The 55701-nt window shown below is 51.2% G+C and carries 58 protein-coding genes (2 of these 58 running past the window's edge); 25 read left to right on the top strand and 33 right to left on the bottom strand.

The window, feature by feature from the left end:
- The 4 genes from AZF00_RS16450 to rsmD form a co-directional block, all read right to left on the bottom strand.
- On the bottom strand, positions 1–1229 hold the 5' portion of the coding sequence (locus AZF00_RS16450) for a TolC family protein (protein WP_062384239.1). 46 nt of this gene lie to the left of the window's left edge; only the first 1229 of its 1275 coding nucleotides appear in the window; its start codon is at positions 1227–1229; its stop codon lies beyond the left edge, outside the window.
- Positions 1229–1732, bottom strand: coding sequence for a DUF411 domain-containing protein (locus AZF00_RS16445; protein WP_062384236.1), 504 nt, complete (start codon positions 1730–1732; stop codon positions 1229–1231). The genes AZF00_RS16450 and AZF00_RS16445 overlap by 1 nt, the downstream gene beginning before the upstream one ends.
- 127 nt (positions 1733–1859) lie before the next feature.
- A complete protein-coding gene (locus tag AZF00_RS19380) occupies positions 1860–2240 on the bottom strand; it encodes a hypothetical protein (protein ID WP_040804010.1) in 381 nt (126 codons plus the stop codon).
- Positions 2241–2304: 64 nt separating this feature from the next.
- Complete coding sequence (rsmD, locus tag AZF00_RS16440) at positions 2305–2922, bottom strand: 16S rRNA (guanine(966)-N(2))-methyltransferase RsmD (RefSeq protein ID WP_008252276.1); 618 nt, start codon at positions 2920–2922, stop codon at positions 2305–2307.
- An 86-nt stretch (positions 2923–3008) separates the two neighbouring features.
- On the opposite strand from rsmD, the gene ftsY reads away from it, so the two are divergent.
- The 7 genes from ftsY (at position 3009) to trmB (ending at position 8713) form a co-directional block, all read left to right on the top strand.
- Positions 3009–4127 (top strand): signal recognition particle-docking protein FtsY, encoded by a 1119-nt coding sequence (ftsY, locus tag AZF00_RS16435; protein ID WP_008252274.1) that lies wholly within the window; start codon positions 3009–3011, stop codon positions 4125–4127.
- Entirely contained in the window at positions 4124–4804 is a 681-nt protein-coding gene (gene ftsE, locus AZF00_RS16430) for a cell division ATP-binding protein FtsE (RefSeq protein WP_008252272.1), read from the top strand. Before ftsY ends, ftsE begins: the two co-directional genes overlap by 4 nt.
- On the top strand, positions 4791–5813 hold the full coding sequence (ftsX, locus tag AZF00_RS16425; protein WP_008252270.1) for a permease-like cell division protein FtsX: 1023 nt from the start codon (positions 4791–4793) through the stop codon (positions 5811–5813). The genes ftsE and ftsX overlap by 14 nt, the downstream gene beginning before the upstream one ends.
- A gap of 37 nt (positions 5814–5850) precedes the next feature.
- Positions 5851–6465 (top strand): hypothetical protein, encoded by a 615-nt coding sequence (locus tag AZF00_RS16420; protein WP_008252268.1) that lies wholly within the window; start codon positions 5851–5853, stop codon positions 6463–6465.
- Positions 6466–6601: 136 nt separating this feature from the next.
- Positions 6602–7450 (top strand): RNA polymerase sigma factor RpoH, encoded by an 849-nt coding sequence (rpoH, locus tag AZF00_RS16415; protein ID WP_008252266.1) that lies wholly within the window; start codon positions 6602–6604, stop codon positions 7448–7450.
- A gap of 193 nt (positions 7451–7643) precedes the next feature.
- Positions 7644–8018 carry a DUF423 domain-containing protein gene (locus AZF00_RS16410; protein ID WP_008252263.1) on the top strand — a complete coding sequence of 125 codons (375 nt, stop codon included), beginning with the start codon at positions 7644–7646 and terminating at the stop codon, positions 8016–8018.
- On the top strand, positions 8018–8713 hold the full coding sequence (gene trmB / locus AZF00_RS16405; RefSeq protein ID WP_062384233.1) for a tRNA (guanosine(46)-N7)-methyltransferase TrmB: 696 nt from the start codon (positions 8018–8020) through the stop codon (positions 8711–8713). The genes AZF00_RS16410 and trmB overlap by 1 nt, the downstream gene beginning before the upstream one ends.
- Before the next feature lie 44 nt (positions 8714–8757).
- On the opposite strand, the gene AZF00_RS16400 is transcribed toward trmB, so the two are convergent.
- A complete protein-coding gene (locus AZF00_RS16400; RefSeq protein WP_197465675.1) occupies positions 8758–9642 on the bottom strand; it encodes a 1-acyl-sn-glycerol-3-phosphate acyltransferase in 885 nt (294 codons plus the stop codon).
- A 421-nt stretch (positions 9643–10063) separates the two neighbouring features.
- On the opposite strand from AZF00_RS16400, the gene AZF00_RS16390 reads away from it, so the two are divergent.
- Positions 10064–11143: an NADH:flavin oxidoreductase gene (locus AZF00_RS16390; protein ID WP_062384223.1), complete on the top strand. Its 1080-nt coding sequence runs from the start codon at positions 10064–10066 to the stop codon at positions 11141–11143.
- A 54-nt stretch (positions 11144–11197) separates the two neighbouring features.
- On the opposite strand, the gene thpD is transcribed toward AZF00_RS16390, so the two are convergent.
- Positions 11198–12124 carry an ectoine hydroxylase gene (thpD, locus tag AZF00_RS16385; RefSeq protein ID WP_197465674.1) on the bottom strand — a complete coding sequence of 309 codons (927 nt, stop codon included), beginning with the start codon at positions 12122–12124 and terminating at the stop codon, positions 11198–11200.
- A 747-nt stretch (positions 12125–12871) separates the two neighbouring features.
- On the opposite strand from thpD, the gene AZF00_RS16375 reads away from it, so the two are divergent.
- Positions 12872–13396, top strand: a complete 525-nt coding sequence (locus AZF00_RS16375; RefSeq protein ID WP_040803999.1) for a YciE/YciF ferroxidase family protein — start codon at positions 12872–12874, stop codon at positions 13394–13396.
- A gap of 39 nt (positions 13397–13435) precedes the next feature.
- Complete coding sequence (locus AZF00_RS16370; RefSeq protein WP_008252243.1) at positions 13436–14002, top strand: type 1 glutamine amidotransferase domain-containing protein; 567 nt, start codon at positions 13436–13438, stop codon at positions 14000–14002.
- Positions 14003–14106: 104 nt separating this feature from the next.
- On the opposite strand, the gene AZF00_RS16365 is transcribed toward AZF00_RS16370, so the two are convergent.
- From AZF00_RS16365 to AZF00_RS16355, 3 genes are read right to left on the bottom strand one after another with little or no spacing between them, the layout of a single operon-like run.
- Positions 14107–15300, bottom strand: coding sequence for an acetyl-CoA C-acetyltransferase (locus tag AZF00_RS16365; RefSeq protein ID WP_062384220.1), 1194 nt, complete (start codon positions 15298–15300; stop codon positions 14107–14109).
- A gap of 47 nt (positions 15301–15347) precedes the next feature.
- Entirely contained in the window at positions 15348–16004 is a 657-nt protein-coding gene (locus AZF00_RS16360; RefSeq protein ID WP_008252239.1) for a CoA transferase subunit B, read from the bottom strand.
- A gap of 11 nt (positions 16005–16015) precedes the next feature.
- Entirely contained in the window at positions 16016–16717 is a 702-nt protein-coding gene (locus AZF00_RS16355; RefSeq protein WP_008252237.1) for a CoA transferase subunit A, read from the bottom strand.
- A gap of 210 nt (positions 16718–16927) precedes the next feature.
- Between AZF00_RS16355 and AZF00_RS16350 the strand changes: the two genes are divergently transcribed.
- The 3 genes from AZF00_RS16350 (at position 16928) to AZF00_RS16340 (ending at position 19463) form a co-directional block, all read left to right on the top strand.
- A complete protein-coding gene (locus AZF00_RS16350; RefSeq protein ID WP_008252235.1) occupies positions 16928–17812 on the top strand; it encodes a LysR family transcriptional regulator in 885 nt (294 codons plus the stop codon).
- A 483-nt stretch (positions 17813–18295) separates the two neighbouring features.
- Positions 18296–18949 (top strand): CDP-alcohol phosphatidyltransferase family protein, encoded by a 654-nt coding sequence (locus AZF00_RS16345; RefSeq protein ID WP_062384215.1) that lies wholly within the window; start codon positions 18296–18298, stop codon positions 18947–18949.
- Positions 18950–19019: 70 nt separating this feature from the next.
- Entirely contained in the window at positions 19020–19463 is a 444-nt protein-coding gene (locus tag AZF00_RS16340) for an FAD synthase family protein (protein WP_008252231.1), read from the top strand.
- Positions 19464–19536: 73 nt separating this feature from the next.
- Here the strand turns inward: AZF00_RS16340 and AZF00_RS16335 are convergent, their stop codons facing one another.
- Positions 19537–20472 (bottom strand): LysR family transcriptional regulator, encoded by a 936-nt coding sequence (locus tag AZF00_RS16335; protein ID WP_008252229.1) that lies wholly within the window; start codon positions 20470–20472, stop codon positions 19537–19539.
- Between the two features lie 103 nt (positions 20473–20575).
- Between AZF00_RS16335 and AZF00_RS16330 the strand changes: the two genes are divergently transcribed.
- Together AZF00_RS16330 and AZF00_RS16325 are read left to right on the top strand one after the other, a co-directional pair.
- A complete protein-coding gene (locus AZF00_RS16330; protein ID WP_008252226.1) occupies positions 20576–21604 on the top strand; it encodes a zinc-binding alcohol dehydrogenase family protein in 1029 nt (342 codons plus the stop codon).
- Positions 21605–21764: 160 nt separating this feature from the next.
- Positions 21765–22715, top strand: a complete 951-nt coding sequence (locus AZF00_RS16325; RefSeq protein ID WP_008252224.1) for an AEC family transporter — start codon at positions 21765–21767, stop codon at positions 22713–22715.
- 29 nt (positions 22716–22744) lie between these two features.
- On the opposite strand, the gene purK is transcribed toward AZF00_RS16325, so the two are convergent.
- Both purK and purE read right to left on the bottom strand, forming a co-directional pair.
- Positions 22745–23818 carry a 5-(carboxyamino)imidazole ribonucleotide synthase gene (gene purK / locus AZF00_RS16320; protein WP_062384213.1) on the bottom strand — a complete coding sequence of 358 codons (1074 nt, stop codon included), beginning with the start codon at positions 23816–23818 and terminating at the stop codon, positions 22745–22747.
- The gene (gene purE / locus AZF00_RS16315) at positions 23818–24309 is read right to left on the bottom strand and encodes a 5-(carboxyamino)imidazole ribonucleotide mutase (RefSeq protein WP_008252220.1); all 492 of its coding nucleotides are present in this window, start codon (positions 24307–24309) and stop codon (positions 23818–23820) included. Before purE ends, purK begins: the two co-directional genes overlap by 1 nt.
- 347 nt (positions 24310–24656) lie before the next feature.
- Between purE and arsS the strand changes: the two genes are divergently transcribed.
- The 3 genes from arsS to AZF00_RS16300 are packed head-to-tail and all read left to right on the top strand — an operon-like array spanning position 24657 to position 27177.
- Positions 24657–25610 carry an arsenosugar biosynthesis radical SAM (seleno)protein ArsS gene (arsS, locus tag AZF00_RS16310; protein ID WP_008252219.1) on the top strand — a complete coding sequence of 318 codons (954 nt, stop codon included), beginning with the start codon at positions 24657–24659 and terminating at the stop codon, positions 25608–25610.
- A 56-nt stretch (positions 25611–25666) separates the two neighbouring features.
- Positions 25667–26107, top strand: a complete 441-nt coding sequence (locus AZF00_RS16305; protein ID WP_008252218.1) for a DUF2834 domain-containing protein — start codon at positions 25667–25669, stop codon at positions 26105–26107.
- 29 nt (positions 26108–26136) lie between these two features.
- Positions 26137–27177, top strand: coding sequence for a methyltransferase domain-containing protein (locus tag AZF00_RS16300; protein ID WP_008252217.1), 1041 nt, complete (start codon positions 26137–26139; stop codon positions 27175–27177).
- Positions 27178–27218: 41 nt separating this feature from the next.
- Here the strand turns inward: AZF00_RS16300 and AZF00_RS16295 are convergent, their stop codons facing one another.
- Positions 27219–27878: a siderophore-interacting protein gene (locus AZF00_RS16295; RefSeq protein WP_156474870.1), complete on the bottom strand. Its 660-nt coding sequence runs from the start codon at positions 27876–27878 to the stop codon at positions 27219–27221.
- Between the two features lie 57 nt (positions 27879–27935).
- On the opposite strand from AZF00_RS16295, the gene AZF00_RS16290 reads away from it, so the two are divergent.
- Positions 27936–28961 carry an IS630 family transposase gene (locus AZF00_RS16290; RefSeq protein ID WP_062383594.1) on the top strand — a complete coding sequence of 342 codons (1026 nt, stop codon included), beginning with the start codon at positions 27936–27938 and terminating at the stop codon, positions 28959–28961.
- Positions 28962–29072: 111 nt separating this feature from the next.
- On the opposite strand, the gene AZF00_RS16285 is transcribed toward AZF00_RS16290, so the two are convergent.
- Positions 29073–29510: a MarR family winged helix-turn-helix transcriptional regulator gene (locus AZF00_RS16285; protein ID WP_008252215.1), complete on the bottom strand. Its 438-nt coding sequence runs from the start codon at positions 29508–29510 to the stop codon at positions 29073–29075.
- A 199-nt stretch (positions 29511–29709) separates the two neighbouring features.
- Between AZF00_RS16285 and AZF00_RS16280 the strand changes: the two genes are divergently transcribed.
- Both AZF00_RS16280 and AZF00_RS16275 read left to right on the top strand, forming a co-directional pair.
- Positions 29710–30741: an NADP(H)-dependent aldo-keto reductase gene (locus tag AZF00_RS16280; RefSeq protein ID WP_008252214.1), complete on the top strand. Its 1032-nt coding sequence runs from the start codon at positions 29710–29712 to the stop codon at positions 30739–30741.
- A 62-nt stretch (positions 30742–30803) separates the two neighbouring features.
- Positions 30804–31349 carry an REP-associated tyrosine transposase gene (locus AZF00_RS16275; RefSeq protein WP_008252213.1) on the top strand — a complete coding sequence of 182 codons (546 nt, stop codon included), beginning with the start codon at positions 30804–30806 and terminating at the stop codon, positions 31347–31349.
- Positions 31350–31372: 23 nt separating this feature from the next.
- Here AZF00_RS16275 and AZF00_RS16270 read toward each other — a convergent pair whose 3' ends face one another.
- The 3 genes from AZF00_RS16270 to AZF00_RS16260 all read right to left on the bottom strand — a co-directional run bounded on the left by AZF00_RS16270 (position 31373) and on the right by AZF00_RS16260 (position 37644).
- Positions 31373–32563, bottom strand: coding sequence for a class I SAM-dependent rRNA methyltransferase (locus tag AZF00_RS16270; RefSeq protein ID WP_008252212.1), 1191 nt, complete (start codon positions 32561–32563; stop codon positions 31373–31375).
- A 76-nt stretch (positions 32564–32639) separates the two neighbouring features.
- Positions 32640–33818: a methyltransferase gene (locus AZF00_RS16265; RefSeq protein WP_008252211.1), complete on the bottom strand. Its 1179-nt coding sequence runs from the start codon at positions 33816–33818 to the stop codon at positions 32640–32642.
- A 58-nt stretch (positions 33819–33876) separates the two neighbouring features.
- Complete coding sequence (locus AZF00_RS16260) at positions 33877–37644, bottom strand: response regulator (protein WP_008252209.1); 3768 nt, start codon at positions 37642–37644, stop codon at positions 33877–33879.
- A gap of 183 nt (positions 37645–37827) precedes the next feature.
- Here AZF00_RS16260 and AZF00_RS16255 point away from each other — a divergent pair, with 183 nt between their 5' ends.
- Both AZF00_RS16255 and modA read left to right on the top strand, forming a co-directional pair.
- Positions 37828–38277: a YaiI/YqxD family protein gene (locus tag AZF00_RS16255; RefSeq protein WP_008252207.1), complete on the top strand. Its 450-nt coding sequence runs from the start codon at positions 37828–37830 to the stop codon at positions 38275–38277.
- A gap of 3 nt (positions 38278–38280) precedes the next feature.
- A complete protein-coding gene (gene modA / locus AZF00_RS16250; RefSeq protein WP_008252206.1) occupies positions 38281–39033 on the top strand; it encodes a molybdate ABC transporter substrate-binding protein in 753 nt (250 codons plus the stop codon).
- A gap of 13 nt (positions 39034–39046) precedes the next feature.
- On the opposite strand, the gene AZF00_RS16245 is transcribed toward modA, so the two are convergent.
- The 12 genes from AZF00_RS16245 to AZF00_RS16195 all read right to left on the bottom strand — a co-directional run bounded on the left by AZF00_RS16245 (position 39047) and on the right by AZF00_RS16195 (position 48274).
- Entirely contained in the window at positions 39047–39661 is a 615-nt protein-coding gene (locus AZF00_RS16245; protein WP_008252204.1) for a hypothetical protein, read from the bottom strand.
- Positions 39662–39669: 8 nt separating this feature from the next.
- Positions 39670–40281 carry a hypothetical protein gene (locus AZF00_RS16240; RefSeq protein WP_008252202.1) on the bottom strand — a complete coding sequence of 204 codons (612 nt, stop codon included), beginning with the start codon at positions 40279–40281 and terminating at the stop codon, positions 39670–39672.
- A 78-nt stretch (positions 40282–40359) separates the two neighbouring features.
- Positions 40360–40611: a cell division topological specificity factor MinE gene (minE, locus tag AZF00_RS16235; protein WP_008252201.1), complete on the bottom strand. Its 252-nt coding sequence runs from the start codon at positions 40609–40611 to the stop codon at positions 40360–40362.
- The gene (gene minD, locus AZF00_RS16230) at positions 40608–41423 is read right to left on the bottom strand and encodes a septum site-determining protein MinD (RefSeq protein WP_008252200.1); all 816 of its coding nucleotides are present in this window, start codon (positions 41421–41423) and stop codon (positions 40608–40610) included. The genes minE and minD overlap by 4 nt, the downstream gene beginning before the upstream one ends.
- Before the next feature lie 45 nt (positions 41424–41468).
- Positions 41469–42293: a septum site-determining protein MinC gene (gene minC, locus AZF00_RS16225; protein WP_008252199.1), complete on the bottom strand. Its 825-nt coding sequence runs from the start codon at positions 42291–42293 to the stop codon at positions 41469–41471.
- 195 nt (positions 42294–42488) lie between these two features.
- Positions 42489–43169, bottom strand: a complete 681-nt coding sequence (locus tag AZF00_RS16220; protein ID WP_008252198.1) for a Fe2+-dependent dioxygenase — start codon at positions 43167–43169, stop codon at positions 42489–42491.
- 8 nt (positions 43170–43177) lie between these two features.
- The gene (locus AZF00_RS16215; RefSeq protein ID WP_008252197.1) at positions 43178–44266 is read right to left on the bottom strand and encodes an alpha-hydroxy acid oxidase; all 1089 of its coding nucleotides are present in this window, start codon (positions 44264–44266) and stop codon (positions 43178–43180) included.
- 64 nt (positions 44267–44330) lie between these two features.
- The gene (locus tag AZF00_RS19665) at positions 44331–45647 is read right to left on the bottom strand and encodes a TonB-dependent receptor (RefSeq protein ID WP_231856168.1); all 1317 of its coding nucleotides are present in this window, start codon (positions 45645–45647) and stop codon (positions 44331–44333) included.
- Positions 45648–46658, bottom strand: a complete 1011-nt coding sequence (locus tag AZF00_RS19660; RefSeq protein ID WP_231856167.1) for a TonB-dependent receptor — start codon at positions 46656–46658, stop codon at positions 45648–45650. It abuts the gene before it with no gap.
- A 2-nt stretch (positions 46659–46660) separates the two neighbouring features.
- Positions 46661–47527 carry an energy transducer TonB gene (locus tag AZF00_RS16205; RefSeq protein WP_008252196.1) on the bottom strand — a complete coding sequence of 289 codons (867 nt, stop codon included), beginning with the start codon at positions 47525–47527 and terminating at the stop codon, positions 46661–46663.
- Positions 47527–47955 (bottom strand): ExbD/TolR family protein, encoded by a 429-nt coding sequence (locus AZF00_RS16200; protein ID WP_008252195.1) that lies wholly within the window; start codon positions 47953–47955, stop codon positions 47527–47529. Before AZF00_RS16200 ends, AZF00_RS16205 begins: the two co-directional genes overlap by 1 nt.
- A complete protein-coding gene (locus AZF00_RS16195) occupies positions 47948–48274 on the bottom strand; it encodes an ExbD/TolR family protein (protein ID WP_143829472.1) in 327 nt (108 codons plus the stop codon). The genes AZF00_RS16200 and AZF00_RS16195 overlap by 8 nt, the downstream gene beginning before the upstream one ends.
- 97 nt (positions 48275–48371) lie before the next feature.
- Here AZF00_RS16195 and AZF00_RS16190 point away from each other — a divergent pair, with 97 nt between their 5' ends.
- Positions 48372–49340 carry an IS30 family transposase gene (locus AZF00_RS16190; RefSeq protein ID WP_062384206.1) on the top strand — a complete coding sequence of 323 codons (969 nt, stop codon included), beginning with the start codon at positions 48372–48374 and terminating at the stop codon, positions 49338–49340.
- A 132-nt stretch (positions 49341–49472) separates the two neighbouring features.
- Here AZF00_RS16190 and AZF00_RS16185 read toward each other — a convergent pair whose 3' ends face one another.
- Positions 49473–50144, bottom strand: a complete 672-nt coding sequence (locus AZF00_RS16185; RefSeq protein WP_008252192.1) for a MotA/TolQ/ExbB proton channel family protein — start codon at positions 50142–50144, stop codon at positions 49473–49475.
- Positions 50145–50418: 274 nt separating this feature from the next.
- Between AZF00_RS16185 and AZF00_RS16180 the strand changes: the two genes are divergently transcribed.
- On the top strand, positions 50419–51414 hold the full coding sequence (locus AZF00_RS16180; RefSeq protein WP_008252190.1) for a sulfotransferase domain-containing protein: 996 nt from the start codon (positions 50419–50421) through the stop codon (positions 51412–51414).
- Positions 51415–51430: 16 nt separating this feature from the next.
- Here AZF00_RS16180 and AZF00_RS16175 read toward each other — a convergent pair whose 3' ends face one another.
- The 3 genes in view from AZF00_RS16175 to AZF00_RS16165 are tightly spaced (each overlapping or abutting the next) and all read right to left on the bottom strand, a layout consistent with a single transcriptional unit that may run on beyond the window.
- Positions 51431–52669: a cytochrome P450 gene (locus AZF00_RS16175; protein WP_008252188.1), complete on the bottom strand. Its 1239-nt coding sequence runs from the start codon at positions 52667–52669 to the stop codon at positions 51431–51433.
- Positions 52647–53780, bottom strand: a complete 1134-nt coding sequence (locus tag AZF00_RS16170) for an amidohydrolase family protein (RefSeq protein WP_008252186.1) — start codon at positions 53778–53780, stop codon at positions 52647–52649. The genes AZF00_RS16175 and AZF00_RS16170 overlap by 23 nt, the downstream gene beginning before the upstream one ends.
- On the bottom strand, positions 53773–55701 hold the 3' portion of the coding sequence (locus tag AZF00_RS16165; RefSeq protein WP_008252184.1) for an AMP-binding protein. It continues 1041 nt past the right edge of the window; only the last 1929 of its 2970 coding nucleotides appear in the window; its start codon lies off the right edge, out of view — the gene reads right to left on this strand; its stop codon occupies positions 53773–53775. Before AZF00_RS16165 ends, AZF00_RS16170 begins: the two co-directional genes overlap by 8 nt.

The raw sequence follows: 55701 nt of genomic DNA, 5'->3' as shown, positions 1-55701 counted from the left end.
GTTTTCTGGCGGTCAATACGGAGGTTGAGCGCGTCAATGTCGACGTTGAGCGCATCAATCTGGGCTTGGATCACCTCCCTAAAGTCACCTTTATCATTTTGGTAGGCGTTTAGGTTGACGCTGACTTGCTTCCTGGCTTCGCGCAATAAGCGGCTGTTATAAAGTGTTAGGCGTTCGTCAATGCCTTGAAGCCGGTTGAACTGGGTTTTTAAATTGGCCATCATTTTGCGTAGAAGTAAGGCCTTGTCGGTGCGATTGGCCTCGGCGCGGGCTTGGGCGGCGCTCAAGTTTTGATCTTGGCGCTTGGCGGTAAACAGGGGCAGGTCGACACTCACTCCGATTGAAAATAAATCGGCGCGATCATTGCCCAATGGGTCATCTGCCCGGTGTGCATACTTAGCATTTACGGCCCACTCGGCTTTGTACTGCTCTCGGCGCAGGGCGACGTCGCTTTGTGCGACGGCAATTGTTTGTTCAATAGCACGAATCGCTGGGTGGGCCTGGAGTGCGGAGGTTAGGCGACGATCCTTGATATCTCGAATGCGAATATCGCGAAAAGTGTCGGTGCTGAACGCCGTAATTGCTTCTGTGCCAAGCCACTCGCTAAGTTGATCACGTGCGGTATCTCGCTGTTGTTGTAACATGAGTAGCCGATCATCCAGACGGCTGAGTGCGAGCTCTGCGCTAATGATGTCCTGTTGTCCAGCCCTGGCAAGTCCTGCACCGTAGTTGCTGCGGCTCAGTGTCAGTAACTGTTCGAAGAGCGGGCGGGTACGTTCAATTAAGGCCATGCTCTGCTCCGCGCGATAACCCTCTAGCCATAGTTGGCTGACGGTAACGGCCACCTTAGCTCGGCGATCTGCGCGTAACATGGCTTGCTGCTGACTTAATTGTCGTTTTTGCGTGCTCATGAGCAAGCGGCTATCCCCTCGCGGCAGCCGCTGGGTAAAACCAATACTCGTCTGTGTCATGCCCTCCTGTCGAATATCGAAGCTGTCGGTGGGTAAGTTTGCGGCGCCAAAGCTCAGGATTGGGTCCGGCAGGGTAGATGCCGAGATTGCTTCGGCAGCCAGCGCACTTTCCCTGAGCTGGCTGCCTTGTTGCCAGGGGTCGTTGGCCTGGGCAAGCTGAATGGCGCGGTCTAGGCTGAGGCCTGCCGCCGCGCCAGATATGAGCAGGCACAGGCTAGCTAACGCCACTTGGTGGCGACGTCGATTTGCGCTGCCCATTACTGTTGCGCTTTGCTATTAATGGTGGCGTACACCTCGGTGTTGCCGTTGTCTAATAGCAGCAAAATGTCATAGGGCTGAAAGCCGCGACCCATGTCCATACCGGGGCTGCCCATGGGCATGTTTGCGACAATCAAGCCACGGGCGCCGCTGGGCTTTTCGGCTAAAAACTGGGTGATATAGCGAGCTGGGATATGGCCTTCAAACACAAAGCCGTCACTAGAGACTGAAGTGTGGCAGGCTTGCAAACCGACGGGAATGCCAAGCTCCGCTTTTAGGCCATTGAGGTTTACATGGTTTTGAACCGTGGTGGTGAAACCGTGCTGCTGGGCATGCTCGATCCAGACGCCACAGCAGCCGCAGTTGGGATTTTTGTGTACTGATAATGCCGTGCTAGGTGCAAGCTGGGGTGTTGCAGCTGCAGTTTCAGCCTGGCTATAGGTGCTTATTGCGGCACCGATTACAAAAAGAAACAGATAGGCTTTAAGTTTAGAAATAGTCATGATCGCTCCGCGATAAACATAGCTTTTAAATCAATAAACCAAGGCGGGCATATAGACGTGTTGATGCTGTCGTGCTCTTGGTCGATTAACAGAAATTAGCGCGACAAATAGGCGCAATTGTCCTGTGTTAGCTGTATATGGGCGGGCGGTACAGGCTGGGGCGTGGGGCGGGTTTGGGGTGCCGAAGGCTAAATTGGGCGAGAGTCAGTGATGTTGAATGAATGCCAATCACACTACTGTTAGTCAGTAGTGCAGCGGTGGCGCAACTACTTTTCGGGCAGTCGCTTTGCTGGGTGTCGCAGCAGTTGTGACTGGTGTCGCTCAGTGTCGGTGTGACTGTGGGATGGGCCATGTCCATGTTGCTGTGATCGGCAGGCATCATTAGCGCAGACGGTGAAGTCATATCCATCTGTTCTGGGCAGGGTGCGTAGGCATAGGCATAGGACTGAGCTAGTAAACTCAGTAACAGCAAAATAATATGTAAATGCTTGGTTAGCCTATGTGTCATCTAGGTAGCTACAGCCAAATGCGTAGGGGTAGTTCAGCTATTCTCGACTTGCTTTGCCAGCGCGTCAAGCTAGTGGCGCTTCTTCCACAACCGATATCAGTCGATAAACCACCTGCCCTGCCTTTTTCTCTTTGTCGATTTGCCAATTGGCGGGTAAGGCGGGTAGCGCCTCGTCGCTGGCGGTTTCTATATATATCTGGGTGTGGGGCTTAAGGGCGTGGCGAGCTAGGGTGCCGATAACCGGCGCGAGCAAGTCCAAGTGAAATGGTGGGTCCAGAAAAATAATATTGTAGCTCTGCGCGCTTTTGTTCAGAAATGCTAAGGCTTCTTTGCTGTGCACCGTGGCGTGGGGGCAGCGCAAATTCTCAAGCTGCTGGCGTATTTGCTGGCAGCTGTTGCGATCTGTATCGACAAAGTCGCAGTGTGCGGCATAGCGCGATAGCGCCTCGAGCCCCAATGCCCCAGAACCGGCAAATAAATCGAGGCAACGGGCGCCGTGAATAGTGGGGTTAAGCCAGTTAAACAGGGTTTCGCGTATGCGGTCACTGGTCGGCCGCAGACCCGCGGCGCCCTCAAAATCGAGCTTGCGGCTGCGCCACTGGCCACCGATGATTCTCAAGCTGCCTTGTTGGCGGGTGCTTGTGGTCGTTTGGGGGCCTGAATTGCGGGGGGCTTTGGGCATGGTGTTTCCGGTGCCAGTTACTCAGAGAAATGGTAGGATACGGCTTTTATTTATACTGTAAACCTTAACGGAATATAAATACCCGCATGACAGAGAATTCAAAGCTGCCCGAGATCGAAGCCGAAGTCGTCAAGAAGGGCTTATTCGCCCGCTTTAAGGAGTCTTTTGTCGGCTCAGAAGAAGATCAGGCGGCGCTGGCGGCGGCGGAAGGCTTTATCGACGATAAAGAAATCGCGCCTTGGCAACACCTGGAATTAACGCCAGAAGAGCAGGCCTCCCTGCTGGTGCGTTTCCGCGAAGGCCTGAGTAAGACCGGCGCCCAGTTGGGCGAGGGCATGGCCAATCTTTTTCTCGGTCGTAAAGAGATCGACGACGAGCTCCTCGAAGAGATTGAAACCCATTTGCTGATGGCCGATGTTGGAGTGGATGCCACTCAAGAGATTATTGGCAATCTCACCCGGCGGGTCTCTCGTAAAGAATTGGATAACCCTGAAACGCTCTACGTCGCTCTGCAAGAAGAATTGAGTACTTTGCTAGCGGCTGCCGAAGAAGAATTGGTGATTCCCGACGGCCCCGGCCCCTACGTCATTCTTATGGTCGGGGTTAACGGCGTGGGCAAAACCACCACTATTGGTAAGCTGGCCAAGCAATTTCAAGCTGGTGGCCGTTCTGTCATGCTTGCGGCGGGCGATACCTTCCGCGCGGCAGCGGTAGAGCAGCTGCAGGTGTGGGGCGAACGCAATGAGGTGCCGGTCATTGCCCAGCACACTGGCGCTGATAGCGCCTCGGTGTTATTCGATGCGCTGCAAGCCGCCAAGTCGCGTAAAGTCGATATTTTGATTGCGGACACCGCAGGCCGTTTGCACAATAAAGACAATTTGATGGAAGAGCTGAAGAAGGTGGTGCGCGTGCTGAAGAAGCTCGACCCCGAGGCGCCCCATGAGGTCATGCTCGTGCTAGATGCGGGGACTGGTCAAAATGCCTTAGCGCAAGCTAAGCATTTTCAGGAGGCGGTCGGCGTGACCGGCCTGACCTTGACCAAGCTGGACGGCACTGCCAAGGGCGGCATTGTGTTTGCGATAAGCAAGCAGCTGGGCATTCCTATTCGCTTCATTGGGGTCGGCGAAGGTATTTTAGATCTGCGTCCCTTCCGCGCCTCAGAGTTTGTTGGCGCCTTATTTGGCTGGACACAAAAACAGCAATGATTCAATTTGATCAAGTCAGCAAACGCTACGAAGGCGGTCATGAGGCACTCACCGATGTGAGTTTTCATATTCCCCGTGGCGAAATGCGGTTTTTAACCGGCCATAGCGGCGCCGGAAAAAGCACCTTGCTGAAGCTGATTATGGTGATGGAGCGCGCCAGCACCGGCCAAGTTATTGTTGGTGGGCGCAATCTGTCGAAGTTGGCGGTGCGTCATATTCCCGAAGTGCGCCGGGAAGTGGGCGTGGTATTCCAAAACCACCAATTATTATTTGATCGCAGCGTATATGACAATGTTGCGTTACCACTGATTATTGCTGGCTACGGTCATCGTGACGTGGGCCGCCGTGTTCGCGCCGCGCTGGACAAGGTGGGCTTGCTGGATAAAGAGCGTAAAAATCCTGTTACCTTGTCTGGTGGCGAGCAGCAGCGGGTGGGTATTGCTCGGGCGGTAGTGAATAAACCGGCCTTATTGCTGGCCGATGAGCCCACCGGTAACCTTGACCCCCAGCTCTCGGCTGAAATTATGCATTTGTTTGAGCAGTTCAAGCAGGTTGGTGTCACGGTATTAATTGCAAGCCACGACTTAGCGTTGATCGCTCGAATGCCTTATCGCTTACTCACCCTGCGCAATGGTCGCCTCGTTACCGCAGGAGGGGCCGATAATGGCCCAGAATAAGCTTAATAAACGGCGCTTGGGGCAATTACAGTCGCCCGCCGCCCGCAAAGACGTTAAGGGCGCGCGCCGCCATAAAACGGGCTTGCGTGATCGTCTTGCCAGCTACCGCAGCCATCATCGCCAAGTTGCGCTGGACAGTTTGCAGCGTCTATTACGTCGTCCGGCGGCAAGCTTATTAACCAGCTTGGTCATTGCCATTGCACTTGCACTGCCGACGAGCCTGTATATTGGCTTGAATAATATCGAGGCGGTAAGCAGTGGTTGGGAGGGCGCGGCCCGCATCTCTTTGTTTTTAAAGCCCCATGTGTCCGCGAGTCAGGCCGAGAATCTGCGACGCAGCATTGCCGCCCGCGACGGGGTGCAGAGCACTGAATATATCTCGCCGGAGGCCGCGTTGGCGGAGTTTCGCGCCAGTTCAGGCTTCGGCGATGTACTTGACCAATTAGACAGCAACCCTCTGCCGGGCTTGATTGTGGTGACTCCTCGTGAGGCCAATATTTCGGCGGCTGCGGTAACCGAGCTTCAGGAGGCTTTGGCAAAGTTGCCCGAAGTTGAACTCGCCAAGCTCGATATGGCGTGGCTGCAGCGCTTAAATCAAATTACCGAGTTGGGGCGTCGGCTAACGCTCGCGCTGGCGGGGATACTCGCGGTAGGTGTATTGCTGATTATTGGCAATACCATTAAATTAGCTATAGAAAGTCGGCGCAGTGAGATCTTGGTCGTAAAGTTAGTTGGTGGCACCAATGCCTTTGTACGTCGGCCCTTTCTGTATACCGGCTTTTGGTATGGCTTGAGTGGTGGGTTGGCGGCGTGGGTCTTGGTGCAAAGTGGCCTGTTATGGCTGCGGGCGCCTATTGCTGAATTGTCGGTGTCGTATCAAAGTGATTTTCAGCTTTTGGGTTTAGGCGTGCTCGACAGTCTATTGTTGTGGCTGTTTGCGGGTGGTCTAGGATTGCTGGGTGCCTGGCTGGTGGTTGGGCGAGAGTTGCGGGCGATTGAACCGCAATAAGTGTTTATTTTAGTAAATCATGCAAAGGAGTGTGTTGATGAAAACGTATTTTGCTTGTTCCCTAATGATTCTACTGTTAACCGCATGCGCGGTGCCGGGTAGTAAATCTGGCGATGAGGTGGCGGTACAGCCACCCGCTGAGGGCAACGTAACAGCGAATATCGAGACCGAGAGCTGTCCGGGCGACAACGCACTCCCCGCTGACGTGGCGGCGCAGTTTGAAGCCGTAGACGACCCAGCGCTGCTCGCCTCTGTGCTGGGGGCGCCCATGGCGGGAATGCTGTGTCAGGGTAAGGTTTATCAGCTTAAGGCGGGTGCTGAACTCACTATTTACCGCGCATGGAATAGCAGCAACCCAAATAGTCGCCTAGGCAAGTGGTGGGCGTTTAGTAGCCCTACCGGGAAAACGGCCCAATACCGCAGCGATTATGAAATTTGCTATCAATGGTCGCCTCTCGATAAGTTAGTTCACTGTAAGTTGAGTGGGGGTGTTAAGGTGGTGGTTGGCACTGGCCAGAGTGCCAAATGTTCAGACTATTTGAGTTACCCCGCGTCTGCCGCCAAGCAAATTTATATCGACAATGCCGCCGAAGCGGTTATGAACTGTCAAGAATATGACGGCGTTTTTCAGTGGCAGGCAGTGAAAAACTAAATGGCTTAGTATTGGTGCTAATTAGCGCGCAATCCTGCGTATCATCAGCTTTTGAGCGCAGGGACTTGAACTTTGATTAGTTTGGGACTCTAATAAGCATCAGTGTTTTTTTATCCAAGTATTTAGGAGGAGTGCAATGAGCACCCATCTACAGCCGATACAACAGCTTGTACCGGGTGGCGATCTCTCTGCATATATTCAGTCGGTTGGTCGTATTCCGGTGCTCAGCGCCGAACGCGAACGTGAATTAGCCGAAGATCTCTTCTACCATGAAAGTGTTGAAGCTGCTCGCCAGTTGGTTATGTCCCATCTGCGCTTTGTGGTTCATATAGCTAAAAGTTATAACGGTTACGGTTTGCCCCAGGCCGACCTGATTCAAGAAGGAAATGTTGGCCTCATGAAGGCCGTTAAGCGCTTTGATCCCGAAAAAGGTGTGCGCTTAGTGTCGTTTGCCGTTCATTGGATCAAGGCTGAAATTCACGAATACGTGCTGCGCAATTGGCGTATTGTGAAAATCGCCACTACCAAAGCTCAGCGCAAACTGTTCTTTAATCTGCGCCGTGCTAAAAAAGAGCTATCTTGGCTGAATAACGACGAAGTTAACGCCGTTGCCGCTGATCTGGGCGTGGATGTGGCAGAAGTACGCCGCATGGAAGGCCGCCTAAGCTCGGTGGACGTAGGCTTTGATGCCGATACCGACGACGAACGCGGCCCAGTTGCGCCAGTACACTATTTAGAAGACCACAGTGCTGATCCTGCTTTGTTATTGGAGTCAGATAACCAAGAAGAGAGTAATCACCAGCACCTGAGTGTGGCCTTGGCCGACCTCGATGAGCGCAGCCGCGATATTTTGCAAAGCCGCTGGCTGACAGACAATAAGGCTACCCTGCACGACTTGGCTGATCGCTATAGTGTGTCTGCCGAGCGTATTCGCCAGCTCGAGCAAGCGGCAATGAAAAAGTTGCGCGCGGTAATGGAGGCGTAAACGCCGTCACCACGACACTAATATCGCTCTAAGCCCCGCACAGCGGGGCTTTTTCGTATTTCATAACGCATTTCTGAATAATTCCTGTTCTCCGTCTTTCTTTGCAAGAGGTTTCCGTCATCATTAGGTTTCGGTGCTTTTGAATCGTGGCGGACATCCGTACAATAGCGGCTTTAAATGCAGGTGGGGCGCAATGGCTTCGTTAACGGTTTTTATGGCGGCAATGCTTGGCTTCCTTGCGGTAGCATTAGGTGCCTTTGGTGCCCACGGGCTTAAGGCCAGCTTGTCGACCGAAATGATGGCGGTTTACCAAACGGCCGTGCAATATCATTTTTACCACTGCTTGGCATTACTGGTGGTGGGCCTGTTGATGCACAGTGGTGTGCAGCACCTCTCGTTGCGCATCGCGGCGGTTTTGTTCTTTCTCGGGGTGTTGGTATTCAGCGGTAGCCTCTACGCGCTGGCGATCACCGAAATTAAAATTCTTGGCGCCATAACCCCTATTGGTGGCCTGATGTTCTTAATAGCGTGGGCCTGCTTGGCCTATTCAGCGTGGAAAACAATGTAATGACTGAGCAAGCGGCTCCGATGCGTCGTCGGATAAAAAGCTTTGTACTGCGCACAGGGCGGATGACCGACGGTCAAAAGCGCGCCTACGATATCAATTTTAAAACGCTGGGTTTAAAGCGCGCCAACGGCCCCGTGGACTTTGCCGACGTATTTGGCCGCCAAGCACCGACGGTACTTGAAATTGGCTTTGGTATGGGCGACTCCCTCGCCGAAATGGCCATTCAAGCGCCCGAATTGAATTTTGTCGGTATTGAAGTGCATACCCCCGGTGTTGGTCGCCTGATGTACCTGAGTGATCAAGCGGGGCTGGCGAATCTGCGGGCCTATTGCGACGACGCCGTTGAAGTGCTCGCCCACTGTATTCCGGACAATAGCCTCAGCCGTATTCAAGTCTATTTTCCTGACCCTTGGCATAAAGCGCGCCACCAAAAGCGACGTTTAATCCAAGCTGAGTTTGTACAGGTGTTGCGCAGTAAATTAGAAGTGGGCGGTGTGCTTCACCTCGCTACTGACTGGGAAAATTATGCCGAGCACATGATGGCGGTGATGAGTACTGCGCAAGGCTACCAAAACAACGCCGGTCCCCAGCAGTATTCATCTAAACCCGATTTTCGCCCTAGCACCAAGTTTGAAAAGCGCGGTGAACAATTGGGGCACGGAGTATGGGACTTGTTGTTTTCTAAGGTCAGCTAGTTTCCTGGAGCGGGCGCGGACTGCTTGGCGGCGCTGCTTACCTCCTAATCACATTCTGCAGCCAACATTTCTGCGACGGCTTGTTGCATTAAATCCCATTGGCTAAATAGCATTATTCTGCGGCCATGCTCGGTGGCGGGGATGTCCGCTGCCTTAATTCGCCAAAACCGCAGGTGTACGGTGGTGTTCATCCAGCTGCCATTAAACAGATTGGCGAAATTTGCCGAACCCTCAAACCCACTGTGAGCCAAAAACAATAGATCTTTGTCTGGCGCGCCTTTCATTAAAGCCAGGGCGCCAGCAGGCCTTATAGGGAGTAAGTTTGGCCAGGACTCCGCGCGCTGCAGTGCCTCGTCATCGCCCTTGTCAGCAAGCAATTTTAAAACACGCTGCCGTTTTGCATCTGAAAAACGGGTACCTTCCATATAAATAACCAAGCTGTCTTGGTCGGTGGCGCTGGCAGCGAGGGTTTCTAGTTCAGCGAGCTCTGGCCCCATATCTTCGGCCACGCGATTTAGAAAGACATTGGCTAGACGGTTACCGACAATATCTAAACAGGGGTCTAGCAATAGCTCCCGCTTCAGCACGTAGCTCACCCTAAGTTGCTTTGCTTTAGCATAAAACGAGACAGGTAATATGGTGTCACCAATACTCGTGTGGCGAGGCAGTACGATAGCCGCAGGCCCCGCTAGAGCGTCTTCGCCCTCAATAACAAAATGAAGTCGGAATAATTTTTCAGCACTGCGGCGCAATGTGTCTGCCCACCAAAATTGCAGTGCGCTATTGGCAGATAAATAGTTTTGCTGGGACGTGGTTAATACGATGTGTTGTAGCCATAACCAGCCGCTAGCCATAATTCCCGCTATTTCACAAAGCAAGAATAGACAAATAAAGCTCAGGCAACGCAAGCTCGAATGGGCGGCGTTCAAGACCAATCCTAATGCCCAAAATAGCGGCAGCCAAAGCGGTGCTAGAGCTAAGAGTATTACCGCGAATAAAAAGATGAGGGAAATTGACAGCAATCGCCGGGCAAGTGTGTGATGGGTAAGCCATATCATTAACGAATTACTCTATTCTTTTGAATATTATCGCCGCGGCCAAAGTAGGCTTGCTGTGGCGCAGAGCCACAAGCTCCAATTCTCGCCGTTTATAGCGCCTTCATTGGTCGTATGACCTACGCTATTTTCAGTATAGTGTGCGATAGCGCCGGAGGTAAGTTTTTGGATGCGAGAATATCGCCCGCAGACACGGTAAGCCGGTATGATGTGGTCTTTGGTGGTCGCGTTTACGGACGTCTGCTGACATGTATTTGAATAATGTGATTTTGCTTAAGTAATAGGAAGGAATTGAATGACAAAGGCGTTTGAAGCACTGAGTTTTCCCTGCGGTAAAGCGATGGCAAATAGGATGGTGTTGGCGCCGCTCACTAATACACAAAGCGAGGCGGACGGTCGCCTAAGCAGGGACGAAATCCATTGGCTGGCTATGCGTGCAAAGGGTGGATTCGGTTTAACGATGACTGCCGCTGCCCATGTTAATGTCCTGGGGCAGGGTTTTCCCGGCCAGCTTGGCATTTTTAGTGACGAACATTTGCCTGGCTTGACGACATTGGCAGAAAAAATAAAGGCGCAGGGCAGTCTTGCCGTAGTACAGCTTCATCACGCGGGGTTTCGTGCGCCCAGAGAGTTGATCGGTGATATGCCAGTGGCACCGTCACCATCGGAGAAATTTGGCGCCAGAGGCTTGAGTCACGGTGAAGTCCAAAGTTTGGTAGAGGACTTTATTCGCGGTGCCGAGCGCGCCAAGAAAGCTGGGTTTGACGGCATAGAAATCCACGGTGCCCATAATTATATTATTTGCCAGTTTTTAAGTGCCGAGTTTAATCGCCGCACCGATGAATACGGCGGTTCTCTGAAGAACCGCAGCAAGGTCTTGTTCGACATCATTAGCGGAATCCGCAAGCGTTGTGGTCAGGGCTTTTTGATCGGCGTACGGCTGTCACCTGAGCGTCATGGTATTCCTTTGAGTGAGGCTGTTGAAACCGCAAAGGCGTTGTTCGCCGCGCAAGAAATCGACTTTCTCGATATTTCTGCATGGAATGTTTTCAAAGAGCCCGCAGAAACTGCCTTCCAAGGGCGTAGCTTACTGTCGTATTTTTGCGAGCTCGATCGCGGCGAAATTCGTTTGGGGGCGGCAGGCAAGGTATATAGCCCTGAGGATATTTATTACTGTTTTGAGCAGGGCTTAGATTTTGCACTGCTCGGGCGCGCTGCCATGTTGCACCACAATTATCCGAATTTACTCCGCGATAATGCGAGCTTTATGCCCAAGCGCACGCCGGTGAGCCGCGAACACTTATTGGCAGAAGGCTTGAGCGAACAATTCCTCGAATACATTAGCAGTATGTGGCCCGATTTCATTTCGGCGTAATCGAGTCGCAGCAGTATTTAATCTGATGCGATGTTAACTGCTGATGCCACTTTTTTAAGCTTTTGGCAAGCCGTAAAGTGGTAGTTCACGCATATCTAATGGCGCTATATGGCTGCGTGTGGCAAGGAATTCCGGCCGAGGCGGCTGCCCGCAATAGGGCGCACTGAGCGGGTTGTCGATGCTATTGTAAACAAAGAACAGGTTTGACCGAGGCCATGGCGACATATTGCTGTTGGAGGCGTGAAGGGTATTGCATTCAAATAGTAGTAAGGAGCCTGGCGGGCCTTTAGGTGCTTGGATATTTCCGTTGTCCGCCAATCTTCTTAAGTCAATTTTATCGGGGACTCCGACACTTTGGGATTGCAGTGATTCACGCCAATTGTCTTTGGGTGTTAAATCAGTACAAGGAACAAAGTACTGATGAGAGCCGGGAATCAGCATTAGCGGGCCATTAAATTCATTGTTGTCAGTTAGCATTAATGAGGCTGATACAGCGCGCATTCTTGGCATGCCGTCTTCGCTGTGCCAGGTTTCAAAATCTGAGTGCCAGTCAAAACCGCGTCCTTGAAAGCCAAATTTGTCGTTAATTCGGGATTGGTGAATATATACGTCTCCACCGAGGAGCTGGCGCACCATTCCTAAAATTCGTGGGTCTTGGGTGAGCTTGCTGAATCTGTCGGACAAAGTGTGCATTGAAAAAACTGAGCGTAACTCGCCTGAATCGGGATTAATAATCACTTGGTCCGATTCCATTAACTCTCGGTCTTCGGCTATTTCTCGCAACTCGTCAAAAAAAGGTGCCATACGCTCTTGAGAGAAAAATCCATCGAACCAAAGGTAGCCATCGCGCTCGTATCGAGAAAGTGACTCTTCACTTAGCGGTCCATCCCAGCGCTGCTTGTAACGTGAGTGTACTACTGGATCTAGCCGGGGAAACATATCGAGTCGCTCCCCGCGGCGTGTTGGAAATTGGTCGTGCATAGGTCTCTCCCATTCTTGCGTTTCGAATATATTCCTTAGTATCTTCATTCTCCGTGCTGGAGTTGGCGTTAATACCACGACAGTGTTGAACGTCAGCGGTTCAATGATCCAAAATATTCATCATGATTTTTAAAGCGGATAAGGTGCTCTTAGCAATAAATTAAAATTGTCGTCTCTATATAGTTGAATTACCTGTGGTGGATATTTCAGCAGATCGCTGGAGAAAACTGGCTTCGAAAATGTTATCTGGCAAATAAATATATTCTGAAAAGTAAATTCGTCGAAAATTCATTAGGTCAATTTCCCCGCTGAAATTATTTTGCGAAGGCTGGATGATGTCGTATTTCTTCGGCACCGGCATTAGTCAGTGTGCTAGTTCGATTGGAATGACGCGCAAGGTGATATCTTAGCGACTCATGTCGGGTTAGCTTGCTTTACGCTCCCAGTAGCGAAGATTTGTGCATTCCTTGAGTAGATTTTCTACGTCTGCTGCGCCATTCGGTTTTACGCGGCCTTTGTCGGGCACTTTCGCTAAACCTGATACGGGCGAATTGAAGTTTTGAAATACTCGGTCTTCAGCTAGGATTGCAAAATTTGTGACTAGAATAATCCTGATAAATTCAATATTTATTAGTGAGCATGATTTATGTGTGTTGGCCTATCTATTTTTTAAAAAAGGAAATATCTCTGAACTATTAAAATATGCATTGGTCATTCTTAGTAACAAAAGCAAATTTGGAGAGTGACATGCAGGCAAATACAAACGTTGATGCACATAAAAAATATTTGCAATGGTTGCGGGATGCTCACGCCATGGAGGAGCAGTCCTTGAAAATATTTGAGGATCTTGATTCAAGGATAGAGAATTACCCAGATTTTCGAGTGCGTGTAAAAGAGTACATTTTTGCCACTCAAAATCAAAAAGATAAATTAGAAAATTCGCTGGAATTGAACGGCAGTAGCGCATCACTATTAAAAGATGTGGCGGCAAAAACGCTTGCATTTACTCAATCGGTTAGCGGTATGCCACTGGGTGATGAGGTAGTAAAGGCTGTGCTGAGTGCCTATACCTTTATTCACATGAAAATTGGCTCGTATAGTATTTTAGTTGCTGCGGCAAAAATGCTAAACGACAGTCAGACGTTGCTAATGTGTGAGCAAGCATTAACTGATGAAGTCGCCATGGCCCAGTGGCTAAAGGGAAATATGACTGCGATAAGTGAAGAGTATTTACTGCGCGTATTGAATGACGACGACAGAGCCGATAGGTAATTGATGGTTGTCGAAATTATCATTTAGGTAGGAGGATCTATGAGCGAACGTAATTATTTGGCAGGTAAAAAAGTAGCAATTTTGGCGGCCGATGGATTTGAACAAAGTGAATTGCAGGTCCCTAAAAATGCACTGTTGGCGGTTGGTGCAACGGTAGACATTGTATCGCTTCAGGAAGGGACAATACGAGGCTGGCGAAAAGGCGATTGGGGCGATGAGGTAGATGTCGATAAACTAGTGAGTGAGGTCGCGGCCGATGATTACAATGCATTGGTTTTACCAGGCGGGGTGATGAATCCTGACACCTTGCGCGAGAGCAATGACGCGCTTGCTTTTGTGAAGGGATTTTTTGGTGAAAACGAAGTAAAACCGGTCGCGGCTATTTGCCATGGAGCTTGGATGCTTGCCGAAGCTGATGTTCTTAAAGACCGCACTGTGACATCGTATTCCAGTATTAAAACGGATTTAATAAACGCTGGTGCGAACTGGATTGATAAAAGTGTTGTAGTCGATCACGGTTTAGTAACAAGTCGGGTGCCAGGTGACTTAGTTGAATTTAGTCAAAAATTAGTGGAAGAAATTGCTGAAGGTCGGCATGCGGCTTAAGACATTCTGGGTGGCCTTATTCGATCTTGTGGGCTTTTAAATAATCGAGCATTGCGAACGGCGAGTGTACAGCGACGTGTCAGTCACGCCGCTGTACAAGCCTGTTATCGTGCAATCGCGATGGCTACGCCTTGGCCGCCACCAATACACAGTGTCGCCAAGCCTTTCTTGGCGTCTCGGCGTTTCATTTCATGGAGCAGGGTAACCAGAACTCTTGCTCCAGAAGCACCAATCGGGTGACCTAGCGCGATTGCGCCGCCATTAACATTAATAATGCTGGTATCCCATCCTAGTTCGCAGTTTACCCCCAAGGATTGTGCTGAGAAGGCTTCGTTGGACTCCACGAGGTCCAGCTCGCTAATAGCCCAGCCCGCTTTGGCTAGGCATTTTTTTGATGCAGGCACGGGGCCAGTACCCATAATCGCGGGGTCGACACCAGCGCTAGCATAGCCAGCAATCGTCGCGAGCGGGGTGAGTCCGAGCTCCTTCGCTTTTTGCTCGCTCATGATCAGTAGCGCCGCAGCGCCATCATTAAGTCCCGAGGCATTGCCGGCAGTGACACTGCCATCTTTTTGAAATGCTGGACGCAGCTTGCTCAGCGATTCGGCGGTGGTGTCTTTGCGCGGGAATTCATCTGCTGTAAAGCGGATTGGGTCGCCACGGCGCTGGGGTATTTCGACGGCTACTATCTCATCGTCAAATTTATTGTTGGCGATGGCCTGTTGCGCTTTTTCTTGGGACGCGGCAGCAAACGCATCTTGTTGCTCGCGGCTAATAGTGTATTTTTTGGCGATATTTTCGGCGGTAACGCCCATATGGTAATCGTTAAAGGCGTCCCATAAACCGTCTTCGATCATGCTATCTTTTAAAACCCAGTTGCCCATTTTTTGGCCGTCGCGGGATTTCGGCAATACATGCGGCGATAGGCTCATATTCTCTTGGCCGCCGGCAATAATGATGTCGGCGTCGCCGCAGAGGATCGCTTGGGCGGCAAGGTGCACCGCCTTTAAGCCGCTGCCGCAGACTTTGTTAATGGTCATCGCAGGACAGGTTTCTGGAAGGCCTGCGGCGATAACGGCTTGTCTTGCGGGATTTTGGCCCGCCCCGGCAGTGAGCACTTGACCTAAAATTACTTCGTCAATTTGCGTGGCGCTAATACCGGCGCGACTGATTAATGCTTTAATCACTGTGGCGCCGAGAATGTGGGCGGGCACGGCTGACAAAGCGCCATTGAAATTGCCTATTGCAGTGCGAGCTGCGTCAACAATGACGACTTTACGTTCAGGGGCTGCAATCATATTGCGTCTCCGGTGTTGAGTGACTAATGATAGTAATGTGATCAGGCTTAAAATGTCATTTCAGGTACAACGTCAGGTACAACCAGCTCACCCTCGGTGAGCCTGATGATATCCTCGACACTAACGCCGGGCGCACGTTCTTTTAGCCAAAACTTATTATCGGCAATTTCGATGTAGGCTAAATCGGTGACTACTTTCTTTATGCAGCCCGCGCCGGTGAGAGGTAGGCTGCATTTGGTTAACAGCTTAGATTCGCCATGTTTACTAGCATGGGTCATGGTAACAATAATATTGTCGGCACCGGCGACAAGGTCCATTGCACCGCCCATACCTTTAATCAGCTTGCCCGGAATCATCCAGCTGGCGATGTTGCCCGAAACATCCACCTCGAATGCGCCCAATACGGTTAAATCGACATGGCCACCACGAATCATGGCAAAGGATTCCGCTGACGAGAAAATCGATGCGCCTTTAGCTGCGGTAACGGTTTGTTTGCCCGCGTTAATCATATCGGCGTCGATTTCATCTTCTGTTGGAAATGGCCCCATACCGAGCAAACCATTTTCCGACTGCAGCATTACTTCAATCCCCTCGGGTACGTAGTTCGCAACCAAGGTTGGGATGCCAATGCCTAAATTCACGTAATATCCGTCTTGTAGTTCACGCGCCACACGTTGCGCCAGTTGTTCACGAGTTAGTGCCATGGTGATTCTCCTTATGCGCTGCGTACGGTGCGTTGTTCAATGCGTTTTTCGAAACTGCCTAGAATGAGGCGGTCTACATATATGCCCGGAGTGTGGATATGGGCTGGGTCTAGGGAGCCTAATTCGACGATCTCTTCCACTTCAACAACGGTGATTTTGCCCGCCGTAGCGGCCATTGGGTTGAAGTTTTGCGCGGTGTGGCGAAAAACTAAGTTACCGTAGCAGTCTGCTTTCCACGCTTTGATTATCGCAAAGTCGCCAGTAACCGCCTCTTCAAGAATATAGTTGCGGCCATTAAATTCGCGCACCTCTTTGCCCTCGCCAATGGGCGTGCCATAGCCGGTAGCGGTGTAAAAGGCGGGAATGCCAGCACCACCGGCCCGCATTTTTTCGGCCAGAGTGCCTTGCGGTGTTAGCTCAACTTCGAGTTCGCCCGCTAATAGCTGTTGCTCAAAAAGTTTGTTCTCGCCCACGTATGACGACACCATTTTTTTGATTTGCTTGTCTTCGAGCAGAATGCCTAAGCCAAAGCCATCTACCCCACAGTTATTAGAGACAATCGTGAGGTCGCGGCAGCCTTTACGCTTGATCTCGCTAATTAGGTTCTCTGGGATGCCACAAAGACCAAAACCGCCGGCGATGATGGTCATACCGTCTTCTAGACCAGCCATGGCCTCGCTATAACTACCCACTATTTTATTAAAACCAGCCATTGCTGCGCGCTCCTAGATTAATGGGGGGATTCCTGGGTCCCGGGCTTCTGGAAACAGAATTACGATGAAGGGCGTACCTCTCTATACCTTGCTAACAGTGACCTGTCTGTATATATTTATCAAATGGATATATTTTATCGATTAATAGATTTTATGGATAAATAAGAGGGTGTTGTCATTAACGTCACGCTAAAGCAGGTTCGCGCCTTTGTGGCGGTAGTGCAATCACGCAGTTTTGCGGAAGCGGCCATTGCTCTTCATTTGTCGCAACCCGCTTTGAGCAGCGCAATACAGGTGCTGGAGGCCACAATTGGCGGTCAATTGCTGGTGCGTACTACGCGGACGTTCGCGCTAACGCCTGAGGGCGAGGGATTTTACCCCGTAGCACTGCGCCTACTGGCTGATTGGGATGGGGCTTTAAATGATTTACATAAACGCTTTGTCCTTCGCGAGGGCAAGATCAGTATTGCCGCTATGCCGTCTTTTGCGAGCAACCAATTACCCATTGCTATGCGCAATTTCAAAAATAATTACCCGGAAGTTCAAATAACCTTAAACGACGTTATTGCGGAAGAGGTTGTGGCCATGGTTCGCAGCGGGAGGGTTGAGCTAGGGATCAGTTTTGAACCCAGCGACGGCAAGCGCCAGGGTAATGAAGACCTCATATTTACGCCGCTATTTGAAGACTGCTTTGTGGCGGTGCTCCCCCCGGAACACGTTTTATTGAAACAGCAAACACTTAAGGCCGAACAATTGCTCGAGTCAGACTTTATCAGCCTACAAGCACCGTCGGTTGTCCGTAAGGTGATATTTAGAGAACTCGCCAGTTACGGCTTGGTTGTCTCGCCCACTTACGAAACCCATCAGCTGGCCACCATTGGGCGCATGGTGGCGAATGGGCTCGGAGTGAGCGTAGTGCCGTCACTGTGCCAAGAGCAAATGCGTGAACTTGGCGCGCATTGTAGGCCATTGTTAAAGCCAATTATTCGCCAGCAAGTCGGATTGATTACTCATCGCAGCTACCCCTTGTCGGCGGCATGTCAGGCAATGGCGAACACGCTTCAAGAAACCTTTGCAGCTGGTTTTGCAAAATAAATTGTTTTGGGTAATTTCTCTGACGGTTATTGCTTTGCTATTTTTGGCATTACAGTATTTTTCTTAACGTTTTCCTAGGATTCCTTATTCGACTGCTTTGCTAAACAGTGTTATGCCAAAGAGTGAATGCAGGGCGGCGCAAGATTATTTGTCGGCCGCTAAGGCCCGCAAAACTGGAGTGTTCAAATAGCACGTTAGCGGCTTTGTCTCGTCTTTTATTTATATACCGCGATTAATCCGGCTAAGTGTGGTACATTACTTCTCTTGTTGTTCTTTCTGCGTTTTATCAGCGTGGCATCAATCGCGCGATTTCTACCACCGCCACCTCCATATTGAGCTCTGCGGTTCTCAAGATTTAAATTTTCTATTTTCGCTCTGTAAAGCTACATCCTATATTGCCCGCACATTCTAGCGCTATGCTGGCGAATTTTTCTATTTTCTTGATATCAGTAATGATCATCAAGCGCCACCTATTGGAGTGTTATGACTACGGGCAATACTGAATTTAAAGAGCAGCAACCCAGCATACTTTCTTTTGTAAAAGACCTGCCGAATATTTGTTCACTGGCTGGGTTGGCCTGCACGGTTCTGGCCATTTACTTTAGTATTTTAGGTGTTTTCTACGCGGCAATGATTGGCATGATCTGGGCTGTCGCCTTTGACTGGGCCGACGGTTTAGTCGCGCGACGAATGAAAGGCCGCACCGGCAGCGACCGCACTTTTGGCGGCCAGCTCGATCTGTTAATCGACATTGTGAGCTATGGCGTTACACCTGCAGTGCTGCTGTTGAGCTTTGGCGGCTTTGCGCCGATCTTTCTGGCCGGTGCTTTTATTATGCTCGCCGCGAGCGCAATACGGTTGAGTTATTTCAGTACCTTCGGCCTTTCTGGTGAGGCGAAATACACAGGGCTGGCCCTCGATAACAACAATATTATTTTGGTATTTATATTTTTGTTTGAAAGTTTTTTAAGTCAGGGTGTGTTCGCAATCGTGCTTTATATCAGCGGTGTGGGGCTTGCGGTGCTGAATGTGTCGCAAATTAAGACGCCTAAGCTCTCTGGTAACCCGGCTAATGTTTATCGCCTTGCGGTGTATACGCTGGCAATTACCGGCATCTATGCTTGGAAACTTTTGTAAGCGGAACCGCAAAAAGAGATTGAGCACAACATTAGAAAACACGAATGTAAACGAGGAGTGAAATAGGATAATGGTTGTATACACTGTAGGTACGTTTGATTTATTGCACGTAGGGCATCTTGCCTTGTTAGAATACTGTAAAACCTTGGGCGATGTTGTGGCGGTTGGCGTTGCCTCTGATCGAGTGGTGAACTCTTATAAGCCTAATACACCGGTTATTCCCCTCGATCAAAGACTCGAAATGTTAAAGGCCTTGCGCTGCGTTGATATTGTTCAGCCCTACCACGAGTTAGAATATGTTTCTGGCTGCAAAGCGGTAGATGCCGATATTTTTGTGGTGGGTGAAGACTGGGGCAAGAAACGCCACAATCTTGAAGTGGAAGCCTACTTAAAAAGCCAGGGCAAACAAATTATTCAGGTGCTTTACAATCCGCGCACCTCGTCTAGCAGAATTAAAAAGCACACCATCGCGCAAACGGATAAAAATAATTATCTTGAACAGATTGTTGCTTAGAAATAAAGCCTGAAGTAGCCGAGAACGTAATCTGTAGGTCTGAGGCGGCTACTGCCCTTCCAAATTAATCTTCCTAGATAAAAGCACTGTCGTCGATAAATCCTCGCTCATGCAGTTGCTTTAGAATAAGACTACATTTCTGTTTAAACATGTCTCTGAGCAGTCGCACTGCGGGGGTGATCGATTGCCTGCTGGGGCAAATTAGCCACAATTCGGTAGGTCGTGGTTTAAACTTGGGCATAATATTAACCACTTTACCTGACAGCAAATCTGCGGACATATCCAGGCAGGATTTAACGGCCAAACCTTTACCTGCAGTACACCAGCGTCTGACCAAATCGCCGTCATTCGATGCGTGTCTACCGTTCATTTTAATTTTGTATTCTATTCCGCTGTGCGAGAAGGCCCACGTATCGTGAATGATGTCGTGAAGCTGATAAAACAGACCATTGTGTGACGCTAACTCATGAGGGTGTTGTGGGCTGCCATGTTGCGCGAGATACCCTGGCGTGGCGCAAAGAAGGCTGGGGACATTGCAGATTTTAAAACCGTAAAGATTTGCATCCGAAGGTGAGCCATAGCGCAGGGCAATGTCGACTGAGTCGCGATAAAAGTCGATATTGCTGTCACTAATATTCGTTTTTAAGCTTACCTTTGGGTGGGCATCCATAAACTCACCGAGCCAGAGAATCGCAAAATTTCGCCCTAAATCAGACGACAATGCAATGCGCAGTTCGCCATCAACCGTGTCGAGGCCATCCTTCATATTGTGCTTGGCTTGCGCCAGCATTGTCAGGGCCTGTTCGCACTGGGGAATATAGCGCTCGCCAGCGTTAGACAGCCGCAGCTGGCGTGTGGTACGCACAAACAACTCGGCGCCGAGCGCCTTTTCTGCACGTTTAAGCGCCGCACTTGCGGTCGCCGTGCGCATATTCAAACTCGTCGCAGCCGCTGTGATACTGCGGAACTCTGCGACTTTGAGTACGACTTGAAGATCTTCTAATAACATATTGTCTAATAATATTTGATAATGATTATTTGATTATGCTGTTTATACTAGATAACGCAAGCTCTACACTGCATGGCAATTACTGACCACAAGGACTAACCCCATGAAAGCAATTGGTTATAAAAAATCGCTGCCCATTAACGAAGCTGAGTCACTGACTGATATTGAGCTGCCGCAGCCCACTGCCTCTGGGCGAGATGTGCTTGTGAAGGTCAACGCGATTGCGGTAAACCCCGTCGATTTCAAAATCCGCCAAAAGGCCATAAACGAGGACGGTAGCTACAAAGTGATTGGCTGGGATGCTGCTGGTGAAGTGGTTGCCGTAGGTGAGGCGGTGACGACGTTTAAGCCTGGCGATGTGGTTTACTACGCTGGTGACCTCACGCGCCAGGGTAGCAATGCCGAGTATCAGCTCGTTGATGAGCGCATTGTCGGCAGCAAGCCTAAGAGCTTATCTTTTGCTGAGGCCGCCGCACTTCCCTTGACCACAATTACCGCGTGGGAGCTGTTGTTTGAGCATTTGGCGGTAAGGCAGCAGAGTGCAGATTCAACGGCGCAATCCGATGAGGTCATTTTGGTGGTGGGCGCAGCCGGTGGCGTTGGCTCTATTTTAATTCAGCTCGCCAAAGCGATTACCGGAGCCACTGTTATTGCCACGGCGTCGCGGGCAGACAGCCAGGCTTGGGTGAAGTCGCTCGGCGCTGACCATGTTGTCGATCACACTAAGCCATTGTTGCCGCAAATAGAGACCTTAGGGATCAAGCAGGTAAGCCATATTGCAAGTTTGAACGGTACCGGAAGTTACTTCGACGACTATCCAGCTGTGCTGGCGACCTTTGGTAAAATCGCCATGATTGACGACCCCGCGACGCCATTAGACGTAATGAAGCTAAAAACCAAAAGCCAGTCCCTGCATATCGAGTTTATGTTTGCCCGCTCTATGTACCAAGCGGCAGATATGGATGAGCAGAGCAAGCTGCTGACGCGCGTAGCTGACCTCGTTGATCAAGGCTATGTCAAAACCACCAGCGGTAAAAACCTTGGCCTTATCAATGCCAACAATCTGAAGCGTGCCCATGCAGAACTAGAGTCCGGCACCGCTATTGGTAAAATTGTCTTGGAGGGCTTTTAGCATATAGGCGGATTGGCGCGGCATGCACTATTTGGCCGCGCTTTAATTCGGGGCGTTCGGTACCCACCTGAAATGATTGAATAGAGGCCAAGACCGCGGAGTCTTAGGTCTCTATAATTGAATCGAGATTACCCGGCCTGAATTCCAATGAGCACTTTTCATGTCTGCCTTTATCCAGTCGCTGTCATTTTCGTTTTCGATAACGGGGCCTATTTTTGTCGTATTGGCCTTGGGCGCCTACCTTAATCGTATTCACTTGATTAATGACAACTTCGTCGAGGTTGGCACCAAGCTGGTGTTTAATATTACCCTGCCGGCTTTGCTGTTTTTAAGTATTAGTCAGACCAGTATTAGCCACTCGGCCAATGTGTCGCTGGTGGTCTTCGGTTTAATTGCCACATTGTTGGTGTATTTCTTATTGGAGTTAATGGCGCGATTCCTAGTGGCTGCGCGGGAAGATCGCGGTGTGGTGGTGCAGGGTGGATTTCGCTCGAACCTGGCGATTATCGGGCTGGCCTATTGCGTGAATGCCTATGGCGACCGTGGTTTGATCACGGCTTCTTTGTACTTGGGTTTGGTGACGATTTTATACAATATCTTGGCGGTCATTACCCTGAGTCGCTCCTTGAATCGCGACGGTGGCCTGACGGCGACGTTCCGAGGAATTGTGCGTAACCCGCTCATTGTTAGTATTGTTGCGGCCTTGCTGTTTGCCGCCTTAGATTGGCGTCTACCGGCCTTGGTTCAGCACAGCGGTGAGTACTTTGCACAACTGACTCTACCATTGGCACTGCTGTGCACCGGTGCGAGCTTGAACTTTAAAGCCTTGCGGGCCGACTACCGGGGTGCGCTTATCAGCACCGTGTGTAAATTATTACTGGTGCCTATGCTGCTTATTACTGCCGGTATTGCGCTGGGTTTTCGGGGTGTCGAGCTGGGGGTGTTGGCCTTGATGTCGTCGGCGCCGACCGCGGCGGCCAGCTATGTGATGGTGCGGGCAATGGGTGGCAATGCGACTTTGGCGGCCAATATTATTGTATTGACGACGCTGGGCTCGCTGCTCACCACCAGCTTAATTATGTTCTTGTTACGAAGTTTTGGCTTGGTGTAACTAGGACGGGGGTGGGAGGGAACGCGCGGTTAGGCGCGTTCTAATTCCTGCTCTACCCAGGCAAATACTTGGTCGTATTTTTGTGGCAGCAAGGTGTGGAGTTCGCGCAAGGCGTTCTGTACAACACCTTTTTGCGGATGATTTAAATTGATATGGCCGAGCTTGCGGCCCGGGCGCACGTCTTTGCCGTACCAGTAACACTGGGTGGTTGGGATTTTAAGCCAGTCAATATTGCGCTCTACGCCAATCACATTAATCATCACGCTCTGGCCGCGGACATCTGGCGCCTTGAGCGGCAAACCACTCACCGCCCGTAAATGCATCTCAAATTGGCTGACGCAGGCGCCAGCTTGAGTCCAGTGGCCACTGTTGTGAACCCGTGGTGCGAGTTCATTGACCATTAGCGCGTTACCCACTCTAAAGCACTCCATGGCCATCACGCCGACATAGTCGGTGCTGTCCATGATCTTGCCGAGCATCGCTTCTGCTTGCGGCTGCAGGTGAGTCACTCGGCTTAAGGGCGAAATCGACGCCATTAAAATACCGTTTACGTGCAGATTCAGCGTGAGCGGATAAAAGACTTTGTTACCGTCTTTGTCTCTGGCGCCAACAAGGGATAACTCTTCATCAAAAGGGATTTTTTGTTCGGCAATGCCGGTGCCCAGCCAATCGGCGGGAATCGCGCCGCCTTCGGCTTGGTGCAGCCAGTGTTGGCCCTTGCCGTCGTAGCCACCTTCGCGGCGCTTCAGCAGCACGTGGGGGCCGAGTTCAGTGTGCAAGTCTTGAGCTTGGCTGTCAGCATTGACTACTCGCCATGGGGCGGTGCTGATGGCTAAGTTGTCGAGCATGGTTTTTTGGTGAAAACGGTCCGCGATGCGGCCAAAAATATCGGCGTTAATAAAACCGGCTTGGCTGCTTAAGTGGCGAGTCACAGGGGTGCCTGGCCACTGTTCGCGCTCAACGGTAACGATGTCGTCGGCAGCTATACTTGGTAAGTGCTCACTATCAGGCTCCACAGGCTCAACTTCGAGCGCTAATGGGTAAGCTGCCTGCTTTAGCATGGCGCCCAATTGACCGGCGCCGAGTACCCAAACCGTTGGCATTAGACTTCCCTCGGGTCCGGATTATCGAGTACATCCTGAGTCTGTTTGGCGCGGAACGCCTCAAGCTTGGCAGCGAGGGCGGCGTCAGTCAGGGCCAGAATTTGGCAGGCCAATAGGCCGGCGTTAAACGCGCCGGCACTGCCAATAGCCAGCGTGCCGACGGCAATGCCTTTTGGCATTTGCGCAATAGAGAGTAAGCTGTCTACGCCACTGAGTGCGCGGCTTTGAACTGGCACGCCGAGTACTGGCAGCCTGGTTTTGGCAGCAACCATACCGGGCAAGTGGGCTGCGCCGCCAGCGCCAGCGATAATAACCTCGAAGCCACGAGCAATTGCCTGATCAGCAAATTCCATCAGTTTATCGGGGGTGCGGTGGGCAGAAACCACTTCAACGTGGTGCTCAACGCCGAGTTCGCTCATGATCTCGGTGGCTGGGCGCATGGTCTCCCAGTCACTTTTTGACCCCATTATCAGGGCAACTTTTGCGGTCATTGCTTGGCTCTCTTCGCGTGAAAGCCGCGTATTATACGGGAATTATTGCCAGAGACCGAACTTCTGTGCAAATCGAGGCGAAAGTCGATTAACAATATCGCCGTGGCCTTATTCTGATTTTAAACTGCAGTCCTAAGTTGTTGTAATTTCTATAGAAATAAGAAACGTCGCGATATGCCGTGAAGTGTGTCGGTGGCATACATAATCAGGCAAACTTTTGCACCTTCGTGGCAATATGGCTTATGGTCTGCTGTTCTCATTGCTACGTAGAGTGATCGCAGGGCAATTTTGTAACAAAAGCCCCTTAACCGAGCCTAATAAAACCCGTAGCCCAATACAGGACCACCATGCACGATACCTTGGCATTATTGGAAGTGACCGACTTCCCCGCAATATCCCGTAAGCCTCTCGACACCTTACAGGTGAATCTTGGCTATAAGTGCAACCAGCGTTGCCTGCACTGTCATGTGAACGCAGGGCCAACCCGCACCGAAATGATGGCGGCTGACGGCATTGCCATGATCCCCCAAGTATTAAAAGCGCGGCAAATTCAAACCCTAGACTTGACCGGCGGCGCGCCGGAGCTGCACGAGCAGTTTCGGGAATTGGTCTCTGCGGCGACGGCGCTAGGGGTGAAGGTGATTGACCGCTGTAATCTCACTATATTATTTGAGCCGGGCCAAGAGGGCTTGGCCGAATTTTTGGCGGAAAATAAAGTCGAGGTGGTTGCCTCCCTGCCATGCTATTCACTAGAGAACGTGGATGCCCAGCGCGGCGACGGTGTGTTCGACAAGAGTATTGCTGGCTTGCAGTTGCTTAATTCATTGGGCTACGGCAAGGCCGGCTCTGGTTTAACGCTGAACTTGGTTTACAACCCGCAGGGGCCAACGCTGCCGCCGAATCAGCAGGTGCTTGAAGCGGATTATCGCCGCGAGTTAATGGCGCACTTTGGTATAGAGTTTAATCACTTGTTTGCACTGGCCAATATGCCAATAAAGCGTTTTGGCTCTACCTTAGTTTCTAAAGGGCAGTTCGCACCCTATATGGAATTGCTGAAAAACAACTACAGCGCCGCTAATTTGGAATCCGTGATGTGTCGCAATTTAGTGAGTGTGGATTGGCTGGGGAATTTATATGACTGTGATTTTAATCAGCAATTAGCACTGGGCTTGCCCAATAAAACCGTAAGTCATTTGCGCGATTTATTGCAGAACAGTCTAGACGGCGATGAAATTGCGATAGCCGACCACTGCTTTGGCTGTACGGCTGGGCAGGGTAGTAGTTGCGGTGGTGCATTGTAGTCAGGCTATTGTGAGTTAGTTGTAAAAAACCTAGTTAACAATAAAAAGGAGCGAACATGGAATTGAAAACTAAAGTTTTAGTGGCGGTATATTTACTAACGGGCTTTGTGGCGCTACTGATGACCTGGGTCCATGTGCCCGCTTATTTAGGCAATGGCTTTGCCGATGCGAATATTCAGTTTTGGAAGGACGCACTCTTTAATGCGAACCCCGCCGGTAAGTTTTTAACGATAGATGTTTTGTTTTTAGCGTTTGCCTGCAATGTGTGGATATTTATCGAAGCGCGGCGTATCGGTGTTAAATATGTTTATGTTTACGTTATCGCGGGGATCGTAATTGCGATTAGCGTTGCATTTCCTTTGTTTCTGGCCGCAAGAGAACTGCGGGTGGCCGCGACGGACAAAGGCTTTACCGGCTATAAAATTAAGGTGGTTGATGTGATCACTTTACTCGCATTATTTTTGATCAGCCTATTCGCCGCGTTCGCGATACTGTAACGGCTTTGTTTGTTTAATTGGGAGACGTCATGCACGACCTCGTACAAGATTATTACGGCAAACAACTGCAAAGCTCGGCAGATTTAAAAACCACCGCCTGCTGCGATTTCACTGCGATGCCGGAGTGGCTAAAGCCACTGCTGAGCAATATTCATGGCGAGGTCTTGTCGCGCTACTACGGCTGCGGCTTGGTTTGTCCCCCGCTGTTAGAGGGCTGTCGCGTGCTGGATTTGGGCTGCGGCAGCGGTCGCGACGTCTATGCCCTAGCGCAAATGGTCGGTGCAAGTGGTGAAGTCGTCGGGGTTGATATGACCGACGAACAGCTCGCGATTGCCGAGGAGTATAAAGACTACCATGCTGAAAAATTTGGTTTTCAAAATGTGCGCTTTTTAAAAGGATTTATAGAAAAGCTAGATGAATTGGATTTGGAAACCGGTAGTTTTGACGTGGTGGTGTCTAACTGTGTTATTAATTTATCGCCAGACAAAGATGCCGTGCTGCGCAGCGTCAAGCGCTTACTCAAGCCCGGCGGCGAGTTTTACTTCTCAGATGTATACGCAGATAGGCGCATACCTGAATCGGTCAAAAATGACCCGGTTTTGTATGGCGAGTGCTTGGGTGGGGCGCTGTACTGGAATGATTTTATCCAACTGGCTAAACGCCAAGGCTTTATCGACTCCCGTTTAGTGGAAGATCGCCCTTTGGAAATAACCGATCCGATACTTGCTGAACGCTGCGGAAACATAAAGTTTTATTCGGCAACGTACCGCTTGTTTAATTTAGATGCTTTAGAGAGTGATTGTGAGGACTACGGCCAAGCGGTCATTTACCGAGGCAGTATAGAAAATAGCCCGCACCGCTTTGTGTTGGATAAACACCACGATATTCAGGCTGGGAAAATATTCCCCGTCTGTGGAAATACCTGGCGTATGCTGCACGACAGTCGCTTTGCCGGACACTTTGATTTTATCGGCGATTTCAACAAACACTTTGGCATTTTCGAAGGCTGCGGAGTAGGTCTGCCCTTTGATAGCACTCTGTTTGGCGCCGATGGTGCGCCCTGCTGCTAATCGTTAACGCTTTATAAATCTGCACATGCGTGAGACGGCGATTATGTCGTCTCACGCTGTTGAGCATCTTGTCGTTTCTCTGTCTTGTGCTGATCTTCGTCATTGCCTATTTTCCAGTAGCTTGAGATATACAGCTGCTCTTTGTTCAGTAACCGAGTTTGCTTTAGGTACTTCCGCAATTTTTGCATTGAGCTGAACTCACTTGCCACCCACGCTGATACTTTCCCTGGCAACCAATTCAAGTTTTCAACGTAGCGGCCTAGTGTTTCGCCGCTTGGGTCTGGGTGCGGATTAAGCAGCCAGTGCAGGTCAATGTTTTCTGGCACCGTCAGATCCTGTATGTCGCTGTTGTCGAGTATTTCAATAACGACGTAGCCGCGCGCGTGGGTGGGCAACTGCGAAATGTTAACGCTTATAGCCGGTAATGCTGTCATGTCGCCGACCAAGAGAAACCAATCTGCATCGGTGTTTAAGAGCTTTTTAGGGCCGGGGCCACCGACTAATATTTTATCGCCAACTTGAGCCGAACGCGCCCACGTGGACGCCGGGCCGCTGGCCTCGTGAATAACGAAGTCGACGTCAATTTCTTGGTGGCGTTGGTGTCTGACGGTGTAAGTCCGCATCAGCGGCCGTGTACCGTTTTCCTGCGGGAAAATAAGTTTTATATAAGCGCTCTCTTGCTTGTCGGGAAAGCGGGCCATACCCGCGCCGCCCAAGGTATTAACCCGGCGATCAAAAGTATCTGATATAATGCGCGAATGGACGAAAAAATTGATGCAAGAAAATTATCCTTAGAAGTTCTTGAAGAAAAACGTCGACAGGCGCATCGACTTCGGAAACGCGGAATGACGAGAGCCGAGATTGGCGAAATAGTGGGCATTCACGCGGATACGATTGGTCGTTGGTTAAAGCGCGACAAGAATCAACTAGGATACGATAAGCCGGGGCGAAAAGCCGGTAGTGGGCGGCGGTTAACGGCTGAACAGGAACAGCATATTGAATCGGTGCTGATCGACAAAACGCCGGATCAATTAAAAATGCCCTATGCGTTGTGGACGCGGGAATCGGTTCGCGAACTGATCCTTAATTGCTATGGGCTGGCGCTACCCGTACGCACCGTTGGCGATTACCTAAAGCGCTGGGGCATGACACCGCAGAAGCCACAAAAGCGTGCGTATGAACAACGCGCGCCGGAAGTGAAAGCATGGCTAGAGGAAGAATATCCGGCGATAAAAGTGCAAGCGAAGCAGCAAAATGCCGAGATTTACTGGGGCGATGAGACTGGTCTGCGTAACGACTGCCAGCATGAGCGGGGCTATGCGCCCAAAGGAAAGACCCCAGTGATTCGTCTAAATGCCAAGCGTGAATCGTGCAACATGATTTCAGCAGTGACCAATCAGGGCAAAGTAAGATACCAGATATTTGAAGGCAACATGAATGCGGATAGACTGATTGATTTCATGATGCGATTGCTCAAAGATGCGAAGCGCAAAGTGTTTTTGATTCTGGATAATCTGCGGGTGCATCATGCCAAGCCGGTAAAAGAATGGTTAGAGGCGCACAAAAAAATGATTCAGGTATTTTATCTGCCAGCTTATTCGCCAGAACTAAATCCTGACGAGTATTTGAATTGTGACCTCAAGGGTGGTGTGCATAGTGGGCAGCCCGCACGCAATAAAGAGCAACTCAAACAGAAGGTATCGAAGCACATGCGTATGCTGCAACGGAAGCCACATCGTGTCCGCAAATATTTTAAGCACGAGAAAATTCGTTATGCCGCATAACAGATACCAAAATCCGCCGGGTTAATAACTCTGAGCATATGCGAGCTAAGTTTCTTGGTGCGAATGACTTCAAGGCTTATCGGTGCAGGTTTACTCATGGGAATATTCCTTTCATTGCGCGGTATTGGCGGCGAGATTGTCCACCATGATATTTGCGATGCGGATAAATGCGTGCATATCTTCATTGCTAAGGTTAGCCGTCATGGCCTTATTAGCCGTGCGTTCAATGGCGTTAAGCTGGGTGACGATTTCTTTGCCTTTGGCGCTTAAGCGAAGCAGTTGGCTCCGGCGATCTTCAGGGTTGGCGATTTTGCTGATGTAGCCGTCCTCCAGTAACTCGTTCAACACGCGGGTTATTTGCGCTTTATCGCGCTGCATGCGCTGCGCGATTGATTGCGCAGTGCAATTTGCGTTGCGGTAAATACCTTTGAGCGCGCGTATATGAGTGATGGGCAATGGGATATGTTGATTTTTAATACTGGTGCGCAGCGCCGTTTTATAGTTGTGGCTGAGGCTGTGGAGTAGCTCGTTAATCGCTTGTGCTGGCATGATGATGCTCTTAGTGTAGTTGACTTTATCAATTATATTTAAAATAGTTGACTACGTCAACTAATGTGGCGGCATGCGCAATACCGTAGTTTTAAATCTGGCGGTTTATTGCGTGTTAATTTCGGATGGAATTGCCGTACACTATGGTGAAGAATGGCAACAACGGCACTGCGCTTATAAGTTGACTAGGAGGGTGAATATGAAAATGCGTGAACTGGGAAAAACCGGCATTAGCGTGAGCGAGATTTGCTTAGGCACAATGACCTGGGGGCAGCAAAATACTCAGGATCAAGCCTTTGAGCAAATGGATTACGCGGTGTCGCAGGGCGTTAATTTTTTTGATACCGCAGAGATGTATCCAGTGCCGCCCATTCCCGAAACTCAGGGCCTTACCGAGCAATACATTGGCGAATGGTTTCGGCAAACCGGCAAGCGCAAAGACATTATTCTGGCGAGCAAGGCTTCTGGCCCCGGTCATGCCCATATTCGCGATGCCAAGCCTCTGGATCGCACCGCAATATTGTCAGCCTTTGAGGGTAATTTGCAGCGTCTGCAAACCGATTATATCGATTTATATCAAATTCATTGGCCAAATCGCGCGACTAATTTCTTTGGAAAACTTGGGTATCAGCACACTGACGGCGATGCCGAACCGGCGATTCATGAAATCTTAGAAGCCCTCGCCGAGTTAGTGGAGGCCGGGCAGGTTCGCGCCATTGGTATTAGCAATGAAACGCCGTGGGGCCTGATGAGTTACCTGCGCTTGGCTGAGCAATATGGATTGCCGCGAATAGCCAGTATCCAAAATCCCTATAGTCTGCTGAATCGCAGCTTTGAGATTGGCTTGGCCGAAATGGCTATTCGAGAGCAAGTCGGTTTGCTGGCGTACTCACCCCTTGCCTTTGGCATGTTGAGTGGTAAATACCGCCACGGCGCTCGCCCCGCAGATGGTCGCATTACTTTATTCGAGCGCTTTAAACGCTACAGCAACCCCCAGGCAGACGTGGCGACAGAGCAATATATTGCTCTGGCCGAACAACACGGTTTATCGCCAGCGCAAATGAGTTTGGCGTTTATTAATCAGCAGCGCTTTGTCACCAGCAATATTATTGGTGCGACGACCATGGCGCAGCTAAAAGAGAATATTGCCAGTATTGACGTGTGTTTAAGCGATGAGGTATTGAAGGGTATTGCCGATATTCATCAGCGTATCGCCAATCCAGCGCCATAATTATGTGGTGTCGGCAGTATAAATAAAAATAATAAAATGGGGGCTGTCAGGGAGGACAAACTATGCCTGTTTCCATTGCTCAAATCGAAGGGAAAGTTTATTTTTTTTCACAAAGCTTGCACAAAAAACATCGTCAAACCTTGACGCGTAATATCGATTCACTGCGGCTCGCACTCAATGCGGTTCGAGACAGCCAGCCCTTTGATATTATTGCCATGGTGGTTTTGCCAGAGCAGGTGCACTGCATCTGGCGTTTACCCCCAGGCGATGACAATAGCGGCGCGCGGTGGTCGCAATTTAAAGCTTTGTTTATAACTTACCTGCCACTTCGGGAAATTCGCAGCCGCAATAGATTGCAGCGTCGTCAACCCAGTGTGTGGCTGCGCAAATACTATGAATATCAAATTGAAAATCAGCGGGACTTACAGCGCTATATCGATTTTGTCCACCGTGCACCACTTAAACTCGGGCTGGTTGAGCGCTTAGCCGATTGGCCTTATTCGAGCTTTCATCGTTACGTGCGAAATCGACTGCTACCGGCAGACTGGTGTGCAGGGCCAGAGGAAGAGCTTGTGCTGGAGGTAACTGAATCGGTGGGGCGGCCTTAGCTGGCCGCTCCACTGCAGCGAGTTTACACTCGAGAAATACGACTTAACACCGCTTTGAGATAGCGCGTTTCTGGAATAGCAGCGTGAACAGGATGGTCCATACCCTGCATACCTTCAGCAAGAATTTGCGCGTGGCGGTCGATGTGCCGCGCGGAGGCCCGCACCAGATCCAGCAGTTCTTCTCTTGGCATATGCATAGAGCATGATCCGGAAATTAAAAAGCCGCCGTCATTGAGCAAACGCATGGCCATTTCATTAATACGCCGATACGCCAGAATGCCTTCTTTCTGATCTTTTTTACGTTTTATAAAAGCCGGTGGGTCGACGATGATCACGTCAAAGCGCTCGTCGGCTTCTTTTAGTGATTTCAGGGTAGTGAATGCATCGCCTTGCACGGTGCTGAGCTTGTCGGCCACGCCATTAAGTTCCGCGTTTTTGTGCACCATGTCGAGTGCGTTTTCTGATATGTCTGCGCACCACACATCGTCGGCGCCAAACACCGCGGCCTGGACACCAAAGCTACCAACATAGCTAAATACATCCAATACCCGTTTGCCGGGAACAATATTGCGCAGCCATTCGCGATTTGGGCGCTGGTCGTAAAACCAGCCGGTTTTTTGTCCGGCGGCCAGTGGCGCTAAAAAGCGCACGCCGTTCTCAATGAGCTCAACTTCGTCGGGCACTTCGCCGTAGGCGGTTACGACTTCTAATGGCAGGCCTTCTAGTTTGCGAACGGCGGCATCATTGCGCAGCAATATGGAAACGGGCTGCAACATTCTGACCAGGGCTTCTATAACAACATCGCGCATGGCGTCCATACCGGCAGTATTGAGCTGTACGCAGAGGTGGTCTCCAAAGCGGTCGACTACCAGACCCGGCAGCAAATCGCTTTCGCCATAAATGAGTCGGTAGCAGGGCTGGTCAAATAATTGCTCGCGCAGGGCTAGCGCCGATTTAATACGCTTTTTGAGGGTGTTCAGGTCAACTGGGCGCTCGTCGTTGGTCATCATGCGTGCGCAGATCAATGACTGTGGGTTGACGTAGGCAACGCCCATTACCTTGCCCTGTTGGTTCTCAACGATGACTTGCTCACCGGCGGCAAAATTGCGCAGCGGCGTCGCGTTGGTGTCGACTTCGTTGCTGTAAATCCACAAATGGCCGCTGCGCAGACGTTTGTCTTCATTTTTGGCGAGGCGTAGGCGTTGGAGGCTCATAGTGTTTTCCTGGGCAGGGCGATGAATTCGGGGGGCATTATCGTCGATATCGGATGCGAGGTGAAACTTTTCAGCTTTATGGGCTTTTCTGCGCCTGAATGAGTAAGTTGCGCGGGCTCAGCGAAGCGCTGCAAAACTCGCTGAGGCTGCACTGGTAACCGTGCTCCTGCAGGTATAACAGGCTGTCGAGTACGCAGCGCAGCTCAAGGGCGCGGCGAAACGCCATGCGCAGTAAGTCGATGGCTTCTGCGCGGTGCAGTTGCTGCCAGCCAGTCTGCTCGAAATCGGCTAAACCGCCAGGCAGCGCATGGCGTATGTTTTTATGGTCGAGTTGAGCTTGAGCAAACTCGGCAAAACTGCGTTTACTCCAGTGCTGGGGCAGGCTGGGTAGGGCGGTGCTTTTGTCCGCGCCAAGCACGGGAAGGAGCTCGCGCAGCCCTAAATGCCAGGCTTGAAGGGTTCTGCGCGCGGAAATTTCACCGTGACGCGCGGTATTGGTTTGCCGTACCGCGGAGCGTAGGTCATTGCTGGAAATATGCAGTGCTGAGTTTTTGAACTGCTGCGACAAGACCGTGTAAGTGTCATTAAATCGGTGGTAGCAACAGGGCGCTAAGCTGAGCTGGGGGCTGTTGTGCGCTACCGCGAGGCGGAGCAAACGTTGGTGTAAGCCACCGCAGGCGTGAAGGGCAACAAGGTGCTGTGCTGGAGTGAGCTGCTGGTGGACGTCGTTGCTCATAACGTCACAGCGAATGATTTGGCGCAGTGGTGAATCGCCTTTGGCGCGGGCATTGCCTGCCGCAACCAGTTGCGGGTCTATTTCCAATGCGGTGACGGGCAGCTGGTAGTGCTGGCTAATGGCTTCGCCTAAATAGCCCTTGCCAGCACACCATTCAAGAATGGGGCGGTGCATATTGGTATGCGCGGCAATAAAGGCATGGATTTGCTGCCATTTGCGTCCGGGTATGCCTTTAGGGGGTTCTTGCGGGTTTAGTGGTGGCCCTGCGGGCGTGATGTTGATGAGCTCGGCAAGTTCGGTGGCAGGTTCAAAATGCGGGCGCAAGGCGGTGAGTAGGCCCTGATCGTCTCCTTGTAAATTGTGAATTTCGGCGGGGCTGAGGCTGTGCAGGTAATCGCGTAGGGACTTGTGATTGTCGAGATGTGTTGCTGCGGCGCCAGCGTAGGCATTAAAACGCCACCAGGGCTGGTGGCGCAATAGTAAGGAATCGAGGCGTGAAGCGCGGCGGGCGAAGTCCATAAAATCTCGTAAAGAAATATGGCTATTATAGCGGTCTACGCCGACTTCGCACTTTTCTTTAGCTCACTGGATGGGGGCGCTTCACGGGCTTTAGATCGGTGTCTTGATCTTGAAGGTAAGCGCTGAAGCAAGCTTTTAACGCTTGGCACTCTGCGACAAAGTGGTCTTGTAATTCGTGCCGTTGCTCGGCGCTACAATGTTGGTCGGCATGTTCGAGTGCTGAGGCGCTGAGTTGTAAGCGGCGACCATGCAGCTGCCCGGCGCTGCCTTTTATTGCGTGAGCAATGTCCTTCACTTTAGCGTTGTCCTCATATTGAACTGCTTGGGCAAAGTCGCTCAATTGGGTGTCGAGTTGGCTAATGAACATTTCCAGCAGTTTGCGCAGGGTGTCTTTGCGGCCCATGGCGCTTTCTAATGCTTTGGCGGCTATCCAGATTTCCGGCCCATTGCTTGAGGCTCCCTCTTGGCGGACAGGCTGAGCTGTTGCTGACTCGACACTAGCGGAATTCTGAGACCCGCTTTGTAGCCACTGCGTGAGTTTTTCGCGTAGGTCAGCGGCTTCCATGGGCTTGCTGAGATAGTCGTTCATACCGGCGTTAATACATTTCTCCTTGTCGCCACTCATGGCGTTAGCAGTTAGTGCAATGATGGGGATTTCTCGATAGCTGTCGCCTGCGCCGCCATTGCGAATCCGACGGCTGACAACATAGCCATCCATTTTGGGCATTTGGCAATCCATTAGAATTAAGGAATAGGGGTTTTGGCTGTCGCTATTACACAGCATTTGCAGAGCCATAATTCCGTCGTTAGCAATGTCTACCGAGATACCTAGCTCGTCGAGCATGCAACGACTAACCTCTTGGTTGATGGGGTTGTCTTCGGCGAGTAATATTTTGTGGCCAATAAGCGCTGGCGCGGTGTGGCTGTTTGTTGAGCTGAGCGATGTGGCATCTTGCTTAGTCAGCATGGGTGGCTGATGCCGTAATTTGTCGTGATTTGTTAATATCAGGGCGGCAATCAGATCCTTGCTGGCCAGCGGCTTTAAATACCGAGCATTGATGTATTGCTCGTCAAGAGGCTGAGCCAATTTTTCAAAATTGGTGCCAAGTACTGCAATGGCGGCGTGTTGAAACGCTGGGTGTTGGCGCAGCTGCGCTGCCATCGCATTGGCGTTACCGTCGGCAACTTGTTCATTGAGTAGCACAAGGTCGCAGCGCTTTAGTAGCGTCGACTGTGTTGCGAGTGAACGCATCGCGGTTTGCGCATCGTCGCCGTCAATAACGGTGGCGCCCCAGCTTTCCAGTTGGCGGCGGCAGCTGTGTCTAAAGCTGACGTTGCCGTCGATAATAACGACATAGCGGCCGTTGAGCTCAGGGGCGGGTTCCGGCAGGGTGGTACTTGGTTTTAAATGCACCGTGAAACTGAAAGTACTGCCCTCGTCGACGCTGCTGGTGGCCAGAATACTGCCGCCCATGAGCTCACAAAGCTTGCTACAGATAGATAGGCCTAAGCCTGAGCCGCCGTATTTTCGAGTGGTGCTGCTGTCTATTTGTGAGAATGGCGAAAACAATTTGCCGAGGTCTTCTTCTGCAACACCAATGCCGCTGTCAATAATGGCGCAGCTCAAGGTTAAGCCATGGCTCTCTTCACGCAGGCTGGCGCGTAAAATTACCGAACCGTGCTCGGTAAACTTAATGGCATTGGCCAGAAGGTTGGTTACAATTTGGCGAAGTCTGGAGGGGTCGCCAACGACACTGCCAAGCGGAACTGCGCTGAGATCAACCACTAATTCTAAGCCCTTGTCGTGGGCGTAATGGGCAAGGCTTTCGGCAAACTCGTCGAGGGCTTGGCGCAAATCAAACTCAATGGTTTCCAGTTGCAATTTTCCGGCATCAACTTTGGAAAAATCCAAAATATCATCAATTAAACTGAGTAAGGAACGTGCGCTGCTTTTCGCAATATGAATTTTGTGGCCTTGATCTTGATTTAGCGGGGTGCTTTCTAAGAGATTGAGCATGCCTAGCACGCCGTTCATTGGTGTGCGGATCTCGTGGCTCATTACCGCCAAAAACTCACTTTTGGCTCTTACTGCAGCCTCTGCTTGCTCTTTGGCCAAAATCAGTTCGTCTCGGGCTTTGCGGCGACTGTCAATGTCCTGCACTGAGCCGTATAAGCGGATGCACCTTTTGTTACTGAACTCAGCTTGTCCGGTAATATGTACCCACGTTTCGCGGCCGGTTGCGGTGATCACTTTTAGCTCATCGCTAAAGGGGATACCTTTGCTGATGGCCTCTTTTACAGACATTCTGAAGCGGCTAAGGTCTTCGTCGCTACTCGCAAAGTTGTGTATTTGCGCAGCAACGGGAATGAAGTTGTCGTCGGCGCGGAAAATTTTACGGGTCATTGTCGACCAGTAAAGCTTGTTGCTGGTTACCATAAATTCCCACGCGCCAACTCTTGCCTGGGAGCCCATTGAGCGCATCAGTGATTCTTGACGCTGAACAATATCGCTGGCTTTTTTCTGGGCAGAGATATCTTCGATAATTGACCAGACAAAAGATTGGCCGCTGTTGTCTTGAATTAAAACGCCATTTAAGAGAACGGGAAATTTGCTGCCATCTTTGCGAATGTAGTCGCGTTCGTAGGGGCCGTAGCGCCCGGTTTTTTGTAAGGAACGCAGCTGATGTTGTTCGACTTCCTCTGCACTACTCGCGGTGATTTGCCAGTAATTTAGCGCGTTAAAATCTTCTCTTGAGTAGCCGGTGCTGCTCAACAAGGCGTTGTTAACCTGCAAAAACTCGCCGGTATTAAAGTCACTTAAAGCAATGCCGATGGGGGCCATATCAAACAGACTGTGCAGCAATAAGTTGTGGCGCTGACGACGACTCAGCAGGCGACATACGGTCATAAATAAAGCGTAGATACAAGCGCCCGCGAGGCTGAGTAAAATACGCAGGCCGGTGGCGTTGTCGGCCTTGTGCGGCCAGCCATTTTTAGGTACGCCAGCGAGTTCCCAAGCTTCGTTAGAGGGCAGCGAAATAGCTGTAATAACGGGCCGCGCCGCCGAGGTAAATGCGGCGGAACTACCTAAGAACGGCGTGGTTTCAGTGTCGGTTTGAGGGCTTGTTTTGCGGATCGCGATGTTTATGGGCAAATCCGTAGCGTAGAGGCCGATCGTGGTGTAGAGCTGGTTTAAATCAATGACTGCCGAAATGGTTCCCCAAAGCTCGTCTGGCTGGCCACCCGCTTTTGGCACAAAAACGGGAATGCGCGCGACAATACCTTGGCCACCCTGAATTAAGGTGAATGGCCCAGACAGAACGACCTCGCCACTTTCTCTGGCGCGTAACAAGTCACTGAGCTGATCAGGGCGATCTCTGAAATCGAAATTGAGTGTTTTTTCGTTGCCTGCCAAGGGGTAAACAAACTTGATTTTAAGGTCTTGGGTGGCGGTAATATTTTTCAGCTGGACATTGCCATCGAACAGCGGTGCCGCAAAAAAAGCAAAATCGGCTTCGTTTAAGTTAGGATTGGCCCGCACGGCTGAAATCATGCCTTTTGAGGTTTGTAAATTCGCGCGAATTAGCCCCTCTAGTTTACTCGCCGTCAAGTTGAGCTGGTTTTGCATATTATTGCGGAACAACCATTTGTGATTTTTGTTGTTCAGATAATCTATGTAAAAGCCGCCTGCTAGCAATGTTACCGCTGCGATCAATAAGGCGCCGCGCTGCAGCCATTTAAGCCTGGCGAATTGGCGACGATGGAATTGATCCACTTCGCTAGATTTAGTGTCGCGCTGATGGTCATTGGCGGGCGTAGGTGGCATGGACTGGGTCTCTTCGGCCTTTGGTGGTGCCTAGACAGGACGTAATAATTAGCTTCATCATAGATTGTTAGCGGCCAGCGCAATATTCGTACTTCCCCTAGGTCTTATCTTGCTGAATAGCGCGGTGTTCTTTGTTGGGCATTCGTTTGATAATAGCGACTCAATAGTCGTGGGGTGGCGGTAATGACAGTGTGGGTAGACGCGGACGCGTGTCCAGTAGTGATTCGAGATATGTTATTCCGTGCGGCAGAGCGCACTGGGGTGGCCCTGACCTTGATCGCTAATCAAGCTATACGGGTGCCTGCGGCGGCGAATATCACTTCGGTGCAGGTGAGCAGCGGGTTTGACGTCGCCGACAATGAAATTGTCCGTCGGGCGGAGTCCGGTGATTTAGTGATTACCAGCGATATACCCCTTGCCGCTGAAGTGATCGAAAAAGGCGTGCTAGCACTTACTCCGCGGGGCGAACTGTTTGATAAAGACAATATTCGCGCCAAACTGAATATGCGTGACTTTATGGATACCATGCGCTCGTCGGGTGTGCACAGCGGTGGCGCGGCACCTTTTTCGCAGCAAGACAAACAGACCTTTGCCAATCAATTAGATCGCTACTTAAGCCGGTTGCGGAGTTAAATTATGCGGCGTTCATTGCTGGCCTTTGCTGTTCTGCTGTCGTTTTGCGGCGCTTTGCAGGCCGATACTGTGCGGGTAGCGCTGGCCGCTAATTTTGCTGGGCCAATGCGGGAGATCGCCCGCTTATTTGAGCTAGAAAGTGGCCACCACGTCGAAATGGCCGTGTCCTCGTCGGGCAAAATTTACGCCCAAATAAGCCACGGCGCGCCCTTTGATGTGTTTCTGTCGGCTGACCAGAGCAAGCCAGCGGCACTGGTGGCCAAGGGTTTGGCGGTGGCGGACTCGCAGTTTAGCTATGCGCTGGGTCGTTTAGTGCTGTGGTCGACCAATCCGAGCTTAATCGATAATAGCCCGAATATTCTCAGTAGCGGAAATTTCCGAATGCTGGCCATCGCCAACCCGCTGCTGGCACCATACGGTGAGGCGGCGGTTGAGGTTTTACAGCGGCTTGCTTGTTATGAACGGCTAGGAACTAAAATGGTGAAAGGCGAGAATATTGCCCAAACGTTTCAGTTTGTCGCAACCGGTAGCGCAGATTTGGGGCTAGTCGCCTTGTCGCAGCTGCGCGATTCAGGATTGAGTGATGTCGGTTCGCAGTGGTCGGTGCCCACCGCCATGCATAGCCCGATCCGCCAAGACGCTGTGCTGCTGACCTCAGCGGCGGAAAAACCTGCGGCCGTGGCCTTGATGCGTTTTATACAAAGTGAGCAAATTCGCCAACTTATTGTTGAATCGGGCTATTTATTGGCAGACTAGCGCGGCGGGCGGACTAGCTGCGCAGTGGCTCAATGAAACAGCCAAACTCCTTGTCTAACTCCACACTAAAGCGGTAACGATTTTCCAGGGCCTTTACGGTAAAGCGTTTAAACTGCGGCTGCGCGGTGATGGCGCTGATGTCTTGGCTGCTCGTCAGTGGGATGCTTAAGTTAGTGTCTAACAGCGCGTTGTACTTACTAATTTTGATGTTCCCTGCGCGCAGTGCTTCGTTAAAACAATCGAGTGCGTGAATGAGTTCAATTGGGTCGCCGTCGTTTGATGTGTCGATCAATTGGTCGTGATACTTAAGCCGTCTGGCATCGTGGCTCTGGCATTGCAAGGTGCTGTTTGCCTGCTTTTCTTTGGACGGTGTGCAGCTAACCACGCGGTAATATCGGAAATGTTCATCTTCCTCGTGCGCGGCTAAGGCCAAACGCCAAATGGCGCCGGGGCCGGAGCTGCACTTTTCTACTGGTTGTTTAACCGCGTCGGCACCGTAGGTATCGAGCAGGTGCGCAATAGCACTTGTTAGTAAGGTTTCGGTGTAAATATCGCTGTCTTCGCAAGACGAGGCGCCAGCCAGTGCGGGCAGGAAAAATAGTATTAGGCAGGCAAAATATACGCGCATAGTAAAACTCAGTTGGGCAAGTCGTTGCTTGGGGCGGCGTTGAGTCGTAAAAAACGCCGACGAAACAACACCAATATTATCAAGAACAAGCAGGCAATCCCAACGGCGACTGGAAATAAGAGCGTGGTGAGTGAATAGCTGGCCAGCGCTAACACGACCAAGCCATTGCGCAGGGCGAACAAGCCGAAAAATGTCAGGCTTTCGGCGTAGGGCTGGTGGTATGCCTTGCGCAGGGTTGGGGCAAAGCCGAGGAGGTCGACAGTGGTGAGAACTATGACCGCAAATACTGGGTCAGCGCTAATATACCAAATGGGTAGCGAAGACAGTGCGGCGCAAAAGAATAGCCAGTCGCTGCGGGTGATTTTGGTATCGCCGCGCCGTTGATACGCAAGCAGCGCAATATAGAGGGTGATGGTGCCAGACACGCCGATGGGCCAAGCGCCACGGCCGCCGTCGGCATCGAGTTGGGCAAAAAACACGATAATAGTGGTGATGCCCCAGATCACCCACGAGAACACATGGGCGTGGACTGTGCCGCGATGGATGCCGCGAATATAGGGGGCAAAGCCAATAAACGTCAGGGCAATAGCCGTGAAACTGAAATAGTCTTTAAGGTCCATAACAATCGCTAGAGCTGAGAATCCCTTCGCATTGGCGGGGGCTCCCCGCCAATGGCTCCTAGAATAATACGGTGCTAATTAGCGATCTGGCAGCACAATATTCAATTCTAATACCGAGCAGTTACCGTTGTTGTCGAGCTGAACTTCAACCTGATCTTGGTCTACGTCGACGTATTTGCGAATCACGTCGAGCAGCTCCTGCTGCAATTTTGGCAGGTAATCGGGCTGGCTGCGTTGATTGCGCTCGTGGGCGACAATAATTTGCAGGCGCTCTTTGGCAATAGACGCCGTGGCTTTTTTACTGTTGCGGAAGTAGTCGAATATGCTCATGCGCTCCTCCGGAACAGTCGCTGAAATAGGCCCTTTTGTTCAACGCTCATGAAGCGGTGTTCCACTTCTTCGCCAAGAATTCGCGCTACGGCGTCGGAATAGGCTTGGCCAGCGGGGCTCTCGGTGTCGTGAATCACCGGTATGCCTTGGTTAGATGCCTTGAGTACGGTTTCTGACTCGGGGATAACGCCCAGTAATTTGGTGGCCAGAATTTCTTCTACGTCTTTAACGCCGAGCATCTCGCCCTTTTCAACGCGCTCTGGGTTGTAGCGCGTTAGCAGTAAGCATTCTTCGACGCGCTCACCTTGCTCGGCGCGGCGCGACTTACTTTGCAGTATGCCCAAAATGCGGTCGGAGTCTCGCACCGAGGACACTTCGGGGTTGGCGACGACTATGGCCATATCGGCGAAGTACATCGCCATAAACGCGCCATGTTCAATACCCGCAGGGGAGTCGCAAATAATATATTCAAAACCGTCATCTGCCAGTTCTTTTAGCACCCGCTCAACACCGTCAATGGTTAGGGCGTCTTTGTCGCGGGTTTGCGAGGCGGGCAGAATATAGAGATTCTCGGCGCGTTTATCTTTAATCAGGGCTTGGCGTAGCTTGGCCTCGCCATTGATGACATTAACAAAATCGTACACCACGCGGCGCTCACAATTCATAATAATGTCGAGGTTGCGCAGGCCTATATCAAAATCGATAACGGCGGTTTTGTGGCCGCGCATGGCAATGCCGCTGCTGATCGCAGCGCTGGTCGTGGTTTTACCCACGCCGCCTTTTCCTGAGGTAACTACTATTATCTTGGCCAAGGGTCTAATCCTTTTTAGGGCATGATGAGTGTAAGTGGTTTGGCATTAAACGAGTGGCGTAATGCACAGTGATTGCTCGTCTCGGCCGATTTGGACCGCGGTTTTCCAGTGTTCGTTGCGTAAATCTTCATCTACCTTGAAGGTACCCGCAATGGAAACCAGCTCCGCCTCTAGGCTTTGACAGAAAATTCGCGCACTGAGATCGCCTTTTACGCCCGCTAGGGCGCGGCCGCGCAGGGCACCGTAAACATGTATATTGCCGTCGGCCAGTACCTCGGCACCCGCTGAAACTGCTGCCATAATAATCAGGTCGCCACCGGGGGCGTATACCTGCTGGCCAGAGCGGATTGGCGTGGTAATGATTTTACTGGGGTTACGATTGATTTCAATGTGGCTAGAGGGGCTTAGCTCTAATTGCACAGACGCTGGCGCGGCCGGTTCATCTTGGCTTATTTCGGCGGTGCTGGCTTCCGTTGCCGCGCTGGGCTCGGTTTCTACTAAAGGTTCCGGCGCCGGTTTAACCCGGGTCGCGGGCATAATCGCTAAGCTCAAGACCGGCGCCTGTTGCGCTAAGCTTTCGACACCGCTGCGCAGAGCTACTGGTAATAGCCCCTGGCTGCGGCATATGGCCAGAATGTCGGCTAGGGGCAGGGTGTCTAAGTCCCCGACAAAATCATCAAAACTCAGTACCACCGGAGTTTGCTTAAAAAAGCCCGGCGCGGTGGCGGCCTTTTCGCGCAGTTGCTGCTCAAAATCCACCGCGTCAAAGCGGCTGATTTCCAATAGTGTGAGGGGGAATAAGCCGCCCTTCAAACGAAAGGTGGCGGTGGTGACTTGATTATCGCTAGCTGTCGGCTTTAAACGTGGCAATCTGCTTTCCTAGGTGTGGCTAAACCCCCAGTACGCGCGGCGCGTCTTGGAGTAGGCTATGGGTATTCAAAATTTCAGCCTCTTAGAGTAAGGCATCGCCACGATTGTTCAACTGTTTTTATGGGTTTAGCGCCGACTTGTTGGTACTTCGCTGATTTTACGCGTGATTCAGTATATTGGTAGCTAGAAAATTGCTCAGGCGTAGGCCCACTCCCGCAATAAATTATGGTACAGCGCCGATAGGCGCCGCACCTCTTCGTCGTCACTGCCCAGTTTTATTGTTAAAGCCTGAATGCTTTGATCCAGCTCAAACAGTTGCTGGCGTTGCTGATGGCTGCGGATCAGACTTTGCACCCAAAAAAACGCGGCAAGGCGTTGGCCCTTTGGCACTGGTTTAACTTCGTGCAGGCAGTTGGCGGGGTAGAGGATCATATCCCCAGCGTCGAGTTTAATTTCTTGCAGGCAGCCGCCGATCTCAACGCAGAGTTCGCCGCCCTCGTAGTCTTGGGCTTGGGACAGGAATAAGGTCGCAGACAGATCGCTGCGCAGACTGCTGCCGTCGGCAAGCCGCATAATCGCGCTGTCGATATGCTGGCCGTAGTGGCCATCGTTTTGGTAGCAATTAAATTTGGGCGGGTAAATTTTGTCGGGCAGCGCGGCGCTGATGAACAGCGGGTGCTGACTTAATTTGGCGCTGAGGCTTGTTACCAAACGGCGGGCTGCTGCACTGCTGTCATCTAACTGCAAATTGGTTTTGAGTGGCGCGGCAAGTTGGCCAGCGCTGCGGGCACCGTCTTGCCAGTTGGCGCCGTCGAGCGTTTGGCGAAAATGCGCTAACTCGCTCGCGCTCAGAAAATTATTGATAACAGTGAGCATAGTGATCCTCAGCGGGGCGTAAAAAGGCAGTCGCGATTAATATCGGCTATTTGCGCGCAGCCGCACAGCGCCATAGTGATTTCGAGTTCTTCTTTTAATAAACGTAACATGTGAGCAACGCCCAAGGCACCGGCAACCGCCAAGGCAAAGGCTTGGGGACGGCCAATGAGTACCGCGTTGGCGCCCAGGGCAATGGCTTTAATGATGTCGCTGCCGCGGCGAATACCGCTGTCTAATAAAATCGGGAAATCACTGCCCAGCGCATCGCGAATGGCAGGCAGAGCGTCGATGCTGGCGGGTAGGCCGTCTAGGCAGCGACCGCCGTGATTAGACACAATAATGCCGTCCATACCCATGTCGGCAAGCTGCACGGCGTCGTCGGGGTTGATTACGCCTTTAATAATGATGGGGAGTTGGGTCTGTTGCTTTAGCCACGCGAGGTCTTGCCACTGGGGCGCCAGCGCCATGAGTTGCTGGAGAATGGAATTTTGTCCTGTTAACTTTTGTGCGGGCGAAATATTCACCGCTTCAATTTCCGGTGGTATCTGGAAGCCCGCGCGCTGGGCGCGATTGCGCAGGCCGCTCAGTGGCGCATCGACGGTGACCACGATCGCGGTATAGCCTGCGGCTTCAGCCCGCGCAATAAGAGTCGATGTGTCGGCGCGCTGGGGCTGAAAATACAGTTGAAACCATTTTGGCGCATCGGTTTGCGCGGCAATGTCTTCGAGGCTGGCGGTGGCCAGTGTGCTGACGACCATGGCGGTGTCCATGGCATCTGCCGCTATTGCGGTGGCGAGTTCGCCACTGGCGTGGCAGAGCTGCTGATAGCCCAGCGGCGCCAGTAAAAAAGGGTGGGCCAAGTCGTGGCCAAGCAGGGTGGTTCGGGTAGACGCGCTGCTGAAGTCGCGCAGCAAGCGCGGCTTTAATTCAATATTGGCAAAGGCGCTGCGATTGCGATGAAGGGTGTGTTCGTCGGCAACGCCTGCGGCAATGTATTCGTAAATGTCGTGGGCGAGAAATTCTTTAGCGTAACGCTGGTAGTCATCAAGGCAGACAATATCTGCGGGGATATTTTGCAAGGGCGGGGTGTATTTCATCACTGTATTCCGTAATGGATAAGCGCGCTGTGCTCATACTCTATGAGCACAGCGCAGGGCGAGCTTAGAACTCGTAGTCCACGCTGAGGTGGGCGTTGCGGGCTTCGCCAATATAGGTGAAGGCACCGCTGCGGTAGGCCGCAAGGTAGTAGTCTTCATCAGTGACATTGCCAATGTTTACCCGCGCCTTAAGCTGCTCGCTAAACTGGTAGCTGGCAAAGGCGTCGAACACGGTATAGCTCGGCACTTCGTAAGAGTACTCGCCCGTTGTACTGCTAAAGCCAGCTGCGGAGTCGGGCTGACCAGCGTACAGTTCGCTAGAGTAAGTCAGTGTGCCGCCAAAAGAAAATTTGGGGCTGGCTTGGTAGCGCAACTGCAGAAACACGCTGTCGTCGGCGAAGTTACTCAGCACCTTGCCTTCGGAGTCGGTATTATAAGATTCGAGAATTTCCGATTCCATAAAGCTGGCGCCGAACTGGGTGCTGAGTTTGCTGCTGATATTGCCAACCAAGGAAAACTCAATGCCCTGTACGCGGTTTTTACCGGTGTTCAAGGTGCCGAGGGTGGCGTAGTCGTCGCCGACGCTTTCCATAACATCACTTTTGGTGATTTGGAAAATCGCTGCGGTGGCCAGGAGCTTGTCATTGAGAATATTCCATTTGGTGCCAAGCTCAATATTGGCGGTCATTTCCGGTTCGCTGTTCGCGGCCTGTTCTGGGTCGCCACACAAGCCACCATAACCACAGTTACCGCCAACATCAGACTCGCCGCCGTTGATATTGGCCGAGGTGCTGTAGGTTAGGTAAACATTGGCGTCGTCATTAATTTGGTATACCGCGCCAATATGGCCGTTCCACAGGCTGTCGGAATATTTAAAATCTAAAATGGTGCCGCGGCTATCAACGGTATTGTCGTAGTCGAAATCATCTAAGCGAATGCCGGTGAATAAAGACCAGTCTTCACTCAGCTCAATGGTGTCCATCAACGACAGCGAGATAGTTTCAATATTGTAGTCTGAGTCTTGCGCGCCCTTAGTAATACTGCGACCCATGATGGTGTTTATATTGCTAGGGGTATTGCCATTGGCATCGGTGGTGCAATAGCCGGGACCTGCGCCGCCGCGACCGCTGACAACACAATTACTGGTGCCATTGTTGGTAACGTTATACACGCCATTAACGACATTGTGTTTAGACAGCTCAACACCAAAGACCAGTTGGTTTTTCTTGCCAGCAATATCCATGTCTTTAAAGAAATTAAACTGGTTAACAAGGTATTCTACTTCTTGCCAACCTTGATGGGTGCTAAGCGACGCGGTTGCCGCGCCGGGAGCGTCGGGGTCGGTGGCGTCGCGATTGGTACCCCGCGCGCCGGTGGTCACTTAGCCGTTGTCGGTGGTGCCGTAGCGCAGGGCGTTTTCAATACGGCTGCTATCGCTAATGTCGTATTTGGCGCGCAAGGTGGCGACGCTAACCGTTGATTTTAGAAAATCTTGGTCTTGTAAATAGACTGGAAAATCGTCAACCGGTTTGCCGCCACCAGAAACGATATAGGTACCTAAATCTGGGCTGTCTTCAGCATTGAGGTAGTAGACATCACCAAGTAATTGCAGCTTTTCTGTGGCCTTAAACAGGCCAGAGACGGCAAAGCCGCGACGGCTTTTATCCGCTGGCTCGCGGTCGGGCACGTCTTTAAAGGAATAGAGTAAGTTGACGCGCAGCGCGATATCGTCGCTGACTGAGTTATTGCTGTCGAGGCTCAGGCGCTGGTAATTATCAGTGCCAATACCGCCGCTAACTTTATTAAAGTCGTATTCGGTACTCGCTTGCTTGGTAATACTATTTACCGCACCGCCGGTAGAGCCGCGGCCAGCAAAAGTAGAGCTTGGTCCCTTGGTGATCTCGACTTGCTCGGTGGCAAAGCTTTCGCGAGTGGTCATGCCGGGGTCGCGAAGGCCATCGACAAAGACATCGCTGCGGGCTTCATGGCCGCGAATAATATAGCGGTCGCCAAAGGCATTGCCGTTCTCACCGGTGCCAAGGGTAATACCGGGTTGGGCAGCTAATACATCACGCAAATCTGATTTGCCGGATTCCTGAATCTGGGTTTGGGTCAGTACGTTGATGGTTTGTGGGGTGTCGGCCAAATCTTTTACATGGCGGCTGTCACCAGAAATTTTTGCTTTGTAGGGTGCGCCCGCTTCGGTGTAGGGGTTGGTGTCGAGGGTGCGCTCCTCGATTTTTAGCGTATCGAGCACAAAGGCATCTTCACTTTGCGCGAAGCTGGCGCTGCCCATCAGCAGTGTGGGGATACCTAGCGCTAGGGCGCTGGCTCTGGGCTTGAAGCGCGTCGTCGTCAGCTTAGCCGGTTTTAGTGTGGTTTTCCGTGTCATGTTTAATCCTCGTGGAAGTCATTGGTGATTAGGGAGTACTCAATAGGTATTACGAGATGGATCTCTTCTTTTTTTATACTTGCAGGTAGTGGCGGCAGCGGTGAGGCGTCGGCGAGCATTTGCAGCGCCGCGTCGTCGAGGGCGCCATGGCCAGAACTGGTTTTAATTGATGCGGCAAAAATCTCACCGCTGCGGCGGATGCCGAATTTCAGTGTCACCACGCCTTGGGTTTTGCGCTTTTTAAGCTCAGGCGGGTAGGTTTTGTAGTGACTGAGCTGCGCCATGACTCGGCTAAAATAGTGGCTGCTGTCTCCTTGCTTGCCGCCGGCGCTGCGCTGCTTGCCCGAGCCACTGGCGCGAACCATGGCTTTTGTTGAGGTGTCGGGACTCGTGTTTTGGTGAGCTGTAGCCTCCTCAGGCTTAGCTGTTTCTGCCTTGGCTTGGCGGCTCGCTGAAGTGTCGACGGCGCTTTGATAGCCGTGTACTGCCGCCTCGGCTGTTACTTGCGCGGTGGGCGCACTGATACTTGTCGCGATTTTTTCCGGCAATTGCGCAGCTTTTTCTGCGGGTTTTACTTGCGGCTTGGTCGGCGGTTTAGCTGGTGCGGGCTTGGGCTTTAATTTAGGCGCGGGCTGATGTTTAGGCTTGGGCGCTGGGCTAGGCTCAGGCACGACCTTACTCTGCGCGATGTGTTTGGCGACGTCGGCATAAGAACCACTCATGCCGAGGCCAATTTCTAATCCGTCTCTGCCCTCGGCGTCGGCGCCAATAAGCGGTGTTGGGCGCGGTGACTGCTCGGCGAGGTAAAGCAGCGAGGCGTGTACGCCAACTGCAAATACAAAGGCAATAATCCATGGGAGCTGGCGCATTAGTCTTGGCCACCGTTGCGGGTGTGCAAGTTAATGCTGAGCTGCGGGTAGTTAGCCATCGCGCCTAGCGCGAGGTGTAATTGCGCCGCGCTCAGGTTTTGGTCTGCATACAGCGAAACCTGTGTTGGCTCTGCGCTTGACAGCTGGCTAAAAAACTCGCCCAGTGCTTGTGGGCTGATCGCCTGCGATGTAGCCGCTGTTTGATTAAGAAATATTTCGCCTTGTTGGTTAATGATGATTTTGATGGCTTGGCTATTCTCGACCTTGCTCTGGCTGCTACTGGGCAATTGCACCGCGCCGCTTTGCGCGGTTTTAAATTGCCCCGCGACCATGAAAAAAATCAGCAGTAAAAAAACAATATTAATCAAAGGGATTAAATTTTCGTCGCCGCTCGTTTTCTTTGCCGCGGGCAAAAGGTTTCTATTCATCGCGCTTGCTTGCCTCTGGTAGCGGCTCGCCCAAGCTGACGTGCATAAAACCGGCAGACCTTAATTGCTCTAACAGGCTAACAATGTCCTGTACCCGCAACTCAGCGGCGGGTAACAGGTTTACGACTTGCTCAGGGCTGGCAAGGGTGTTGAGCTCCGCTAAGCTGCCGAGCTTGGTCAACGAGGTATTGAAATAGGCGAAGCTGCCGTCCTCGTAGGCCAGTAGCAATTGCGGTATGGCCGCGTTGCTTGACGCTGAAACTGCCTGCGATTTTTTTAGCTCGATGCTTTGTTCTTTGGTAAAAGTGGAGGTCAGCATAAAAAACATTGGCGGTTTCGGATAATAAGTGCAATTGGTAAGAAGGAGGCCAGCTGGTAGAGTCGGTACTTCTTCCCGACCAAGAGATGAAGCACTGATGAGCTACTACCAGCTGACCGAAAACGAACGATACCAGATTTACACTTTGAAGAAAGCAGGTCATTCGCAAAAAGAAATAGCCGATTTATTAGATAGGAGTCCATCCACCATAAGCCGCGAGCTTAATCGCAATAGTGGTTTGCGAGGCTACCGACCACAGCAAGCTGAGCGATTATCCGTAGGTCGGCGACGTGGTGCACATAAAGCGAGGAAGGTAACAGAGGCGGTGGCTTTACAGATAGTGGCTTTATTGCGCCAGGAGCTAAGCCCTCAGCAAGTGGTAGATTATTTAGAGCGGCACAAGGGTTTGTTCTTGCACCATGAAACGATCTATCAGCTTATCTATGCAGACAAGGCCCAAGGTGGTGATTTGTATACGCACATGAGAATTGCCTCCAAGCCCTACCGTAAAAGGTATGGCACTTATGACCGGCGAGGCAAGATCAAGAATCGCGTGAGCATTGATGATCGCCCAGCTGTTGTGGATAGACGTAACCGCATTGGTGATTGGGAGGGTGACACCATTATAGGTAAAGGGCGTAAAGGTGCATTACTGACGATGGTAGAGCGCAAAACGCTGTATACCGTGATTGTTAAATTAACGGGCAAGCGAGCGGACTTACTCGCCGATGCTGCAATTACCAGCATGGCCAAAATAAAGGATAAGGTGAAAACGATCACCTTGGACAACGGTCTTGAGTTTGCCGCTCACGAGGCCATTACGGAAGGTTTAGACGCAGACATTTACTTTGCGCACCCGTATGCATCATGGGAGCGGGGCATTAATGAAAACACCAATGGATTGATACGGCAGTACTTTCCAAAGGGAACAGATTTTAATGAGGTGACGGATGAGCAGGTTCAGTTTGTAATGGATCGACTTAATGCTAGACCACGAGCCAGTCGTGGACACCGATCACCCAATGAATTATTTATGGGGCGGCGAGAAGATTTACTCGCTGCGTGAATGGATTGCAGTTATTACTTGAAACCGCGATTAATAGAATAAAGACCACATCAATTAAGGCGGTGAGGCTAACGGCATTTTTACGCCGCGGTGTGCCCAGCGACGGCGCGCTTGTTAAAGAGAGTGCTGCGCTCACGCCAGTTCACTCGCTTCTTTGGCTGCCGAGTGAGCTGGGCCTTTAACTTGACTATTGGTTTGGCTATTCAGAGTAAAGGCGTATTCGATAGTATTTTGAATAGACTGGATCTGGCGTTCAGTGCAGCGTTCAAGCCAGCTGTGCAACACTGATATCGGAATTGCCACAATCAAACCTGCGGCGGTGGTGAGTAGCGCCTGCCAAATGCCGCCAGAGAGAATCGCGGGGTTCACGTGCTCACCTGCCGCTTCCATGGCGCGAAAGGCCTCGATCATGCCCAGTACCGTACCGAGTAGACCGAGCAGCGGGGCGAGGGTGGCGATCACCTCTAAAATGCGGAGATGGTTGCTGAGCTGCTCGGCTTGCAGGCGCGCACCCCGGTAAGCTTCATCGCGGGCCTGCTGCAAGCTGAGGTATTTATTGCTAAACAACTGTAGGCAGCGGCTCAGCGCCTTAGCGCTGGGATTTTGATGACCGTTGATCAGCATTAAGGCCTCGGGCTTTCTGCCTTCTTCAAGCAGTTTAAATGCCCGAGGTGCAGCGGTGTCATTGAGTTTTAGTTGGCCAAATAGCTGCCACACCTTATAACTGGCCACGGTTAAGCCGAGAAGAGAAAAGAGCGACAGCAGCCAAATAACGGGGCCGCCGGTAATAAGAAGTTGCAACATAGTAGGCTCGAGTATATTTAATAGTAATCGTAATGAGAACGGTTATCATTAAGATATAAGTAGAGTCTGTTGTCAATCGTCTTGCCGTATTTTTGCGTAGTTGCAGTTTTGGGGGGATGCTTGGAGTGAAATTTGCTATGGGTAATAATGGTTTGGTGCACAGTTGAATTGTTGGTAAGCCTGTCAAGTAAGCTGATCTAAGCGGTGAGAGAAAACGTGGTTTGGGCGGTGCAATATGTCGCTGTTTACAGGTTTACATCATGGAGGATAAAGGGTGGATAAATTGAGTTATGAATATTTGTTGGCCCATCACTCTGGGGTTGTCAGCCGAGATTTACTTGCTGATGCTGTGAAAGCAGGGCGGGTTCAGGGCAACGGCGGTTCTTTACCTATTACGGCCACGGCCAAGATCGGCGATGTGGTTTCAGTTGGTGACCAGCGCTATCGCATGATTGCCGGTGGCCGTGACGATCGCCTGCAAGTTGAGGTCATGGATACCGCACCGCGGATGATTACGACACCGGTACGCGCCTACTGCGGATACCATAAGTGCCTGACTGAATACACAAAAAAAGTATTTAAAAAGATTTGTCGGCCACCCTTAAAAAAGGGCGCGTCGTTTAATCACTACTACCACAGAAGCGATGCGTTTTATCAGAACTGCGCGCAACACACGATTAGTTCGCTTAGTGGACATGCCATCGATCTATCGCGGTTTTCCGATATTCGGGTGGTGCGTTTTATTCGTGACCCGCGAGATTTATTGGTGTCGGCTTATTTTTATCACAAGCGCTCCGCAGAACCTTGGTGCGATGTGGCGGCGCCGCGCGATATTGACTGGAAGATCGTCAACGGCGCGGTACCCGCAGTGCTGGGACAGGAGCAATCGCTTAGTAAGTATTTGAATAGCGCATCAGTAGAAGAGGGCTTGTTCGCCGAGCTAGAATTTCGACGTCATCACTTCGACAGTATGCGCTGGTGGCCTTTGGAAGACGAGCGTGTAATGCTTTTTAAATATGAAGACATTCTCGGGTGTGAAGCGGCTGTATTCAATGAGTTACTGACATTTATGGAGTTGCCATTTGCATTGCGAGTGGCGGGAAAATATTATGCTAAGCGCTATAGCGCGGTGCAGAAGGGCGGTAAAAAAGGCCATATCCGCAATGTGAATAGCGGCCAGTGGCGCCAGCATTTTACACCGGCATTGCAGTCGCGCTTCAATGAGCTTTATGGGGATATTCTTGAGCGCTACGGTTATCCGCTTACTTAGCTGGAATTTAAAAAAGCTAAGGAATTTTTACTGGTAAATCTTGTAGCCAGCGATGCCCAGCTTGGTGTTGCCAAAGGGGCTGCGTCCGGACTAGTGCAAAGTTGGGCGCCTCGCTGATTAGCCAGCGCAGTGACAGTTCAAGTAATTGCTTCACTAAAACGCGGCCAATACAGCCGTGTTGGCCGCGACCAAAGCTCAAATAGGGTTTAGCCTCGCGTTCGAAATTCAAGGTGTTGGCGTCAGTGAACACGTCGGGATCGCGATTGGCGGCGGCAAGCATTAGTAATACCCCGCTATTTTCTGTGATCAATTGATCATGCAGTTGTATATCTTCTAATGCCCGACGGGCGATAAATAAAACCGGTGAATCAAAGCGCAGCAGTTCGTCTGCGGCAGCGGGAATGAGCTCGGGCTTGGCGCGCAGCTGATTTATTTTTTCGGGCTGTTGTAGCAAGCAGTGTAGGGCATTGGCAATGGCGTAATCTGCATTTAGGCCATCTGCTAACAACAACATGCAGTTGTCGGCCATAAATGTATCGCTAATGCTAGGGGTTTGGTCATGAAGCTGGGCTAGGGCAGAGGGGAGGTCGTCACTGGGGTGTTGGCGTTTCTGATTTAGAAGCCCAGAACAGAATTGGCGAAAAGAATGCAGCTCTGCATCGAGCTGCTGACGGTGCTGCTGGGAGGGAATGGCGGAAAATAAAGAAAAAAACCAATTTGCCCACAGCTTTAATTGGCGATCTAACTCCGCAGTTTGCTGGCGCGGAGCAATGCCAAATAGGCTGCATAGGGTTTTGGTGCACAGCGGTGTGGCAAAATCATGCAGCAAATCAGAAGGTGTGTCTGTGGGTAAATTACTTTGCAATGACGCCCTGCGCAATTGCTCGTGGAATACGCGGGCAATATTTCGCCGAGCCTCAGTGTGCTGCGGGGCGTCCATGAAGGGCAGCGTGTTATTGGCCACGTCGGCGCAGGTATAGCGGTCGCGATGCCGCTGGTTGACTACCGCATAGTCAGAAGGGGTATTGCTTAGTCGCGGATCAGCGAGCGCGGCGCTAATATCGCGATGCCGACTCAGCAGCCAGCTGCCGCTAGTGCAGCGGTGTACCGGCGAATGATGGCGTAGCTGTTCTAGGGCACTATAAGGCGAGTCGATAAATGCCTGGGAATAGGGATCGATTACAGCGAGTGTCGGCGGCGCTGCCGTATGAGAAATATTAGCGGGACGAAATTTAGCGCGAATATATTTGAGCACGGTCGGCAAGCACCTTGGCAATTTCTATATTGTTATTGTTGAGATGTTCGCGAATGGCGACGCGTTCAGCACTGTTAAGTTTTTGCCCTACCGCGAGTTTGGCGAGAATGTCGACATCGTAGTAGCGAATCGCCGCCGAGAGCATAAATAGTTCGTCAATAAGATTGGCGGTGGTGCTGGGCGAACAGATGTCGGCAATATTGTCGGAGGCTAGACGAACGTGAACGCCTGCTTCTAGCAGTTCCAATACACGAGGAATACTGTTGAAGGTGGGGCTTGGCAGCGAGCGTAATTGGCGCATACCAATGGCGGCAGAGGGACAGCAGATGACGCCAATATTGCATTCGAGCAAGCCGTTGAGCAAATCTTGAAATCGCTTTTCGTCGTAAGTAGAAGGCGAAATCATGTGTACCGCCCACACCAAGGGCTCACCATTGGCAGTACTTAGCGCGCCCTGCTTTTTTATGACTTTAACGAGGCGTTCGGTGCCAGATTCGCTGTCTTCGTTGCGTTGGTCGGTGTGCACATGCAGCATGCAGCGTTTGCTTTTAGCCAGTTCGAGGGTGCGCGCGAGATGTTCGTCAAAGCCGATGTGATCGGGGTATTCATCGCGGTCGTCGGCTTCGGGTAAGGCGGCTATAAAATCGGACTTCGCCGCGCCTGCTGCAAATAGCTCCCAGCGTTGCGGCTCACTGTCTTTAAAACCAAAGGGCGAGTAAGCGGCGATATTTAGTGAAATTTTGTCTTTATATTGCTGTTTAATATCCTGCATTCGGTGTAGTGCAGACAACCCGAGATTATCCGCTGTAACATCGACCAATGTGTCGGCCCGCTGGGTGTTATTGGCAATCATCTCGTTGAGAAAGTAAGTAATCCTCTCCCGGAAATCCTCGTCATCATACGCGGGGCCAGCGTGTAGCTGGTAGATAAGATGGTGTTTTTGGTGCAGTGAAATATGCGACGTTGCGAGCACACTTTGCTGGGCAACGGTGATGTATTTCTCATCAATCGTACCTGCTCTGTCTAGGTGCAAATGCGCGTTGTGCATTCCCCCTAGGGCTGTAATTTTTGCGGTAAGCTTGGCGTAAAATGGTGAGCGGTGGCTAGTCATGGGGGATGGTATCCTTAAACAGGCTTTGGGTTTTTTGCCAGAGATTGGCGCCATACATTATGGTTGTTGGCAGCGCCAGCGGAGCGCAGTCGTGATCTTTAAAATGACAAATTCCCTCGTCGCTTAATCCTAGTTCCAGCGTCCAGCGGCCTAGTCGTGATGGCGTCGTGACGGCAATATCGATGCTGACCGTTGCATCTGGCGGCAGCGCACAGGGCAGGGCGATACTGGCGGCGCGCCATATACGCACTTTGTCTTGGCGTCGCCAGTGCGCATGTAAAAAGATACCGCTGTTAGCGCTCGTTTGCCAAGTAGTCTCGCTGGTGTTACGAATTTGGATGTTGAGGGAGATGTTTTGATTGGGCGTTAGCCCACGTGCTAAGCCAGCGCGCAGCTCACACTGGTAGGCACTGCGGGGAAGATGTTGGAGGTCGTAGCGTGGCGGTTCGATACTATTAGCGCTAGGGTGAAACGCTTTGGCGCAATGTAATTCCTCTTTAAGCCGTTCGGCAAAGTCATTGATAAAGGCATCGTTAAATATCTTTTTGTGTTTTGCCTGCAATCGAGTGCCGGACAGCGCGCCGTGGTAATATTTTCGCCAGCCGATCTCGGGGCATTGATAATTCTGGTAGGCGCTGCGTCGACCGTCTTGGCAAAAAAATAAACTAAGCCTGCCAGAGTATTGCTGGGGAATAAATTTTTCTACAAGGCATAGTAAGCTTGGCTCTTGTTGTTGCTGATGTAATTGCTGGGCAATGCTAAACGCAATTTTAGCGGCTTCGCAGAAGCCGCCGAGCAAGTAAGGTCCGGCGTGTTGAATTTCTTGTAATTCTTTTAAATAGTGCTGGGCTAAGGCATGGCTGTAGTTATCGGTTTTCCCGTCGATAAGATACAGTGAGCGAAAGCCATAAACGGGCTGGTCTGGTCCAAGTGCGCGGGCTAAATTGGCCACTTCTTCTTCGCCTTGGGCGCCCCAAAAAAGCGGCGTTTGGCTGCCGAGGGTATTGTAGGCAAAGAGTAGAGCGTCAGCGCGCAGGCGGTTGCCCTGCCAAGCGCTGGTGTACTGAAGTAGCTTGCTGAAAATATCAGCAGGAATTCCAGAGCTGATCGCGGCGCGCTGCGCATGACTTAGTTCTTGGCTTAGCATAGGGCGTTCGGCACTGTTTGTTCGCTCGCTTAGGACGCGATCGAGTTCTGCAATACTTGGGTAATCGAATAAAATGCCGGGCGGGAGCTTGGCGCCGAGGAGCGCCTCTAGGTCGGCGATAAAGCTCGTGGCGCTCAGCGAGTTTCCGCCTAAGTCAAAAAAATTATCGTCGACGCCAATATCTTCAATTTCAAGGTGATGTTGCCATATTTTCAGTAATTGTTTTTCTAGGTCACTACGGGGTGGTAGTTTGGCTTTGCTTGGGAGTCGCGGTTTACTGCCGTATTTTTCTGAGAGTTTGTGACGCTGTAGTTTTCCCCCTGCGTTGCGAGGTAGTTCCTCACAAAAAAACAGCTGGCGGGGGATTTTATGCTGACTAAGCTGTGTGCTCAGTTTTGCTAATATGTTTTCTGAATTATCTTTGGTGCTGTTATTGAGGACAACGGCGGCAGCGACTTCTTCGCCTAAGCTTGGGTGTTCGACGGAAAAACACGCAGCGTCTTGAATTTCTGGAAGACTTAGCAGGCAGTTGTCTATTTCAAGTGGCGCAATTTTTTCGCCGCCACGGTTAATGATGTCTTTAATACGCCCGGTTAAAAAAAGATATCCGTCTTCGTCAAAATAGCCGAGATCGCCGGTTCTAAACCAGCTGCCGATAAAGTCCGTCTGGTTCGAATCCTGATTTAAATAGCCGGCAAAAACGTTTTTACCGGCTATTATGATTTCACCTGCTTGACCAAATCTCGTGGGATTGCCGTAGGTATCAATGATCTT

Origin of the sequence: Zhongshania aliphaticivorans (assembly GCF_001586255.1) — a bacterium.
Lineage (GTDB): Bacteria > Pseudomonadota > Gammaproteobacteria > Pseudomonadales > Spongiibacteraceae > Spongiibacter > Spongiibacter aliphaticivorans.
The sequence above is the reverse complement of the archived record's forward strand: the minus strand, read 5'-3'. Positions and strand labels throughout refer to the sequence as shown.

Excerpts from the sequence above, each read along its gene's own strand:
- AZF00_RS16285 (WP_008252215.1), bottom strand. The coding sequence starts at position 29,510 with ATGCCAGCACAAGCGATTAACGAGCTACTCCACAGCCTCAGCCACAAC.
- AZF00_RS16325 (WP_008252224.1), top strand. The coding sequence starts at position 21,765 with ATGTCTGCCTTTATCCAGTCGCTGTCATTTTCGTTTTCGATAACGGGG.
- AZF00_RS16280 (WP_008252214.1), top strand. The coding sequence starts at position 29,710 with ATGAAAATGCGTGAACTGGGAAAAACCGGCATTAGCGTGAGCGAGATT.
- AZF00_RS16420 (WP_008252268.1), top strand. The coding sequence starts at position 5,851 with ATGAAAACGTATTTTGCTTGTTCCCTAATGATTCTACTGTTAACCGCA.
- AZF00_RS16290 (WP_062383594.1), top strand. The coding sequence starts at position 27,936 with ATGGACGAAAAAATTGATGCAAGAAAATTATCCTTAGAAGTTCTTGAA.
- AZF00_RS16270 (WP_008252212.1), bottom strand. The coding sequence starts at position 32,563 with ATGAGCCTCCAACGCCTACGCCTCGCCAAAAATGAAGACAAACGTCTG.
- rpoH (WP_008252266.1), top strand. The coding sequence starts at position 6,602 with ATGAGCACCCATCTACAGCCGATACAACAGCTTGTACCGGGTGGCGAT.
- purE (WP_008252220.1), bottom strand. The coding sequence starts at position 24,309 with ATGACCGCAAAAGTTGCCCTGATAATGGGGTCAAAAAGTGACTGGGAG.
- minE (WP_008252201.1), bottom strand. The coding sequence starts at position 40,611 with ATGAGCATATTCGACTACTTCCGCAACAGTAAAAAAGCCACGGCGTCT.
- AZF00_RS16330 (WP_008252226.1), top strand. The coding sequence starts at position 20,576 with ATGAAAGCAATTGGTTATAAAAAATCGCTGCCCATTAACGAAGCTGAG.
- AZF00_RS16275 (WP_008252213.1), top strand. The coding sequence starts at position 30,804 with ATGCCTGTTTCCATTGCTCAAATCGAAGGGAAAGTTTATTTTTTTTCA.
- AZF00_RS16410 (WP_008252263.1), top strand. The coding sequence starts at position 7,644 with ATGGCTTCGTTAACGGTTTTTATGGCGGCAATGCTTGGCTTCCTTGCG.
- ftsE (WP_008252272.1), top strand. The coding sequence starts at position 4,124 with ATGATTCAATTTGATCAAGTCAGCAAACGCTACGAAGGCGGTCATGAG.
- AZF00_RS19660 (WP_231856167.1), bottom strand. The coding sequence starts at position 46,658 with ATGACACGGAAAACCACACTAAAACCGGCTAAGCTGACGACGACGCGC.
- modA (WP_008252206.1), top strand. The coding sequence starts at position 38,281 with ATGCGGCGTTCATTGCTGGCCTTTGCTGTTCTGCTGTCGTTTTGCGGC.
- AZF00_RS19380 (WP_040804010.1), bottom strand. The coding sequence starts at position 2,240 with ATGACACATAGGCTAACCAAGCATTTACATATTATTTTGCTGTTACTG.
- AZF00_RS16185 (WP_008252192.1), bottom strand. The coding sequence starts at position 50,144 with ATGTTGCAACTTCTTATTACCGGCGGCCCCGTTATTTGGCTGCTGTCG.
- AZF00_RS16365 (WP_062384220.1), bottom strand. The coding sequence starts at position 15,300 with ATGATTGCAGCCCCTGAACGTAAAGTCGTCATTGTTGACGCAGCTCGC.
- AZF00_RS16335 (WP_008252229.1), bottom strand. The coding sequence starts at position 20,472 with ATGTTATTAGAAGATCTTCAAGTCGTACTCAAAGTCGCAGAGTTCCGC.
- AZF00_RS16300 (WP_008252217.1), top strand. The coding sequence starts at position 26,137 with ATGCACGACCTCGTACAAGATTATTACGGCAAACAACTGCAAAGCTCG.
- AZF00_RS16220 (WP_008252198.1), bottom strand. The coding sequence starts at position 43,169 with ATGCTCACTGTTATCAATAATTTTCTGAGCGCGAGCGAGTTAGCGCAT.
- AZF00_RS16200 (WP_008252195.1), bottom strand. The coding sequence starts at position 47,955 with ATGAATAGAAACCTTTTGCCCGCGGCAAAGAAAACGAGCGGCGACGAA.
- AZF00_RS16205 (WP_008252196.1), bottom strand. The coding sequence starts at position 47,527 with ATGCGCCAGCTCCCATGGATTATTGCCTTTGTATTTGCAGTTGGCGTA.
- AZF00_RS16390 (WP_062384223.1), top strand. The coding sequence starts at position 10,064 with ATGACAAAGGCGTTTGAAGCACTGAGTTTTCCCTGCGGTAAAGCGATG.
- ftsY (WP_008252274.1), top strand. The coding sequence starts at position 3,009 with ATGACAGAGAATTCAAAGCTGCCCGAGATCGAAGCCGAAGTCGTCAAG.
- AZF00_RS16345 (WP_062384215.1), top strand. The coding sequence starts at position 18,296 with ATGACTACGGGCAATACTGAATTTAAAGAGCAGCAACCCAGCATACTT.
- AZF00_RS16240 (WP_008252202.1), bottom strand. The coding sequence starts at position 40,281 with ATGGACCTTAAAGACTATTTCAGTTTCACGGCTATTGCCCTGACGTTT.
- AZF00_RS16355 (WP_008252237.1), bottom strand. The coding sequence starts at position 16,717 with ATGGCTGGTTTTAATAAAATAGTGGGTAGTTATAGCGAGGCCATGGCT.
- AZF00_RS16295 (WP_156474870.1), bottom strand. The coding sequence starts at position 27,878 with ATGGCCCGCTTTCCCGACAAGCAAGAGAGCGCTTATATAAAACTTATT.
- ftsX (WP_008252270.1), top strand. The coding sequence starts at position 4,791 with ATGGCCCAGAATAAGCTTAATAAACGGCGCTTGGGGCAATTACAGTCG.
- AZF00_RS16215 (WP_008252197.1), bottom strand. The coding sequence starts at position 44,266 with ATGAAATACACCCCGCCCTTGCAAAATATCCCCGCAGATATTGTCTGC.
- arsS (WP_008252219.1), top strand. The coding sequence starts at position 24,657 with ATGCACGATACCTTGGCATTATTGGAAGTGACCGACTTCCCCGCAATA.
- thpD (WP_197465674.1), bottom strand. The coding sequence starts at position 12,124 with ATGCACGACCAATTTCCAACACGCCGCGGGGAGCGACTCGATATGTTT.
- trmB (WP_062384233.1), top strand. The coding sequence starts at position 8,018 with ATGACTGAGCAAGCGGCTCCGATGCGTCGTCGGATAAAAAGCTTTGTA.
- AZF00_RS16445 (WP_062384236.1), bottom strand. The coding sequence starts at position 1,732 with ATGACTATTTCTAAACTTAAAGCCTATCTGTTTCTTTTTGTAATCGGT.
- AZF00_RS16245 (WP_008252204.1), bottom strand. The coding sequence starts at position 39,661 with ATGCGCGTATATTTTGCCTGCCTAATACTATTTTTCCTGCCCGCACTG.
- AZF00_RS16370 (WP_008252243.1), top strand. The coding sequence starts at position 13,436 with ATGAGCGAACGTAATTATTTGGCAGGTAAAAAAGTAGCAATTTTGGCG.
- AZF00_RS16170 (WP_008252186.1), bottom strand. The coding sequence starts at position 53,780 with ATGACTAGCCACCGCTCACCATTTTACGCCAAGCTTACCGCAAAAATT.
- AZF00_RS16375 (WP_040803999.1), top strand. The coding sequence starts at position 12,872 with ATGCAGGCAAATACAAACGTTGATGCACATAAAAAATATTTGCAATGG.
- AZF00_RS16265 (WP_008252211.1), bottom strand. The coding sequence starts at position 33,818 with ATGGACTTCGCCCGCCGCGCTTCACGCCTCGATTCCTTACTATTGCGC.
- AZF00_RS16340 (WP_008252231.1), top strand. The coding sequence starts at position 19,020 with ATGGTTGTATACACTGTAGGTACGTTTGATTTATTGCACGTAGGGCAT.
- rsmD (WP_008252276.1), bottom strand. The coding sequence starts at position 2,922 with ATGCCCAAAGCCCCCCGCAATTCAGGCCCCCAAACGACCACAAGCACC.
- AZF00_RS16305 (WP_008252218.1), top strand. The coding sequence starts at position 25,667 with ATGGAATTGAAAACTAAAGTTTTAGTGGCGGTATATTTACTAACGGGC.
- AZF00_RS16260 (WP_008252209.1), bottom strand. The coding sequence starts at position 37,644 with ATGCCACCTACGCCCGCCAATGACCATCAGCGCGACACTAAATCTAGC.
- AZF00_RS16190 (WP_062384206.1), top strand. The coding sequence starts at position 48,372 with ATGAGCTACTACCAGCTGACCGAAAACGAACGATACCAGATTTACACT.
- AZF00_RS16195 (WP_143829472.1), bottom strand. The coding sequence starts at position 48,274 with ATGCTGACCTCCACTTTTACCAAAGAACAAAGCATCGAGCTAAAAAAA.
- purK (WP_062384213.1), bottom strand. The coding sequence starts at position 23,818 with ATGCCAACGGTTTGGGTACTCGGCGCCGGTCAATTGGGCGCCATGCTA.
- AZF00_RS16255 (WP_008252207.1), top strand. The coding sequence starts at position 37,828 with ATGACAGTGTGGGTAGACGCGGACGCGTGTCCAGTAGTGATTCGAGAT.
- AZF00_RS16360 (WP_008252239.1), bottom strand. The coding sequence starts at position 16,004 with ATGGCACTAACTCGTGAACAACTGGCGCAACGTGTGGCGCGTGAACTA.